The sequence below is a fragment of the Yimella radicis genome (assembly GCF_054778255.1).
On the sequence record NZ_BAAGZR010000004.1, the window covers coordinates 1 to 57,671 of the forward strand.

Annotated in this window: 48 protein-coding genes (1 of these 48 running past the window's edge); 16 read left to right on the forward strand and 32 right to left on the reverse strand. The window is 66.9% G+C overall.

Features of this window, described 5'->3' with window-relative positions; translation table 11 throughout:
• The 8 genes from ACYU8W_RS03375 to ACYU8W_RS03410 all read right to left on the reverse strand — a co-directional run.
• Positions 1-564 (reverse strand): transposase family protein (locus ACYU8W_RS03375; protein ID WP_499466649.1); only part of this gene is annotated, 564 nt, incomplete at its 3' end.
• Positions 565-630: 66 nt separating this feature from the next.
• The gene (locus ACYU8W_RS03380; RefSeq protein WP_499466651.1) at positions 631-1,074 is read right to left on the reverse strand and encodes an MmcQ/YjbR family DNA-binding protein; all 444 of its coding nucleotides are present in this window, start codon (positions 1,072-1,074) and stop codon (positions 631-633) included.
• 14 nt (positions 1,075-1,088) lie between these two features.
• Complete coding sequence (locus ACYU8W_RS03385) at positions 1,089-1,406, reverse strand: GNAT family N-acetyltransferase (protein WP_499466653.1); 318 nt, start codon at positions 1,404-1,406, stop codon at positions 1,089-1,091.
• 72 nt (positions 1,407-1,478) lie between these two features.
• The gene (locus ACYU8W_RS03390) at positions 1,479-2,417 is read right to left on the reverse strand and encodes a pirin family protein (RefSeq protein ID WP_499466655.1); all 939 of its coding nucleotides are present in this window, start codon (positions 2,415-2,417) and stop codon (positions 1,479-1,481) included.
• Between the two features lie 95 nt (positions 2,418-2,512).
• Positions 2,513-2,839 carry a tetratricopeptide repeat protein gene (locus ACYU8W_RS03395; RefSeq protein WP_499466656.1) on the reverse strand — a complete coding sequence of 109 codons (327 nt, stop codon included), beginning with the start codon at positions 2,837-2,839 and terminating at the stop codon, positions 2,513-2,515.
• A 66-nt stretch (positions 2,840-2,905) separates the two neighbouring features.
• Entirely contained in the window at positions 2,906-3,505 is a 600-nt protein-coding gene (locus ACYU8W_RS03400) for an FMN reductase (protein ID WP_499466658.1), read from the reverse strand.
• A gap of 90 nt (positions 3,506-3,595) precedes the next feature.
• A complete protein-coding gene (locus ACYU8W_RS03405) occupies positions 3,596-4,756 on the reverse strand; it encodes an LLM class flavin-dependent oxidoreductase (RefSeq protein ID WP_499466660.1) in 1,161 nt (386 codons plus the stop codon).
• A 79-nt stretch (positions 4,757-4,835) separates the two neighbouring features.
• Positions 4,836-6,191, reverse strand: a complete 1,356-nt coding sequence (locus tag ACYU8W_RS03410; protein ID WP_499466662.1) for a dihydrolipoyl dehydrogenase family protein — start codon at positions 6,189-6,191, stop codon at positions 4,836-4,838.
• A 63-nt stretch (positions 6,192-6,254) separates the two neighbouring features.
• Here ACYU8W_RS03410 and lplAB point away from each other — a divergent pair, with 63 nt between their 5' ends.
• The 5 genes from lplAB to surE all read left to right on the forward strand — a co-directional run bounded on the left by lplAB (position 6,255) and on the right by surE (position 10,566).
• Positions 6,255-7,304: a lipoate-protein ligase LplAB gene (gene lplAB / locus ACYU8W_RS03415; protein WP_129626527.1), complete on the forward strand. Its 1,050-nt coding sequence runs from the start codon at positions 6,255-6,257 to the stop codon at positions 7,302-7,304.
• A 187-nt stretch (positions 7,305-7,491) separates the two neighbouring features.
• Positions 7,492-8,301, forward strand: a complete 810-nt coding sequence (locus tag ACYU8W_RS03420; RefSeq protein WP_499466664.1) for a CoA transferase — start codon at positions 7,492-7,494, stop codon at positions 8,299-8,301.
• A gap of 118 nt (positions 8,302-8,419) precedes the next feature.
• Entirely contained in the window at positions 8,420-8,677 is a 258-nt protein-coding gene (locus ACYU8W_RS03425) for a hypothetical protein (RefSeq protein ID WP_499466666.1), read from the forward strand.
• A gap of 106 nt (positions 8,678-8,783) precedes the next feature.
• Positions 8,784-9,737 (forward strand): PfkB family carbohydrate kinase, encoded by a 954-nt coding sequence (locus ACYU8W_RS03430; RefSeq protein WP_499466668.1) that lies wholly within the window; start codon positions 8,784-8,786, stop codon positions 9,735-9,737.
• A gap of 1 nt (position 9,738) precedes the next feature.
• Positions 9,739-10,566, forward strand: coding sequence for a 5'/3'-nucleotidase SurE (surE, locus tag ACYU8W_RS03435; RefSeq protein WP_499466670.1), 828 nt, complete (start codon positions 9,739-9,741; stop codon positions 10,564-10,566).
• A gap of 90 nt (positions 10,567-10,656) precedes the next feature.
• On the opposite strand, the gene ACYU8W_RS03440 is transcribed toward surE, so the two are convergent.
• From ACYU8W_RS03440 to ACYU8W_RS03460, 5 genes are all read right to left on the reverse strand, one after another.
• Positions 10,657-11,664: an NADP-dependent oxidoreductase gene (locus ACYU8W_RS03440; protein ID WP_499466672.1), complete on the reverse strand. Its 1,008-nt coding sequence runs from the start codon at positions 11,662-11,664 to the stop codon at positions 10,657-10,659.
• A gap of 20 nt (positions 11,665-11,684) precedes the next feature.
• Complete coding sequence (locus tag ACYU8W_RS03445) at positions 11,685-12,977, reverse strand: NupC/NupG family nucleoside CNT transporter (RefSeq protein ID WP_499466674.1); 1,293 nt, start codon at positions 12,975-12,977, stop codon at positions 11,685-11,687.
• 159 nt (positions 12,978-13,136) lie between these two features.
• A complete protein-coding gene (betT, locus tag ACYU8W_RS03450; protein ID WP_499466676.1) occupies positions 13,137-15,146 on the reverse strand; it encodes a choline BCCT transporter BetT in 2,010 nt (669 codons plus the stop codon).
• Positions 15,143-16,885: a choline dehydrogenase gene (gene betA / locus ACYU8W_RS03455; RefSeq protein ID WP_499466678.1), complete on the reverse strand. Its 1,743-nt coding sequence runs from the start codon at positions 16,883-16,885 to the stop codon at positions 15,143-15,145. Before betA ends, betT begins: the two co-directional genes overlap by 4 nt.
• A 342-nt stretch (positions 16,886-17,227) precedes the next feature.
• Positions 17,228-18,715, reverse strand: a complete 1,488-nt coding sequence (locus ACYU8W_RS03460) for an aldehyde dehydrogenase family protein (protein WP_499466680.1) — start codon at positions 18,713-18,715, stop codon at positions 17,228-17,230.
• A 113-nt stretch (positions 18,716-18,828) separates the two neighbouring features.
• Between ACYU8W_RS03460 and ACYU8W_RS03465 the strand changes: the two genes are divergently transcribed.
• Positions 18,829-19,473, forward strand: coding sequence for a TetR/AcrR family transcriptional regulator (locus ACYU8W_RS03465; RefSeq protein WP_499466682.1), 645 nt, complete (start codon positions 18,829-18,831; stop codon positions 19,471-19,473).
• On the opposite strand, the gene ACYU8W_RS03470 is transcribed toward ACYU8W_RS03465, so the two are convergent.
• Complete coding sequence (locus ACYU8W_RS03470) at positions 19,458-21,470, reverse strand: hypothetical protein (protein ID WP_499466684.1); 2,013 nt, start codon at positions 21,468-21,470, stop codon at positions 19,458-19,460. The two genes, ACYU8W_RS03465 and ACYU8W_RS03470, sit on opposite strands and share 16 nt — an antisense overlap.
• A gap of 353 nt (positions 21,471-21,823) precedes the next feature.
• Between ACYU8W_RS03470 and ACYU8W_RS03475 the strand changes: the two genes are divergently transcribed.
• Positions 21,824-23,242: a DEAD/DEAH box helicase gene (locus ACYU8W_RS03475; RefSeq protein ID WP_499466686.1), complete on the forward strand. Its 1,419-nt coding sequence runs from the start codon at positions 21,824-21,826 to the stop codon at positions 23,240-23,242.
• A 90-nt stretch (positions 23,243-23,332) separates the two neighbouring features.
• Here ACYU8W_RS03475 and ACYU8W_RS03480 read toward each other — a convergent pair whose 3' ends face one another.
• Together ACYU8W_RS03480 and ACYU8W_RS03485 are read right to left on the reverse strand one after the other, a co-directional pair.
• Positions 23,333-24,229 carry an exodeoxyribonuclease III gene (locus ACYU8W_RS03480; protein WP_499466688.1) on the reverse strand — a complete coding sequence of 299 codons (897 nt, stop codon included), beginning with the start codon at positions 24,227-24,229 and terminating at the stop codon, positions 23,333-23,335.
• 235 nt (positions 24,230-24,464) lie between these two features.
• The gene (locus tag ACYU8W_RS03485; RefSeq protein WP_141927214.1) at positions 24,465-24,890 is read right to left on the reverse strand and encodes an organic hydroperoxide resistance protein; all 426 of its coding nucleotides are present in this window, start codon (positions 24,888-24,890) and stop codon (positions 24,465-24,467) included.
• 368 nt (positions 24,891-25,258) lie between these two features.
• Here ACYU8W_RS03485 and gdhA point away from each other — a divergent pair, with 368 nt between their 5' ends.
• Both gdhA and ACYU8W_RS03495 read left to right on the forward strand, forming a co-directional pair.
• On the forward strand, positions 25,259-26,602 hold the full coding sequence (gene gdhA, locus ACYU8W_RS03490; RefSeq protein ID WP_499466690.1) for an NADP-specific glutamate dehydrogenase: 1,344 nt from the start codon (positions 25,259-25,261) through the stop codon (positions 26,600-26,602).
• 136 nt (positions 26,603-26,738) lie between these two features.
• Complete coding sequence (locus tag ACYU8W_RS03495; protein ID WP_499466692.1) at positions 26,739-27,485, forward strand: GAP family protein; 747 nt, start codon at positions 26,739-26,741, stop codon at positions 27,483-27,485.
• Positions 27,486-27,746: 261 nt separating this feature from the next.
• Here the strand turns inward: ACYU8W_RS03495 and ACYU8W_RS03500 are convergent, their stop codons facing one another.
• On the reverse strand, positions 27,747-28,358 hold the full coding sequence (locus ACYU8W_RS03500) for a hypothetical protein (RefSeq protein ID WP_129626557.1): 612 nt from the start codon (positions 28,356-28,358) through the stop codon (positions 27,747-27,749).
• Positions 28,359-28,418: 60 nt separating this feature from the next.
• Between ACYU8W_RS03500 and ACYU8W_RS03505 the strand changes: the two genes are divergently transcribed.
• The gene (locus ACYU8W_RS03505; RefSeq protein ID WP_168990275.1) at positions 28,419-28,565 is read left to right on the forward strand and encodes a hypothetical protein; all 147 of its coding nucleotides are present in this window, start codon (positions 28,419-28,421) and stop codon (positions 28,563-28,565) included.
• 189 nt (positions 28,566-28,754) lie between these two features.
• Here ACYU8W_RS03505 and ACYU8W_RS03510 read toward each other — a convergent pair whose 3' ends face one another.
• The 5 genes from ACYU8W_RS03510 to ACYU8W_RS03530 form a co-directional block, all read right to left on the reverse strand.
• Positions 28,755-31,847, reverse strand: a complete 3,093-nt coding sequence (locus ACYU8W_RS03510) for a M6 family metalloprotease domain-containing protein (protein ID WP_499466695.1) — start codon at positions 31,845-31,847, stop codon at positions 28,755-28,757.
• A gap of 235 nt (positions 31,848-32,082) precedes the next feature.
• The gene (gene recD / locus ACYU8W_RS03515; protein ID WP_499466697.1) at positions 32,083-33,807 is read right to left on the reverse strand and encodes an exodeoxyribonuclease V subunit alpha; all 1,725 of its coding nucleotides are present in this window, start codon (positions 33,805-33,807) and stop codon (positions 32,083-32,085) included.
• Positions 33,804-37,502 carry a UvrD-helicase domain-containing protein gene (locus ACYU8W_RS03520; RefSeq protein ID WP_499466699.1) on the reverse strand — a complete coding sequence of 1,233 codons (3,699 nt, stop codon included), beginning with the start codon at positions 37,500-37,502 and terminating at the stop codon, positions 33,804-33,806. The genes recD and ACYU8W_RS03520 overlap by 4 nt, the downstream gene beginning before the upstream one ends.
• Positions 37,499-41,071 (reverse strand): exodeoxyribonuclease V subunit gamma, encoded by a 3,573-nt coding sequence (gene recC, locus ACYU8W_RS03525; protein ID WP_499466701.1) that lies wholly within the window; start codon positions 41,069-41,071, stop codon positions 37,499-37,501. The genes ACYU8W_RS03520 and recC overlap by 4 nt, the downstream gene beginning before the upstream one ends.
• Positions 41,068-42,792 (reverse strand): TM0106 family RecB-like putative nuclease, encoded by a 1,725-nt coding sequence (locus ACYU8W_RS03530; RefSeq protein WP_499466703.1) that lies wholly within the window; start codon positions 42,790-42,792, stop codon positions 41,068-41,070. The genes recC and ACYU8W_RS03530 overlap by 4 nt, the downstream gene beginning before the upstream one ends.
• A 391-nt stretch (positions 42,793-43,183) precedes the next feature.
• On the opposite strand from ACYU8W_RS03530, the gene ACYU8W_RS03535 reads away from it, so the two are divergent.
• From ACYU8W_RS03535 to ACYU8W_RS03550, 4 genes are all read left to right on the forward strand, one after another.
• Positions 43,184-44,191 carry a glycosyltransferase family protein gene (locus tag ACYU8W_RS03535; RefSeq protein WP_499466705.1) on the forward strand — a complete coding sequence of 336 codons (1,008 nt, stop codon included), beginning with the start codon at positions 43,184-43,186 and terminating at the stop codon, positions 44,189-44,191.
• Positions 44,179-45,399 carry a glycosyltransferase family 2 protein gene (locus ACYU8W_RS03540; RefSeq protein WP_499466706.1) on the forward strand — a complete coding sequence of 407 codons (1,221 nt, stop codon included), beginning with the start codon at positions 44,179-44,181 and terminating at the stop codon, positions 45,397-45,399. Before ACYU8W_RS03535 ends, ACYU8W_RS03540 begins: the two co-directional genes overlap by 13 nt.
• A gap of 136 nt (positions 45,400-45,535) precedes the next feature.
• Positions 45,536-46,897, forward strand: coding sequence for a cryptochrome/photolyase family protein (locus ACYU8W_RS03545; RefSeq protein WP_499466708.1), 1,362 nt, complete (start codon positions 45,536-45,538; stop codon positions 46,895-46,897).
• 54 nt (positions 46,898-46,951) lie between these two features.
• Positions 46,952-47,260 (forward strand): hypothetical protein, encoded by a 309-nt coding sequence (locus ACYU8W_RS03550; RefSeq protein ID WP_499466709.1) that lies wholly within the window; start codon positions 46,952-46,954, stop codon positions 47,258-47,260.
• Positions 47,261-47,291: 31 nt separating this feature from the next.
• On the opposite strand, the gene ACYU8W_RS03555 is transcribed toward ACYU8W_RS03550, so the two are convergent.
• Positions 47,292-48,482: a type II toxin-antitoxin system HipA family toxin gene (locus ACYU8W_RS03555; RefSeq protein WP_499466711.1), complete on the reverse strand. Its 1,191-nt coding sequence runs from the start codon at positions 48,480-48,482 to the stop codon at positions 47,292-47,294.
• The gene (locus ACYU8W_RS03560; RefSeq protein WP_141927306.1) at positions 48,482-48,676 is read right to left on the reverse strand and encodes a helix-turn-helix transcriptional regulator; all 195 of its coding nucleotides are present in this window, start codon (positions 48,674-48,676) and stop codon (positions 48,482-48,484) included. Before ACYU8W_RS03560 ends, ACYU8W_RS03555 begins: the two co-directional genes overlap by 1 nt.
• Before the next feature lie 294 nt (positions 48,677-48,970).
• On the opposite strand from ACYU8W_RS03560, the gene ACYU8W_RS03565 reads away from it, so the two are divergent.
• Positions 48,971-50,476: a plasmid pRiA4b ORF-3 family protein gene (locus tag ACYU8W_RS03565; protein ID WP_499466713.1), complete on the forward strand. Its 1,506-nt coding sequence runs from the start codon at positions 48,971-48,973 to the stop codon at positions 50,474-50,476.
• 111 nt (positions 50,477-50,587) lie between these two features.
• On the opposite strand, the gene ACYU8W_RS03570 is transcribed toward ACYU8W_RS03565, so the two are convergent.
• The 6 genes from ACYU8W_RS03570 to ACYU8W_RS03595 form a co-directional block, all read right to left on the reverse strand.
• The gene (locus ACYU8W_RS03570) at positions 50,588-51,832 is read right to left on the reverse strand and encodes an arginine deiminase (protein ID WP_499466715.1); all 1,245 of its coding nucleotides are present in this window, start codon (positions 51,830-51,832) and stop codon (positions 50,588-50,590) included.
• Positions 51,833-51,863: 31 nt separating this feature from the next.
• A complete protein-coding gene (locus tag ACYU8W_RS03575; RefSeq protein ID WP_168990279.1) occupies positions 51,864-52,238 on the reverse strand; it encodes a phospholipase A2 in 375 nt (124 codons plus the stop codon).
• A gap of 220 nt (positions 52,239-52,458) precedes the next feature.
• Positions 52,459-53,340: a polyphosphate kinase 2 gene (gene ppk2, locus ACYU8W_RS03580; RefSeq protein ID WP_141927304.1), complete on the reverse strand. Its 882-nt coding sequence runs from the start codon at positions 53,338-53,340 to the stop codon at positions 52,459-52,461.
• 227 nt (positions 53,341-53,567) lie between these two features.
• Positions 53,568-54,077 carry a pyridoxamine 5'-phosphate oxidase family protein gene (locus tag ACYU8W_RS03585; protein WP_499466716.1) on the reverse strand — a complete coding sequence of 170 codons (510 nt, stop codon included), beginning with the start codon at positions 54,075-54,077 and terminating at the stop codon, positions 53,568-53,570.
• 170 nt (positions 54,078-54,247) lie between these two features.
• Positions 54,248-54,844, reverse strand: a complete 597-nt coding sequence (locus ACYU8W_RS03590) for a DoxX family protein (RefSeq protein ID WP_499466717.1) — start codon at positions 54,842-54,844, stop codon at positions 54,248-54,250.
• 219 nt (positions 54,845-55,063) lie between these two features.
• The gene (locus tag ACYU8W_RS03595; RefSeq protein ID WP_499466719.1) at positions 55,064-55,363 is read right to left on the reverse strand and encodes a hypothetical protein; all 300 of its coding nucleotides are present in this window, start codon (positions 55,361-55,363) and stop codon (positions 55,064-55,066) included.
• A 34-nt stretch (positions 55,364-55,397) separates the two neighbouring features.
• On the opposite strand from ACYU8W_RS03595, the gene ACYU8W_RS03600 reads away from it, so the two are divergent.
• Positions 55,398-56,207 carry a hypothetical protein gene (locus ACYU8W_RS03600; protein ID WP_499466720.1) on the forward strand — a complete coding sequence of 270 codons (810 nt, stop codon included), beginning with the start codon at positions 55,398-55,400 and terminating at the stop codon, positions 56,205-56,207.
• Here the strand turns inward: ACYU8W_RS03600 and ACYU8W_RS03605 are convergent.
• Both ACYU8W_RS03605 and ACYU8W_RS03610 read right to left on the reverse strand, forming a co-directional pair.
• Positions 56,182-56,838 carry a hypothetical protein gene (locus ACYU8W_RS03605; protein ID WP_499466722.1) on the reverse strand — a complete coding sequence of 219 codons (657 nt, stop codon included), beginning with the start codon at positions 56,836-56,838 and terminating at the stop codon, positions 56,182-56,184. The genes ACYU8W_RS03600 and ACYU8W_RS03605 overlap by 26 nt on opposite strands.
• 22 nt (positions 56,839-56,860) lie before the next feature.
• Positions 56,861-57,671, reverse strand: partial view of an NADPH:quinone oxidoreductase family protein gene (locus ACYU8W_RS03610; RefSeq protein WP_499466724.1) — the 3' portion only. Its footprint extends 140 nt past the window's final position; only the last 811 of its 951 coding nucleotides appear in the window; the start codon falls outside the window, past its right edge — the gene reads right to left on this strand; it ends in the stop codon at positions 56,861-56,863.

Consider the following 57,671-nt stretch of genomic DNA (forward strand, 5'->3'; position numbering starts at 1 on the left):
CGTCGATGCCGAGCACGCGGGTGGGTTCCGGCTCGGGCAGCCACTGGTTGGCCAGTGCGATGAGCGCCCGGTGCGCGGTCGACCACGCCACCTGGTACTCGCTAGCGACCTCGCTGACGGCGCGGTTCCCGACGCGATCGCCGAACCGATCTTCTCTCGTAGCCGGGTCGCGAGCCGCGACCGTGCCGGCACAGCGCGGGACTGCTGCGTGAATGTCGCTGTCCCACAGGCCGGTTCGCGGCACACCAAGCGCCGTTTTAGCCACCACAGATCGGTTCTTTGGCCGGAGGCAGGCAAGTCCTTGACTCGAACCAGTGGCCGCTCCTTGATCCTTGAGGTGAGCACCCCGCACTCGGGGCAGGCGCCCTCCGGGTCGATGACCTCGATGACGACACGCACCGTGTCGGCATCGATTCGTTCGAGCTGCAGGACGGTGAACTCGTCCTCCAGCCCGAGCAGCACTGACGTACCCTCGTTCATGCTCGTGGCCTCNAATATGAGCCCAGCGCGCTTGCTTAGAGGGTCCTCAAACCTACTACCGTCCGCAGGAGGGAGATCTTCCATTGGTCGCCCGTCTGCGACCGCCCAAGTCGTTCCCGGCGCCCGCGAGGGGCACCGGGACGACAGCCGCTACTGCGAATCCAGCTGGGTGATGAGCTTCTTCGGCGCACCGGTATTTCGGTAGGACATGTCGATCAGCTCGCGCACCTCGTCCCAGTCGACGCCGTCCGGGTCGTCGGGCTGGATCTGCGTGCGGCCCGCTTCGCCGAGGTGATGCGCGAGGTCGAGGGCGAGCCATCCGGAGTGCCCGATGTAGGCGGGCATATGGAAACGCTCGTCGTCGAGCAACGCGATGCGCTCCTGCTCGTCGGGCAGGAAGCACAGCGCCCGGTTGAGCCGGGTCGAGTCGTGCTCGCCCTTGATGTGCGCCCGCCACGAGGCAAAAGTCTTGCGGTGGAACCAGTTCGGGCTGCCGTGCGACACCCGCTCCTGCGCCTCCGGGAAGATCAGCGCGATCTCACGCACCCGCTCGAGTAGCAGGTCGTCGTCGGTGAACATCTTCGGATGGGCCACGGCGACGATCCCGATCAGTCGGCCGCGGGAGCGGCCTCGCCGTAGACCAGCGGGATGTAGTCGGGGTGCTTGGCGATCCACCCCTTGACGTACGAGCACTGCGGCACGACCTCACGGGTGCCTTCGTCGCGCACCGCGTCCAGTGCGAACCGGACGAGTTGTCCGGCGACACCCTTCCCCTCGTACCCCGAATCGACGACCGTGTGGGTGAACACGACGACGTCCTCGGTCTTGTCGTACTCCGCGAACCCGATCACCTCACCGTCGTGGACGGCTTCGTAACGGCTGCGCTCGGGGTTGTCACGGACGTCGTTGTCGAGCTTGTCGGTCATGTCGGGCAACACTTCCTCTGAGTCGGATCCTTGGTCACAACGCTAGGCGTGACTCATGAGTAGTTCAGGGTTTCACGCAGTCCGTTTGCCGCGACGGTTGCGCGGACGCAGCCGGACACCGGGCAGCTTCGGGGCCGGGATCCGCAGCGTCTCGCCCTCGTACCCCTCGACCTCGCCGAAACGCTCGGCCTGCGCCTGCCACTGCTCACGGAACTGCTCGATCTCGTCATGGGTGCGCCCGACGAAGTTCCACCACATGATGATCTCCTCCTCGAACGGCTCACCGCCGAGCAGAATGATCCGCGCGCCGTCCGGACCTGCCTGCAGCACAAGAGAATCCGGGCCTTCGTCCTGGCAGAACAGGTCACCGAACTCCAGCGGCTCGCCGTCCACGCTCACCGCGCCGGTGTCGAGCAGAACCCCGTGTTCGAACGTCGGGTCGAGCCGCAGCGTGACCTTCGCGTCGGGCGCGAGGTCGAGTTGTGCCCCGAGCAGCGGGGTATAGGTGTGCACCGGCGACTCAGCGACGTCGGCGAGGGAGCCGAGGAAGACGCGAGCGGTGCCGGCGTCGTCCGCGAGCGCCACCGGCTCGGCCGCGAAGTGCTCGAAATTCCGGACGGTGTGCCGGTCGACGTCCGGCAGAACAACCCAGAGTTGGACGCCGTGCAGCACGTCCGTCGACTCGGTGGACACCTCGGAATGACAGATGCCAGCGCCCGAGGTCATCAGGTTGACCTCACCCGGGCGCACCTGGCCGATCGCGCCGCCGGAGTCGCGGTGCTCGATCTCGCCCTCGAACAGCCACGAGACGGTCTGCAGTCCGGTGTGCGGGTGCGGCGGGACGTCCATGCCACCCTCGTTGTTCGCGCGAACCCGCTGCGGACCGTAGTGATCGACGAAGCACCATGCCCCGACGAACGAGCGATCCTTCGCCGGCAGCGTCCGCCGCACGGTGATCGCGCGCAGCCCGCCGAGCGGCACCTCCCGCGGCTTCATCCGTTGCGTGGCCATGACGTCATCCCATCACCGAGTGGCCGGGCTATGAACGAGTGGCCGGGGTGTAGACCGGCCACCAGTTGATAGCCCGGCCACTCGGTGGAGGCTTTCTAGACGGTCGAGACGCCGAACGCCTCGGCTTGCTTCAGATAGGTCTCGGCCTCCTCGTACCGGGCCTGCCGGTACAGGGTGCGGCCCAGGACGACGAGCGCGTACGCGTCCGTCGGGTTGTCCTCGAGTGCCGCGCGGGCCGCGGCCTCGGCCTTGCTCAACTGCGCGGAGTGGAACAGCGCTCGCATGAGCAGTTCGCAGGCGTCGCCGGTGCCGTGGCCCTCGCCGGACGCCAGCACTTCCTCGAATTCACGCGCCGCCTGCGCATACTTGCGCTGCTCGAACAGCCGACGTCCGTACTCGTAACGGTCGAAATCCTGGACCATCGGTGCTCCTTCCGATTTCTGATGGAAGGTCGACCCCGTCCTGGCGGGCCCGATCTTCCACTCAAATTAGTTTGCCGCGGTGAGCAGTTGCTCGAACGGCGTGACGTCGGCGAACTCGTCCACCTTCGGCTTGCGAATGCTGCTGCCGCCCAGGACGGTTCGCAGTTCGCCGGCAGCGCGCTCGATACGGCGCTCGAGCGCGGCAGCGCCTTCTCCGCCGAAGTCGGAGGTCGCGGCGTACACGCCGGTCGGCAGCACGAACGCACCCATGTACGCGAACAGTGGACGCAGCGCGTGGTCGATCGCGAGCGAGTGGCGCTCGGTGCCGCCGGTCGCGGCGACCAGCACCGGCGTCCCACGCAGCGTGTCGGGCTCGATGAGGTCGACGAAGGACTTGAACAGTCCGCTGTAGGACGCCTGGAAGGTCGGGGTCACGGCGATGATCGCGTCGGACGCGGTGACCTGCTCGAGCGCGTCCTTGAGCGCACCGGTCGGGAAACCGGTGAGCAGGGCGTCGGTGATCTCGTGGGCGAGATCGCGCACCTCGATGTTGTGGATGTCGACGGCGTCCAGTTGACGACGGACGGCGTCGGCCAACTGGTCGGCGAGCAACTTCGTTGACGACGGCGAGCGCAGGCCTGCGCTGATGACGGTAACGGTGGTCACGTCAGGTCTCCTTGCTGGTGATCTACACCCGTAGTCCATGGAAACGGTCGCAACAGCAGCCACATTCCACGACTACGGGTGTAAAGAGAATCAGAGTTGGTTGGCGTCCTCGGCGCGGGTGCCCGTCCACTGGTCGGTGGCGGGTGTGGCCGCGTCCACCGTGGCGGTGCCGTCGGCCTGAGCCGCGGCGAGCAGCGAGGCGTGCGTCGGCGCGTCCGGCACGTGCGCCGGCTTCATCGCCGCGAACTCCTTGCGCAGCACCGGCACGACCTCCTCGCCGAGCAGGTCGAGCTGCTCGAGCACGGTCTTGAGCGGCAGGCCGGCGTGGTCCATCAGGAACAGCTGGCGCTGGTAATCGCCGACGTACTCACGGAAACCGAGCGTCCGCTCGATGACCTCCTGCGGCGAGCCGACGGTCAGCGGCGTCTCGCGGGTGAACATCTCCATCGACGGACCACCGCCGTAAACCGGGGCGTTGTCGAAGTAGGGACGGAACTCCCGCTTGGCGTCCTGGCTGTTCTTGCGAATGAACGCCTGACCACCCAGGCCGACGATCGCCTGGTCGGCAGTGCCGTGGCCGTAGTGCTCGAAGCGGCGGCGGTACAGCTGCACCATCTGCTGCGTGTGCTCCTTCGGCCAGAAGATGTGGTTGGCGAAGAACCCGTCGCCGTAGTACGCGGCCTGCTCGGCGATCTCGGGGCTGCGGATCGAGCCGTGCCAGACGAACGGTGCGATGCCGTCCATCGGACGCGGGGTGGAGGTGAAGCCCTGCAGTGGCGTGCGGTGCTTGCCCTGCCAGGTGACCGACTCCTCGCGCCACAGCTTGTGCAGCAGGGCGTAGTTCTCCACCGCGAGCTCGAGTCCGTGGCGGATGTCCTTGCCGAACCACGGGTAGACCGGACCGGTGTTGCCGCGTCCGAGCATCAGGTCGATTCGTCCGTCGGCGAGGTGTTGGGCGTAGGCGTAGTCCTCCGCCAGTCGCACCGGGTCGTTCGTGGTGATGAGCGTGGTCGCGGTGGTGAGGATGATCCGCTCGGTCTGAGCGGCGAGGTGCGCCATCAGGATCGTCGGGTTGGCCGGCGCGATGAACGGCGGGTTGTGGTGCTCACCGGTGGCGAACACGTCCAGACCGACTTGCTCGGCCTTCATCGCAATCGCGACCGTGGCCTTGATCCGCTCGTGCTCGGTGGGCGTGCGGCCCGTCACCGGGTCGGTGGTCACGTCACCCACGGTGAAGATTCCGAACTGCATGACTGACTCCTCTGATCGACCGATGACCACGTTAGTGGACATGTCAACTAACGTCCAATCGACCCTATTCCGGGCTCTTTCAGCCGCGGCGGTACTGCGTCGGGAGCTCCTCCAACAGCCGCAGCCACAGTTCGCTCGCGGTCGGATAACTCGGCACCGCGTGCCGCAGGACGTGGACGGGCACCCGTCCCACGATCGCGATCGTCGCCGCGTGCAGGAGTTCGCCGGCACCCGGTCCGACGAAGGTCGCGGCCCGCACCACGCGATCCTTCCGATCGACCAACAACTGGGCCTGGCCCTGGACGTGGTCACGCAGCAGCGCGGCGCCGGCGGCAGAGTTGAACGGCACCCTGACGACCTCGACGTCGTCGAGGTCCTTGCGGAGCGGTCCGACCTGGGCGATCTGCGGCTCGGTGAAGACCACCTGCGGGACCGGGACATCCGCGGGCTCCGGTTCAGCGGCGCCGGCCAGCCGGGCGCCGATCCCGCGAGCTCGGTACTTGCCCCAGTGCGTCAACGGGGCCTCGCCGCTCGCGTCGCCGACGGCGATCAGCCAGTCCGGCCAAGCGTCCGGGTCGTCGGTCAGGTCGAGCGCGTCCAGTCCGATCTCGCCGAGGCGGGGACGGCGCCCGACAGCCAGCAGGATCTCGTCGAACTCGAGCTTCTGGTCATCGACCGTCACCGTGACAGCTGCGCCGTGGACCCGCCCGAGGCCGGTGTCGCTCGCGTCCGGGCGCTCACAGGAGGTCACGTTCGCTTCGAGCCGGACGTCGACACCGCTGTCCCGCAAGCTCTTCAGCACGGTCTCGGCGACGAAGGGCTCCTGGTTGGTGAGCAGGCTGTCACCCCGCACCAGCATCGTGACCTCGCTGCCGAGCGCGCGCATCCAGGTGGCGGCTTCGCACGCCACGACACCACCGCCCACGATGGCCAGCCGTTCGGGCACGTCCACCACGCCGGTCGCGTCCCGCGAACCCCAGGCACACACGTCCGCGTACTCCGGCGGAATGACGGGTGTACTTCCGGTGGCAATCACCACGGCCTTGCGCGCGGCGATCGTTCGCCCGTCCACCTCCACCTTCCGCTCGCCGGACAGTCGCGCAGCACCGCGCACCACGGGGACGCCGATGCCTTCGGCCCACTCCACCTGGCTCGCATCGTCGTAGTGCGAGACCCACTCGTCCCGACGTTTCAGAAGTTCCTCGACCTGCACCGAGGCGTCCGAAATGCCTTGCAGGTCAACCGAATCGTTCGCGATCTCGACCGGACGCAGCAGCGCCTTGCTCGGCATGCACGCGTAGTAGGAGCACTCACCGCCGACGAGTTCTTTCTCGATCAGCACCGCGCTCAGGTCGGAAGCCTCGGTCACGTACTGCGCCACGTTCTCCCCGACGGGTCCGGCACCGATCACGATCACGTCGTATTCATCGCTCATACATCGACGCTACGGGCAGGCAGGCGCGGGAAGGACCGGGCGGCTGGTGTTGTTCTCGACTGCATGCGCGGTGAATACAAGGTTCCGGGCGGCAAACTCGTCGCCGTCGATCTCGAGGTTCGTGACGGACGCCTGGCCGAGGTCAGTGTCTCCGGCGACTTCTTCCTTGAACCCGAGGAGGCGCTGCTCGACATCAACGCGGCCCTCAACGGCGTCTCGACGGAGGCCGGTGTCGACCAGCTGAGTTCGGCGATCCAGGGTTCGGTCGACAGAGACGTCGCGTTCATCGGGTTCTCGCCGGAGGCCGTCGGCATCGCGGTGCGCCGGGCCCTCGGCAAGGCCACCGGTTGGCACGACCACACCTTCGACGTCATCCCCGCCAAGGTGATGGACCCCGCCATGCACGTCGCGCTGGACGAGGTCATCGGACGTGAGGTGGCGCGCGGCGAGCGTCCGCCCACGCTGCGCTTGTGGGACTGGGACTCCCCGCTGGTCGTCATCGGTTCGTTCCAGTCGGTGAAGAACGAGGTCGACCCGGACGGTGCGGCCAAGCACGGCATCGACGTCGTCCGACGCGTTTCCGGCGGCGGCGCGATGTTCATGGAGCCTGGCAACTGCATCACCTACTCGCTCGTGGTGCCTGCGTCGCTGGTCGAGGGGCTGTCCTTCGAGCGGTCCTACTCCTTCCTGGACGACTGGGTGATCGAGGCCCTGCGCGAGGTCGGCGTCAACGCGCACTTCGTCCCGCTCAACGACATCGCGAGCGACCAGGGCAAGATCGGCGGTGCCGCGCAGAAGCGGTTCGCCGACGGAGCCGTGCTGCACCACGTGACGATGAGCTACGACATCGACGCCGACAAGATGGTCGAGGTGCTGCGCATCGGCCGCGAGAAGATGAGCGACAAGGGCCACCGTTCGGCGAACAAGCGCGTCGACCCGATGCGCTCGCAGACCGGCATGACCCGCGACGCGATCCTCGACTCGTTCCTGGCGACCTTCGAGAAGCGTTACGCCACGACACGATCGGACTACACGCAGGCAGAGTTGGAGGCTGCCGAACAGCTGATGGACGAGAAGTTCTCCACTCCCGAGTGGACCCACCGCGTCCCCTGACCCCGGACGTCGTAGCTGTTCCCGCACGGATTCGTGGGCTTCGCTGCGGGCTTCTGGATCGCCGTCTTCGCCTTCGTCGGAGCAGAACTCGTCGGCACCGCGGCGGCCCCGCCCGGGCCATCAGGCACTGCGCGAGTCACACGCCGAGAAGGTCGCGCAGCGGGTCCGTCAGGGTTAGGTTCGGTTCATGCTCGAGGGAACCCGCGTGGTGTCGCTGGCGATCAATCTGCCCGGTCCGTTGGCCGCCGCACGGCTGGCCTCGATGGGTGCGGATGTAACGAAGGTGGAGCCCCCGTCCGGTGATCCCCTGGCCAGCATGGTGCCCGATTACTACGCCGAACTTGTTGCGGCACAACAGGTTCTGACGATCGACCTCAAAACGGACGACGGACGTGCGCACCTGGCCGAGTTGCTCACGGACGCCGATCTGCTGCTCACCGCGCAGCGTCCTTCCGCACTCGCCCGCCTCGGTCTGGACGACCTGGACCTGCCGCAGTTGTGCCAGGTGCGGATCGTCGGGCACTCCGACGACCCGGAGGTGGGTGGCCACGACCTGACCTACCAGGCGACGGCCGGCCTGCTGCGGCCGCCGGCGCTGCCGTCCGTGCTGGTGGCGGACGTCCTCGGCGCGGAACGCGCGGTGTCGACCGCGCTCGGTGCGCTGGTGCAGCGCTCGCTCACCGGACACGGCGGCACCCACATGGCCGGCCTGGACGAGGCCGGTGCGTTCGCGGCCGGACCCAACCGGCACGGCATGACCGACCCGGCAAGCCCGATCTCCGGCGGCTGGGCCCGGTACAACCTCTACCGCGCGAGCGACGACGGCTGGGTAGCACTCGCCGCACTGGAACAACACTTCTGGAAACGGTTCGCGGATGCTTTCGGCTGCGCCGAGCGGTACGCCGACGTCGCGTCCGTCATGGCAACGAAAACCGTTGCAGAATGGGTCGATTGGGGCAACGAACACGACGTCCCCATCGCCGCGGTGAAGCGCTAGCTCAGGCTGCACGAACCGAATCCCGCACCGGACCCGTCCCCCTTCCCGGACCAGATGCGACGTCGCCCCGGCAACAGCAAACCAGGAGGAAGACCATGAGGACGCTCACCGCCGCTGCGTGCCTGATGGCTCTCCCGCTGCTCGCCGGGTGCAACACCGGGGACGTGCCCACGACGACAAGGAGTCCCGTTCGGTCTACGACTCCGACAACCAGATCGGCTTCGGCGGCCGGGCGAAGATCCTGCCGGGCAAGTCGCTCACTTTCAAGATCGGCTACGGATACACCCCGGGCCAGGACTTCAACCTCATCGTCACCGGGTACAACGAGAAGTACGACAAGCGTCCCGAGGCGATCTACTCCGACAAGATCAACTGACCGCTCACGCCGACGGCTCCACCCACCCGGGTGGAGCCGTTCGTTTCGGTCGAAATCGTCGCCGCGCTCGCCCCGTTCGTCGCCGTTCATCGACAACGATTGAGGCGTGACCTTCGAACCCCGCATCGCCGTCCTTGCCCCCACTCCCCTCGCCGTCGTCGAGGCCACCGCTGCTCTCACCGACGTCAAGCGCAGCGAACACGGTGATGCCGAGGGCGGCGTCCACATCCACCCGGGTGGTCAGGGGCTCTGGATGGCCCGGATGGCACGGTCGCTGGGTGCGAAGGTGACGGTCGTCGGCCCGTTCGGTGGGGAGCTGGGTCCGTTGATCCAGACGATGTTGACCGATCTTGATCTCGAGGTGAAGCCGGTGCCCTACTCCGCGGGCAACGGCGGCTACATCTACGAACTGCGAAACGGCGAGCGGGAGGTGCTGACCCACATGCCACCGCCTGTGCTCACCCGTCACGAGTACGACGACCTCTACGGCATCGCCCTGGTCGAGGGCATGGACGCCGACCTCACGGTGATCACCGGGTGTGAGCCGGCGGACGTGCTGCCGGACGAGTTCTTCCACCGGCTCGTCTCCGACATCCGTTCCTCGGGCGGACGCGTTGTCGCCGACCTCTCGGGTGGACCGGCGCTGGCCGCGATCGACGCCGGGGTCGACGTGCTGAAGATCGCCCACGACGAACTTCTCGAAGCCAAGCTCGCCGACGGCGAGAGCGCCGAGAAGATCATCGCCGGGGCCAAGAAGGTTCTCGACAAGGGCGTCGGCGCGATCGTCGTCTCGCGCGCGGAGAAGCCGGCGTTCGCGATCGACAAGGACGGCGTCCGCGAGCTCATCACCCCGGCCGTCACCACGCACGAACACCGCGGCGCCGGTGACTCGATGACGGCCGGCATCGCCGTTGCGCTCGCCCGCGGCGAGAACCTCACCGAGGCAGCCCGATTGGGTGCAGCCGCCGGCGCTTTGAATGTCACTCGCGGCGGCCTGGGCACCGGCAACCGCGAGACCATCGAACGCATCGCCGACCACGTCCAGATCAAGGAGCGCTGACATGCACGTATTGGTCACCAATGACGACGGGATCGAGTCGGCAGGTCTGGCAGCACTCGTCAAGGCGGCTCTCGGACGCGGTCACACCGTCCAGGTGGCCGCACCGGCACACGAGTACTCGGGTGCTTCCGCGTCCCTGGCCGGTGAGGAGAAGGACGGGAAAATCGTTCTCGTCAAAGCGGATCCACCCGAAATGCCCGAAGGGGTCCACTGCATCGGCGTGAAGGCAGCGCCCGGTCTCATTGCCTTCCTCGCCTCGTACGGCGCCTTCGGCGACAAGCCCGACCTGATCATGTCCGGATGCAACCTCGGCGCCAACACCGGTCACGCGACGCTGCACTCCGGCACCGTCGGAGCGGCCCACACCGCGGTCACGCACAACATCCCCGGCCTGGCCGTGTCGGTGACCTCAGGCGAGCCGCAGAACTGGGACACCGTCCAGCGCATCACCGACATCGCGCTTGAGTGGCTGGAGAAGACCAAGTTCAACGGACACGTGCTCAACATCAACGTCCCCGACGTGCCGTGGTCGAAGCTGCGCGGCCTGCGCGGTGCGCATTTGGCACCGTTCGGCGCCGTGCAGGCGCGCATCGACGAGCGGTTCACCGAGGGCATCGACGTCACGTACATCGCGGAGGACGCCGACGACGAGCCCGGTTCGGATCACCACCTGCTCACCCAGGGCTGGGCCACGGCCACCTGGTTGCGTGCTCCGGTCGACAACCTGGACCTCGAGGTTCCGGAGTTCACGGGCGAGGGCACCGAGGACGACGTCGAGGAGTACCGCCCCGACTCCGCCCGGGTGATGACGACCCGCGAGAGCGACTGAGCCGGCAACGGCTGCAGTAACAACCGGAACCCTTGACTACAGGCGTAGTCAAGGGTTCCGGTTGTTACTGCGACCTGTTGCCGCGCAGGTTCAGAGGCGGACGATCATCTTGCCGGTGTTGGCCCCGGCGAGCAGGTCGATGAACGCCTGCGGGGCGTTCTCCAGTCCTTCGCGCACCGTCTCGTCCCACTGGATCGAACCGTCGGCCAGCCACGGACCGACCACCGACAGGAACTCGTCCCGCATGCCGGAGTACTTGCCCACGATGAATCCGCGCAGCGTCAGGCGCTTGCCGATCGCGAGCGCGAGATTCCTTGGTGCACAAGCGGGTTCGGTCGCGTTGTATTGCGAGATCGCACCACACATCGCCACGCGCCCGTCGACGTTGAGCGCGGAGATCGCGGCTTCGAGGTGGTCGCCACCGACGTTGTCGAAGTAGACGTCGATGCCGTCGGGCGCGGCCTTCTTCAACGAGTCGCGCACCGATCCGTCATGGTAGTCGAAGGCGGCGTCGAACCCGAGGTCGATGAGTCGCTCCACCTTGGCTGCGGACCCGGCCGATCCGACGACGCGCGAGGCCCCGGACAGTCGGGCGATCTGCCCGACCAGTGAACCCACCGCGCCGGCGGCACCCGAGACGAATACCGCGTCCCCGGGCTGGAACTCGGCCGCCGCCATGAGTCCCGCATACGCGGTCAGGCCAGGCATGCCGAGTACCCCGAGATAGCTGCTGTCACGCAGGTCGGAGGTGTCGACGGCCGTCGCGCGCGCTGCCGGGAGGATGGCGTGCTCGCGCCAGCCGAGTCCGTGCAGCACGCTCTGCCCTTCGGCGAATTCGTCCGAACGAGAAGCGATCACGGTGCCGACCGCACCGCCGTCGAGTGGCTGGTCGATCTGGAACGGCGGCACGTAAGACTTCACATCGTTCATCCGCCCACGCATGTACGGGTCGACCGACATGACGGTGTTGCGGACGAGGATCTCGCCGTCCTTCAGTTCGGGCAGATCCACCTCCACCAGACGGAAGTTGTCGGGCGTCGGCGCGCCGCTCGGGCGGGACGCCAGTTGGATCTCACGGGTTCTGGTCGGAAGGCTCATACCCCCACCGTACGTGCCGATCAACCCAGCAGGATACCCGCGATCGCTGCGCTCATCAGGTTCGCCAAAGTGGCCGCGAGGATGGCACGCAGACCGAGTTCGGCGATCTCACCGCGGCGCTTGGGAGCCATCCCACCGAGGCCGCCGAGCAGGATGCCGAGCGAGCCCAGGTTGGCGAAGCCGGTGAGCGCGAAGGTGACGATCGCCTGGGTGCGCTGGGAGAAGTCGGCGACGTTGGGAGCGAAGTTGGAGAACGCCACGAACTCGTTGACCACGACCTTCTGACCGACGTACGAACCCGCGTCCGTCGCCTCCGACCACGGCACACCGATGAGCGTCATGATCGGCGCCATCACATAGCCGAGGATCGTCTCGAACTTCAGGTCGTCAGCACCGAACCACCCACCGACCACGCCGAGCAGCAGGTTGATCAGCGCGATCAGCGAGATGAAGGCCAGCAGCATCGCGCCGATGTTCAACGCGAGCTTCATGCCGTCGGACGCACCCGCGGCGGCCGCGTCGATCACGTTGCGGTGCTTGACCTCGTCCTCATCGTCGTCGTCCTGGTCAGTATCGACCGTGCGCGATTCACCCTTGTCGAGGTCGACCGTGCCGACCCCATCGCCAGCTTTCGCGGTGGCCGGCACGGTGGCCGGCTCGGCACCCTCCGGCAGGATGATCTTCGCCATCAGCAGCGCGCCCGGAGCAGCCATGAAGCTGGCAGCGATCAGGTAGTCGAGTTTGGCGCCGAGCAGCGCGTAACCGACCAGCACCGAACCTGCGACGGTCGACAACCCGCCGACCATCACCGCGAACAGCCCGGAGCGGGAGATCCTCGAAAGGTACGGCTTGATCACCAACGGCGCCTCGGTCTGGCCCAGGAAGATGTTTGCGGCGGCGTTGACCGACTCCTCGTGACGGGTGCCGAGCACCTTGGCGAGCGCCCCACCGAGCCAGGTGACCACCTTCTGCAGGATGCCCAGGTGGAACAGGATCGCCGTCAGCGAGGCGAAGAAGACGATCACCGGTAGCACCTGCAACGCGAAGACCATCCCCTCCTTCGGGATCAACGGCCCGAACAGGAAGCTGATGCCTTCCTTCGAGGAGTCGATGACGGCCTGGACGCCCTCGGACGCCTTCGCCAGCGCGTCGCGTCCCCACGGCACGAACAGCACCAGCACGCCGAAGCCCACCTGCAGCGCAAGCGCGGCAGCGACCGTCCGCGCCTTGATCGCCTTGCGGTCCATCGAGAGCAGATACGCGATGGCCAGCAGGCCGACCATGCCCCCGATCCCCCAGAGAACGTTGACCACGTGCGACTCCTCTCGGCAGGTTTGGGCACGAGCCTTTCATCCGAATCGAGGAAGTTGGTGAGTCCGCACCGACCAGCCCCGAACGCCGAGTGGCCGGGCTGTGAGCCAGCGGCCGGGCTATAACCCGTCCACCAGTTCATAGCCCGGCCACTCGGTGGATCAGGTGGCGTCGGAGACCGCCTGCTGCGTCGAGACCCACCACTCGTAGTGGTCCAACACGTCGTGACAGATCTGCTCGAACGAGTAGGCGATCACGTCGTAGGCACCCCCGCTGGGGAGCACGACCTCCAGCAGCGTGGTCTGGTCGTCGGCCTCGATCATCCGCGAGCCGTAGCTCGGGGCCTTCATCCGACGCACCTGCACGGTGTAGGCGAACTGCTCCTCACCGTCCCGGACGGTCAGCACCGCCGTCCGCGGCGCCTGCGTGGTCGAGCCTGCGACGTCCTCGACGGACGCGTCCACACCGCGCTCGACCAACTCGCCCGCGACCTCGCGCAGGGCAGGGACGACGGTCGAGTCGAATCGTTGGGTCGCCTGCTTCAGCGAGACGGTGCCGAGCGAACGTGCGAGGCGACGCTTCCACGAACCCGGGCTCGCCGCTGCCTCCCGCCCGACGACGGACGCGGTCACCGAGGTGCGTAGTGCGTCCGCGTGCAGACGTTCGCCTTCGAGCGCGCGGTGCAGGCCGATCATCACCAGCACCATGACGATCGCGAACGGCAGACCCATGATGATCGTGGCGCTCTGCAGCGCACCGATGCCGCCGACCAGCAACACGGCCACCGTGAGCAGACCGGTCGCGGCGGCCCACAGGACCCGCAGCCACGGCTTGGCGTCGACGTCGGAGTCGGGTAGGTCGGACGAGAGGTTCGCCATCACCAGAGCGCCCGAGTCCGCGCTGGTCACGTAGAAGAGCAGACCCACGAACGTGGCCAGTGCGACGAGGACCATCGCGCCCGGGTACTGCTGCAGCATGTCGTAGAACCCGGTCTCCGGAGTGTTGACCGCGGTCTCACCGAAAGCCTTGTCCCCGTCCATGATTCGCTTCACGGCGCTGTTTCCGAAGATGGTCACCCACATCACGATGTAGATGAACGGGATGGTCAGCGTGCCGACCACGAACTGGCCGATCGTGCGGCCCTTGGAGATGCGGGCGAGGAACATGCCCACGAAGGACGCCCAGGCAATCCACCAGGCCCAGAAGAACAGCGTCCAGCCGTTCATCCATTCCGCGTCGTAGTCGAAGGCCATGGTGTCCATCGTCATGCCCGGGAAGAGGTTGACGAAGTCGCCGACGTTCATCATCGCGGCCCGCAGCAGGAACGCGGTCTGCCCGGTGACCAGCACCCACAGGGCGAGGACGATCGCGAGGACGACGTTGAGCTGGGACAGGATGCGGATGCCCTTGTCGACGCCGGACGTCGCAGAGATGGTCGCGACGACGACCGCGAGTATCGCCAGCCCCACCTGTGCCGGCGTCCCCTGGTCGATGCCGAACATCGCGTCGAGGCCGACATTGAGCATCACGACGCCGATGCCCAGCGAGGTGGCGACACCGAAGATCGTGCCGAGCACGGTCGCGATGTCGACGGCGTCCCCGATGCGTCCGTTGATGCGTTTGCCGAACAGCGGATGCAGCGCCGAACGAACGGCGAGCGGTAGACCCTTGCGGTGTGCGAAGTAGCCGAGCGCAATGCCCATGAGGGCGTACATTCCCCACCCGGTGATGCCGTAGTGGAACAGCGTCCAGACGGTGGATTCCCTTGCCGCGTCGAGGGTTTCACCCTTGCCCTGCGGCGGGTTGAGGTACTGCGTTGCCGGTTCGGCGACGGCGAAGAACATCACGTCCGTGCCGATGCCGGCCGCGAACAACATGCACGCCCAGGAGAATGTGGAGAACTCCGGACGATCGGAGTCCGCACCAAGTCGCACCTTCGAGTACCGCAGTCCGAGGTAGACGACGAAGACGAGGATCGCGGTCGCCAGCAGAATGTAGAACCAGCCGAACCAGTTCGAGATCCAGCTCACCGTGTCACCCAGGACCCGTCCGGCGTGGTCGGGAGCAAAAAGCGCCCAGGCAGCGACCGCGAACGTGAAGACGCCCGAGACGATCAGCACCGGCCATTTGGTGCGCGGCTGCGTGATCTCTTGCGTATCAACAGAACTCACTGGATCTCACCCATGGCCTCGGCGGCACTCGGCACCTTGTCCGCAGCGTTCCACGAGTGGTTGCGCGGGTCACCCTCCGGGAAGATCGGCATGCCCGACTTCGCCCGGTAGACCGGCGGGTGCTCCGGCGCGAGCGGGGTGTTGCCGGCGATCAGGTCGGCCGCCTTCTCCGCGACCATCATCACCGGTGCGTAGATGTTGCCGTTGGTGATTGTCGGGAAGACCGACGCGTCCACGACCCGCAAACCCTCGGTGCCGTGCACCTTCATCGACGACGGGTCGACGACCGCCATGTCGTCGACACCCATCTTGGCCGAGCAGGACGGGTGCAGCGCGGTCTCGGCGTCCTTGGCCACCCAGTCGATGATCTCCTGGTCGGTCTCGACCGACGGTCCGGGCGAGATCTCGCCGCCGTTGAACGGCGCGAACGCGGGCTGCTTCAAGATGTGGCGCGCGGCCCGGATGACCTCGACCCACTCGCGGCGGTCGTTCTCGGTGGACAGGTAGTTGAACAGGATGCCGGGCTTGGCCAGCGGGTCGTCGTTCTTGATGCGGACGTGGCCGCGCACGTCGGAGTTCATCGGGCCGACGTGCACCTGGTAGCCGTGCGTGCCCTCCGGCGCGGTGCCGTCGTAGCGGACCGCGATCGGCAGGAAGTGGAACATCAGGTTCGGGTAGGCGACCTCATCGTTGGTGCGGATGAATCCGCCGCCCTCGAAGTGGTTGGACGCACCGACGCCGCGGTTGAGGAACAGCCACTCGGCACCGATGTACGGGGCCTTCCACTTCTTCAGCCAGGGCGCGATCGACACCGGCTGCAGGCTGGAGTGCTGCAGGTAGACCTCGAGGTGGTCCTGCAGGTTCTCGCCGACGCCGGGCAGGTCGATGCGCGGCGTGACGCCGGCTGCACGAAGGGTCTCCGGGTTACCGACTCCGCTGAGCTGCAACAGTTGTGGAGAATTGAACGCGCCACCGCACAGGATGACCTCGCCCGCCTCGACGGAGTGCTTGAACTTGCCGCCGCGCGCAAAGTCGACGCCGGTCACCCGGTTGCCCGACCACTGCAGGCCGGTCACGGTGGCGAGCGTGGCGATGTCGAGGTTCTTGCGGTTGCGGATCGGACGCAGGTAGGCGCGGGACGCGCTCATCCGGCTGCCCTTGAAGACGTTGCGATCGAAGGGCGCGAAACCCTCCTGGCGGTAACCGTTGACGTCGTCCGTGCGCGGGTAACCGGCCTGCTGGGTCGCCTCGAAGAATGCTTGGAACAGCGGGCTGCTGGCCGGCCCACGCTCGAGCTTCAGCGGACCGGAGCCACCGCGCCAGTCGTCCGCGCCGGCGATGCAGGTCTCCATGCGCTTGAAATAGGGCAGGCAGTGGGCGTAGTCCCAGTGCTCCATGCCCTCGAACGTGGCCCACTTGTCGTAGTCACCGGCGTTGCCGCGCTGGAAGATCATGCCGTTGATCGAGCTCGACCCGCCGAGCACCTTGCCGCGGGCATGCGGGACGCGTCGTCCACCCATGTGCGGCTCGGGCTCGGTCTCGTAGGCCCAGTCGTAGAGCGGGTTGCCGGAGGGGAACATCAACGCTGCTGGCATGTGGATCAACGGATCGAACAGGAAGTCGGCACGGCCTGCTTCCAGCACCAGGACGCTGGTGTTCTTGTCGCTCGACAGCCGGTTGGCAAGAGCCGAGCCGGCGGACCCGCCGCCGACGATCACGTAGTCGTACTTCTTCTTCATCGTTTCGTATCTCCTTGAATCACAGTCGAAGTGGAGTCGCGGCGACCCGCTGGTCGAGCCGTTCGTTTCCGCTGGTCGAGCCACACCCTTTTCCGCTGGTTGAGCCGCGGGACTGAGGAACGAAGTCCCGCGCGCCGAAACCTCTCGCATTCACGTTCCCGCTGGTCGAGCCACACCCCTTTCCGCTGGTTGAGCCGCGGAACTGAGGAACGAAGTACCGCGCGCCGAAACCTCTCGCATTCACGAAGCGCCTCGGATGAAGTACTCCGTCCACGCACGAGGTTTCGGCACCTTCGGATTCGCAAGCTCATCCGTAGGGCTCAACCAACGAAAAGGCGAGAGTCAGTTGCCGAACCATCCCGCCGGGGCGGGCCGAGTGTTGTGCCAGATGTGCTTGGTCTCCTGGTACTCGTGCAACCCGGCGTGACCCAGTTCGCGGCCGATACCGGACTGTTTCATCCCGCCCCATTCGGCCTGCGGCACGTACGGGTGGTAGTCGTTGATCCAGATGGTGCCGTGGCGCAGCCGCTTGGCGACGCGCTCGGCGCGGCCGGCGTTCTGGCTCCACACTGCTCCGGCGAGTCCGTAGATGGTGTCGTTGGCGAGCTTCACCGCAGCGTCCTCGGCAGCGTCCTCGCCCGCACCGGAAAAGGTCTCGACGGTCAACACCGGCCCGAACGACTCCTCCTGCACGCACTTCATCGAGGTGTCACAGCCGTCGAGGATCGTCGGCGGATAGTACGAACCCTTCGCGAGTTCGCCGTCTCCGCAACGCTTTCCGCCGGTCCGCAGCACGGCACCCTCGGCGACGGCGTCATCCACGTACGTGGCGACCTTCGCCAAGTGGTCCTCGCTGATCAGCGGTCCTGCCTCGGCCCTGTCGTCGAACGGACCGCCGAGGCGGATCTTCTCGGCACGACGGACGAGTTCATCGACGACCTCGTCATGGATCGACTCCTCGACGATGAGCCGTGCACCGGCAGAACAGACCTGGCCGGAGTCGAGGAAGATCGCGGTGAGCGCGTTGTCGATCGTGACCGGCAGGTCGGCGTCCGCGAAGATCACGTTGGGGTTCTTGCCGCCCAGCTCGAGCGCGACGCGCTTCACGGTCGGTGCGGCGGACGCCATGATCGAGCGACCGGTCACGACACCACCGGTGAAGGAGACCAGGTCGACCTCGGGCGCCTCGGTCAGCGTCGGACCCACGTCCTTTCCGGCGCCGAGGATCAAATTGGCAACGCCCTTGGGCAGGCCGAGTTCGTCGAGGGTGCGCACCAGCCACATGGCGGTCTGCGGGGTGAGTTCGGCGGGCTTGAGCACGAAGGTGTTGCCGGCTGCGAGCGCCGGGGCGACCTTCCACGCGGTCTGCAGCAGTGGGTAGTTCCACGGCGTGATCAGCACGCAGACGCCGACGGGCTCGGTGACGACCCGGCTGGAGACGTCCGGCATGCCGGTGTCGACGATGCGTCCGGCCTCACCCTGAGCGAGCGAGGCGAAGTGCCGGAAGACGTTGGCGATGTCGTCGACGTCGATCTGCGACTCGACGAACCGCTTACCCGTGTCGAGCGATTCGAGGCGGGCGACCTCGTCTTTCTCCGCCTCCAGCCGGTCGGCCAGGCGGTGCAGCAGAGCAGCCCGCTCGGGCGAGGGAGTGTCACGCCAGGCACCCTCGTCGAACGCTCGCCGAGCTGCTTCGACGGCGCGACGGGCGTCGTCCTGACCGGCCTCGGCGACAGTGATCACCGCGGATCCGTCTGCAGGACAGGTGATCTCACGGGTTGCGCCAGATGCGGCGTCGACCCACTCACCATCGATGAACAAGCTGGGCACAGTTCTCCTCCAAGACGATCGCTTCACAGTCCGCGTGAGCACGTCCGGCGTCTCTGGGATGCCAGGCAGCTCGATAACGCTCGTTACAACATAACGCACGTTATAGTAAGAATGTGAAATCGGAACGACCCGTGCGCGAACGGCTGCTGGACGCCGCCGATGCCGTGCTGTTCGAGAACGGCTCGGTCTCGACGCCGGTGGACGTGATCCTCAAGCACGCGGGAGCGTCCCCGCCGAGCCTGTACTCGCACTTCGGCAACAAGGAGGGCTTGATCACCTCCGCCCTGCGTCGTCGCCTGACGATCTGGACGCAAGTCTGGGACGAAGCGATCGCGTCCGCCGAGTCCGACGTCGACCGACTGCTCGCACTCTGGCCGGCGCTGCGCACCTATCAGGCCCACCACCTGGCCGAGCGCTGGTGCGCCTTCAGCGGCACCGCGGCCGCACATCCCTCACCGAGCGAGCAACTCGCCGCAGTGCTGGCCGACGAGACTCACCTGCTGCGTACGCGACTGCACGATTACTCCGTGCCGGTTGCCGGTAAGGACGCGAATTCCCTTGCCTCGCAACTGTTCATCGCCTACACCGGAACGATGGCCACCATGCTGCGCGAGCCGTACGAGCAGGCCATCGACGAGGGTGAAGCAACCGCCCGAGCACTGGTCGCCGCTTTCGCAGGGAGACGTCGAACCCCAAGAACGTCTGTCGCGGATGATCGTCTGCGTCGGTCGAGCGCAGTTGATCAGCGGTACTCGTAGTACTCGGCCGGTGTACCCGTGACACACCAGTCGCGGATGGCGCACTGCGGCCCGTTCCCACCGGGGATCGGATCGGTCGTGCGCCAGACGCCGGAGTCCCAGACCTTGTCGCCCGTCATGCAGAAGGTCGACGACCCACAGCTGATCCAAGGCCTGCTCGATGTGAACGTCCACAATCGCTCGGCGGTCCAGGAACCATTTCGGTAGAGGTAGCCCATGCCGTAGGAGCCGCCGGCCATGCAGAAACCCGCGACCGGACAAGTCGGGATCCCGGCCGAGTGTGCATCGTTCGAATCGAAGGTGACGGGCGCCGACCACGTCCGACCATTCCACACACTCGCGGAACCCACGAGAGTGGCGACGCAGAACGTCGCAGTGGCGCAGTCGATGAACGAATTCGGACCGCTGATGGTGTCAGCGATTCGGGCCCACACCTTGCCGTCCCATCGGTACGTCCCGTCGAAGGTCAGCAACAAGCATGCGGTCCGTGACGTGCAGCTCAGACCGAACTGCCTCAGCATGAAGGAGGCGGGAGAAGGCCGCAGGACCTCGCGCCAGGACGAACCGTCGAAGACGTACGTCTCGCCGCCGTCGAAGACCCGCAGACACCAATCGATCGACACACAGTCGGTGAGAACGGGGCCCGGGTCGGCCGCCGTGGGCTCGTCGGCCGCACGACGTGGCGACTCCCCGGTCGGCAGCACCCAGGTGCTCGTTCGGTCGACACCCAACGCGAGACAGCCGTCCGTCGTCGGGCAATGCAGGGTGCCGCTCGTCGGCGCAGTACCGCTCTCGGGCGACAGGGATTGCTTCGAACTCCATGAGGGTGTCCGGCGCGGCGAGGGGAAGTAGCCGACGACGTCGACGATGACGTCCGTCGTGGTCGATGAATAGATGCTGATCTGCCCGTGGAAGCCGAGCTTGGCGGTCGTCGAGTTCGCCGTGCTGCTGCCCTTGGCGAAGTTCAGGGTCGAGCTTCCGGGCCGACGTCCGGTCGGGTGGACGATCAACCACCCCGCGGCGGCCGGCTTGACGGCAGTGACGTTGATCTCGACGGCACTCACGTGATCCACCGGCACTCCCGCGACGCCGATCAGAGGTACATCGATCTGCTTGCCTGCAGCTACCCGGTTCGTGGTCCGGGTGTCCTGGACGCGGGTCGGCACCAAAGGCGCATAGTCGCCTCCGGCGGCGATCCAGCCCACGACATCGACGAGCAGGTGACTGGTGGCCGAACTGTAGACCGCGACTGTTGCACCCTTGGTGATCGACAGCCCGGCCACCGTCGATCCCGCGTTGTAGTTGACAGCGGAGACCGTCGGACGCGCAGTACCGCCCGGGTAGACCGTGAGGTACCCCGCTGATCTGCTGCCCACGGTCGTCACGTTGACCACCACGGCCGCGACACCGGTCGTGGGCAAGCCGCCGATCGACACCGTCCGCGCGGTGCCTGCGCTCAGCGGAGTCGACGGGCGCGTGTCCATCACTCGTCGCGGTTCGAGCGGTCGATAACCGGAGGTCGATGCGAAGTAGCCGACGACATCGATCAACAGGTGGGAAGTGGCCGACGTGCGAAGAGCGATCCGACCATCTGCGCCTACCTGGACGACGGCTTGGTTCGCCACCGTCGCGTAGGCAGGGAAGTTGAGGTTGGACACCCGGGGCGCGGCGGTCCCGGAAGCGAACGCGGTGACATAACCGGCGGACTCCGGAGCGACGGCGGTGAGGTTCACCACAACCGCGCTCACCCCGTTGGCCGGGATGCCCGAACGTCCCAGCACCGGGGTTGTCACCGTCGTCCCGGCAGCGGGAGCCGTCCCACCGTTACGGGTGTCGAGCAGCCGCGCCGGGTTGATGGGCACGTAGCCCTGCCCGGCCGGTGAGACAGAGCCGGCGGAAGCCGTCTGTGGCAGCGCGCTCGGCTGAGCTGCCAGGGACGATGGCGCACTGACGCCCGCGGTCAGCATGACGACCAGAAGACAAAGGAGCCGAATCATCGGACGCATGGTGGTTCTACTTTCACTTCGATCGGCGTCGCCACACTGCATCGCCCGACGAAAGAGTAGGGCTCAATGGCCGCAACCGCCGCATGTTCCCGTGATCATGTGATCTGTCGGAGGCCGCGGAAGGATCGCCCGAACGTGCTGTCGAATAGGTGATTCGAGCGTCTGCCCGTAGGGTGGAGTCAGCGGTCCGCACAGTCTTGCCTCGGGCCGCAGGTGTTCGAGAAGCGCTAGATGCCTTCACTTATGCCGCTACCGCAGCCGAAACCGAGCGCGGGGCGAGCCCGGCGAGACACCGCCTTTCTTACGGAGTTTCTTTGTCCGACAATACTTTTGCGCCTTTTGGCGTGCCCGCTTCCTTGATCCGCGTCCTCGCGGAGCAGGGAATCACCACCCCGACCCCGATCCAGGCGGCGACCCTGCCGGATTCACTCGCGGGTCGTGACGTCCTTGGCCGTGGCCGCACCGGCTCCGGCAAGACGTACGCGTTCCTGCTGCCGCTGGTCGCCCGACTGCAGGCGTCCAGCAGCCGCCGTCAGCCCAAGCGTCCGCGTGCGCTGATCCTGGCGCCGACGCGTGAACTGGTGAACCAGATCAACGCCTCGTTGAAGCCGCTCGCCGACATGGTCGGGCTACGTAGCCAGACCGTCTTCGGTGGCGTGGGCCAGAACCCGCAGGCAGCTGCGCTCGCGAAGGGCGTCGACATCGTCGTCGCCTGCCCGGGCCGCCTGGAAGACCTTGTCTCCCAGGGACTTTGCGACCTGAGTGCGGTCGAGATCACCATCCTCGACGAGGCCGACCACATGGCCGACCTGGGCTTCCTGCCCGGCGTGAAGCGCATCCTGAACAAGACCCCGCGCGACGGACAGCGCCTGCTGTTCTCCGCGACCCTCGACCGCGGTGTCGACGTGCTCGTCAAGAGCTACCTCACCAACCCGGTCACCCACCACGCCGACAGCGCACAGTCGCCGGTCAGCGCGATGGACCACCACGTCCTGCACCTGCACAAGGACCACCGCCTGCCGGTGCTCGTCGACCTCGCTGCTGCCCCCGGCCGCACCGTCGTCTTCACCCGCACCAAGCACGGAGCCAAGAAGTTGGCCAAGCAGCTTGCGGCACAAGGAGTTCCGGCAGTCGACCTGCACGGCAACCTCAGCCAGAACGCCCGCGTCCGCAACATGGACGCGTTCCACAGCGGCACTGTCCGGACGCTGGTCGCCACCGACATCGCCGCGCGTGGCATTCACGTCGACGACGTCTCCTTGGTGATCCACGCCGACCCGCCGGCCGAGCACAAGGCGTACCTGCACCGTTCGGGACGCACCGCTCGTGCGGGCGCCGCCGGCACCGTTGTGACGCTGATGCTCGACGAGCAGCAGAAGGACGTCCGCGATCTGACCCGCGCGGCCGGCATCAAGCCGACGACAACCAAGGTCGACCCGGCCCACCCGCTGCTGACCGAACTGGCTCCGGGCGAGCGCTCGTTCGTCGCTCCGTCCGATCAGGTTCAGGTCGCACCGGCCCCGCAGAAGCAGGGTTCGCGCGGCGGACGCGGCCAGGGTTCCGGACGCGGCCAGGGTGCGGGTCGTTCGGGCCAGGGTGCGGGTCGTTCGGGCCAGGGTCGTGGCACCTCGCAGGGTTCGTCTGCTGGTTCGTCGCACGGTTCGTCTCAGCGTTCGCCGAAGCCCACCGGCGAGCGGGCAGGTGCGGCGCCGCGACGTAACCGCGGACCGCGTCGGGCAAGCAGCCCGGCCACCTCACGCTGACACCGTAAGCGGTCGTCATAGCGGCCGGTTTCCTTGACTACGGGCGTAGTGAAGGAAACCGGCCGTTATTGCAACCCGTTGTCGCGAGGCTCAGAAGTCGTAGTCCACGACGACCGGTGCGTGATCGCTGATCCGCACGTCGCGGGAGGGCTCGCGATCCACCCACGCAGCGGACGCCGTCCGGGCCAGTTTCGGTGTGGCCAGGTGGTAGTCGATGCGCCAGCCGACGTTCTTGTCGAAGGCCTGCCCCATCCACGACCACCAGGAGTACGGACCGTCGGTCTCGGGGTGGAGTGTGCGGACGACGTCCACGAGGGTGCGCGGCGACATCTGCGACCCGATCCACTCGCGTTCCTCGGGCAGGAAGCCCTCGGAGTTCTTGCTGGTGCGCCAGTTGGTCAGGTCGTACCGGGTGTGCCCGATATTGAGGTCACCCATGAGCAGGAACTCGCGTCCGTTCGCCGATGCCGTTCTGCGGGAACGGGACAGCTGCCGGGCGAAGGAGTCGAGGAAGCGCATCTTGCGTTCGTACTTCACGCCGCCGTCCGGTGCTTCGCGCATCCGGCCGGGCTTCTGCAGGTGGACGGGCAGTCCGCCTTTGGGCAGGTACAGCGAGGCGACGGTCAGCGGTGCGTCCGCAAGGTCGACTTCGACGTAGCGCCCCTCGTGCGCGAACTCGCGCATGCCACGGGCCAGCGTCATCGGCTCGGTCGGCACGAGTTCGCCGTTCAGTCGGACGTCGCCGCTCCAGGTGCGGACGGCGGACGGCGCGTGCCGGGTGAGGACGGCGACGCCATTGCGTCCCTTGATCCCGCCCTCTTCGTACGCGACGTGATAGTCGGCGTAGACACCGTCCGGGATGTCCGCGTGCTGGGCCCGAACCTCCTGCAGCGCAACGACATCCGGGTTTCTCGTGGCGAGCCATTGCTCGAAGCCGCGGCGTTGGGCAGCTCGGATTCCGTTGACGTTGTAACTGGCGATACGCACGGTCGATCAGCCTACGAGTCCGTTCGGAGACGCAAGAACTCGACCGGATGCCCGCTGGTTGAGCCCGGACGCAGCGACGAAGGAGCAGCGGCCCGTGCCGAAACCAAGGCGCGTGAACACGAGAACCCAGCCGCGTCGGGCTGGGTTCTCGTCGTCCACCATCGTGGTTTCGAGGCGCACGGAATCGTTCCTCATCCGTGCGGCTCAACCAGCGGTGACGGCGTGAGGGGTTCGATCAGTCGTCGGAGACGGTGACCTCGACGGGGATGTTGCCGCGGGTCGCGTTGGAGTACGGGCAGATCTGGTGCGCCTTGTCGGCGAGCGCCTGGGCGGCGTCCTTCTCCATATTCGGGATGACAACCTCGAGCACGACGGCGAGCCCGAAGCCACCGTCCACCTTGCCGATGCTGACCTTCGCGCCGACGGTCGAGCCGGTGAGGTCGGGCTTGTCGTCGCTGAGCGTCGCGGCCTTCTTCAGGGCGCCATGGAAGCACGCGGCGTAACCGGCGGCGAAGAGGTCCTCGGGGTTGGCGCCGCCACCGGGGCCGCCCATGCCCTCGGGCACCTTGAGGTCGAGGTCGACGTACCCGTCGACGGTCTTGGTGTGGCCGTTGCGGCCGTCACCGGTTGCGAGTGCCTCGGCGGTGTAGAGCGTTTCCATGATGAACGTCCTCTCAGCTGCTGTACAGGTCATCACCGACGCTAGCCTCCGACGCGCGCGGGTGGCGAGTCAGCCCGGGGAGTTCTACCGTGGAACGCCGACCAGGCCCGGAGCGCGTTGGCTCAGCGCAACGGGTCGTGCGCGATCAGCATGGTGCCGATCAAGAACGGGTACGCCGGCGCCACGCTCGGTGCGAACGACGAGGTGAGCTCACTACTTCTCGCCGAGCCCACTGGGTGTGCTCGGTAGGTTCGGCGCTGATCAATAGGTACGCGAGCGCCCGTACGATCCGCCGGTCATCGAGCAGTCCAGGGGCGTCTGCTGGGACGCCGCGGCACGATTGCCGGCGACTTGGCACACTTGTACGCATGAGCGCCGGACTTCACCCGAACATGCAGGAGCACTTCGACACCGTCGTCGCCCGCAATCCCGGCGAGACGGAGTTCCATCAGGCGGTGTACGAGGTGATGCACAGCCTCGGCCCGATCGCCGGCAAGCGGCCGGAGTACGCGCAGTGGTCGATCCTCAAGCGCGTCTGCGAACCGGAACGACAAATCATCTTCCGCGTCCCGTGGGTCACCGACTCCGGTGAAGTGGAGATCAGCCGCGGATTCCGCGTCGAGTTCAACTCCGCGCTCGGCCCGTACAAGGGCGGCCTGCGTTTCCACCCGAGCGTGAACCTGTCGATCATCAAGTTCCTGGGGTTCGAGCAGATTTTCAAGAACTCCCTGACCGGCATGCCGATCGGCGGCGGCAAAGGCGGCTCCGACTTCGACCCCAAGGGTCGTTCGGACGGCGAGATCATGCGCTTCTGTCAGTCGTTCATGACCGAGCTCTACCGGCACATCGGCGAATACACCGACGTCCCGGCCGGTGACATCGGCGTCGGCGGACGCGAGCTCGGCTATTTGTTCGGGCAGTACAAGCGGATCACCAACCGTTACGAGTCCGGCGTCCTCACCGGCAAGGGCCTGTCGTGGGGCGGGTCGCGGGTGCGTACCGAGGCGACCGGTTACGGCACGGTCTTCTTCACCCAGGAAATGCTGGGGACGCGTGGCGAGAGATTCGACGGCAAGCGCGTCGTGGTCTCCGGCTCGGGCAACGTGGCGCTGTACGCGATCGAGAAGGTGCAGCAGCTGGGCGCCACGGTCATCGCCTGCTCCGACTCCAACGGCTACCTGGTCGACGAGAACGGTCTCGACCTGGGCCAGCTGAAGGACCTCAAGGAGGTGCGCCGTGAGCGCCTGTCGGCGTACTCGTCCGACTCGGCCGCGCACTCGACCGAGGGCTCGATCTGGGATGTGAAGTGTGACGTGGCGCTCCCCTGCGCCACCCAGAACGAGCTGAACGAAGAGCACGCGAAGTCGTTGGTGAGCAACGGGGTTCAGGCAGTGGCCGAAGGCGCGAACATGCCCTGCACCCCGGGCGCGGTCAAGGTTTTCCAGGAGTCGTCCGTGCTGTTCGGCCCGGGCAAGGCGTCCAACGCCGGCGGTGTCGCGACCAGCGCGTTGGAGATGCAGCAGAACGCCAGCCGTGACTCGTGGAGCTTCGAGGACACCGAGGCGCGCCTGGAGCAGATCATGCGCAACATCCACACCCGCTGCGTCACGACCGCGGACGAGTTCGGGCTCGAGGGCAACTACGTCGCCGGTGCGAACCTGGCCGGTTACATGAAGGTCGCCGACGCGATGGTGGCGCTCGGCGTCATCTGAACCGCCAAAAAGTTGGCGGAGAGCGGTCGTCATAGCGGCCGGTTTCCTTGACTACGGGCGTAGAGGGACGGGTACGACTTAGGTAGGGGTTCGGTCGGCCGATGACTGCACGAACTGTCTCGGCGAAGCTGGCACCATGGAACTCGGACTGCTCGCCCCACTGGTGGTGCTCGCGCTGATCGACAGCACCAGCTTCGGCACACTCGCGATCCCGGTGTGGGTGATGACCCATCCTTCGAAGCCGCGACTGGGCCGAATCTTGTTGTACCTGAGCACCATTGCGGTGTTCTACTTCGTACTTGGTCTCGGCCTGTACTTCGGGGCACAGTCATTGCGCGACGCGTTCGCCTCGCTGTCGACATCCGAACCCGCTCGCTGGGTCGCTCTCGTGGCGGGCGCGGTGTTGCTGCTGCTCGGACTCACCATCGAGCCGTGGACCGAGGCAGGCAAGAAGCGCAAGCGGGCCAGGGAAGCCGCCCGTCGGCAGGCCCGTGGACCCGGACGCATCGAACAGTGGAGGACGTCGACCGCGGACGGTTCGGCGTCCCCCGCGTCCGTCATGGCCTTCGCGACCGTCGCCGCGCTGATCGAGGCCGCAAGCATGCTGCCCTATCTGGCCGCGATCGGACTGATGGTCGCCGCCGATCTGCCGACGCTCGGCGCGGTGGGGGTACTGGCGTCCTACTGCGTGGTGATGGTCGCGCCGGCGTTGGTGCTGCTCGCGCTCCGACTCTCGATGCACGAGCGCATCCAACCGACGTTGGAGCGCGTGGATCGCTGGCTGCGCAACAACTCCAAAGAATCGTTGGCGTGGGTGTTCGCGCTGCTCGGACTCTGGCTGATCAGCAACAACTGGCGGTTCGCATGGGATCTGATCGGCTGAGGACTACTCGACGACGCGGATGGGCTCTTCGTCGATCGGCAGGCCGGCCTCGACGTAGCCACGGAAGCCGCCGACCAGGTCTGCAGCCCAACGGAATCCGAGTCGTTTCAGGTCACTGGCGGCAAGCGAGGACGAGTAGCCCTCATTGCACCACCACCACCACGACGTCGTCCTTGGTCGGTCCGTCCGACATCGAGTAACCGCTGGTCGGGTCGAGGCGCCACTCCAACACCGACCGGTCGATGACGACCGCTCCCGGGATCAGCGTTCGCGGACGATCGTGGTCACGACCCGCGTCACGGCAGGGAGTTGGGGCGTGGAGCTGAAACCGAAGGCCGGGTTGGGCGTGACCCGAGTGAGCGCTCCGAGCGCCTCCTCGTGCCAGGTGCCCGTGAGGCGAATCACTGCGTGCTGGTCGAGCGCCCCGTAATACTCCCGGCGTCCGTTGCCGGCGGTACCCACGGTGCGCACGCCGGGGTGGACGATGCGGGCGACCGGGTCGGCGAGAACAGCTAGCGGCCTGCTGCTGGCAATCCGTTGCGGCACGGCGTGCAGAAGCCAGCCTGTCGGGGTGCGCTTTCCCAGGCCGAAGGACGCCCGGAGCGGGCCGGCGTCGACCGTCCAGCCCTGCGTCAAGTGGACATCACACAGCACGGTCTCGTCGAAGTTGTAGGTCTGCGAAACATACTGAGCGACGGCTTCATTCGGTGCGAGCAGGAAGCGGCGACCGGACGCGTCCGCCACCATGACATCGGTGAACGCACCGAGCGGTGAGTGCGACCAATCGCCGACCACCACCCGGACGCCGCTGGTCGATCCGGCGCCGAGGATGCGCCCCTCGAAGCGGTCGACGATCTTCGTGGAACGGGGCATGCCGACATCTTCCTCCTCGCAGGTCGCCACCGGGCGGGCGGTGGCGCGTAGCGTCGAAGCATGAGCGAACAGAACGGGAAGCCGGAAGAGCACAAGGCCGAGGTCGACCAGCAGGACGGTGGGCCGGGAGCGCAGCAGGACGACGGCGGCGACACCAATGACGTCGCGAGCGGTGGGGTCTCGAAGGAGAAGAAGTCCGACGACTGATCCACGCCCGAATCCGCGTGACGTGTGGTCGTCTTCGAGGGTTGAAGACGACCACACGTCACGCGAGTTTCAAGGCTTGGGTCGCCGGGCGCGCAGCTTCTCCAGCAACGGCTTCGCGGCCTGCTAGAAGAGGCATCCTGGAGTCGCCGCCGACCTGCACCAAGGCGTGATACCGGACTGTCGGGCAGGTCACTTGAAGTACGCCGACGTGTCGATCGTGACCGGAGTCTTGCCGGACGCGAACACGGTGATCGTCCCGCCGGTACCGACCTTCACGATCACCGAGTTCGAGATCGACCCACCCGGGACGTAGTTCAGGTTCGACACCGTCGGACGAGCAACCCCAGTAGGCCACACCGTCAAGTAACCGGCCTGCGACGGGTTCACCGATGTCACCGTCACCTGAACCGCCTTCGCGTTCGACGGGACACCGGCAACGCCGGCGACCTTCACCTGGAACGCGGTGCCGGCGGCGGTGGCCCGGGAACCGAGCAACCTCGTCGGCGTGAACGCAACCGTGTCCGCACCCACCGGCACCCAACCGTTCAGATCGACCACCAGATCGGTACTCGCGGTCGACCGCAGCGTCACCTTTCCACCCGTCCCCAGCTTCACGATGCCCAGACCGGCGGTGGTCTGCCCCTTGCGGAAACTGATCGACGTCGCCGCCGGGGTCGCCACACCCGCCGGGAACGCAGTCACCGTCCCGGCAGCAGACGGGTTCACCGACGTGATATTCAACATCGCCGCCGACGCCGTCGCCGACACACCATAAGTGCCGCCGACCGCGATGGTCACCGACCCACCGGCTGGAATCCGAACCTTCGGCGCGCCCGTGCCATACCTGGTGTCCATCACGCGCGTCGGATTCACACCTGTGTACGCACTGCCCGTCGGGTAATACCCGGCCACGTCCGCCAGCAGGTGGGTGCCCGCCGAGGTCGAGAGCGACACCTTGCCACCGTTGCCGACCTTGGCGATGACGAGGTTCGGAACGGTCTGTCCGGTAACAAAATTGAGGTTCGACGCGGTCGGCTTGGTCGCACCGGCAGGCCACACCGTCACCCACCCGTTCGCCTTCGGACTCACAGCAGTCACGTTCAACACCACCGACGACGCATTCGCCGGCACACCACCCCGACCGGTCACCTGCAGATCGACCTTCCCGTTTGCCGGCACAACCGCCTTCGGCGCGCCCGTGCCGTACCGCGTGTCCAGGGTCCGCGACGGAGCCAACGACACGAACGACGACGTCGCCGCCGGCGTGAAGCTCCATTGCAGATCCAAAGCACCCGGCGCGCCGTACCAGGAGTCCACGGCGATCCGGTAGGTCGTGCCGGCGGTCACCGGGACGTTGCTGAGCTTGCTGGTGAGCACATGGTTGGCCGCGTCCACGTCGTCGTTCGCAGCAATCCGGGTCAGCGCGTTCACCGCAGCTCCCGTGTAGACGGCCAGCGTCGAGTCGAACGTCGTGTTGGCCGTGGCAACGGTCAGCTTGCCGGCCGACGGGGCAGTCCAGTTGAACCACACCGAGTTTCCGCCGACGGCGTCCGCGTGGCGAGGCTCACCGGCCTGGATGGACGCGTCCACCGTGCCCTGTTTCCAGGTGCCCGCGGTTGCCGGCGAGAGTGCTTTCGCCGCCGCGAAAGTGTCGTTCGCGGGCGGGGTGATCGAGACCGTGCCGGTCGCGGCCATCGTGGCCGGCATGGACGTCGAGCAGCCGCTGGTCGTCGTGACCCGCACTCCTGCGTCCTGGCCGTTGTAGGCCTTGGAGTTCGGCACCGAGGTTGCGTTGAAGCTCGTTCGGCCCGCGAGACCGTGGAAGGGATCACCGGGTGAGGAGAAGTAGTCCTCGTCGCCGTCCGCCTCCTCGATGTCGATGAGTTGGCCGTACGGGGTTCGGACGTTGTCCTGGTAGGCCTCCTTCACGTGGTAGACCAGCAAGCCACAGCCGGGCAGGCCGCCGTCGAGACCGGACTGCTGCCGGTTCTCGACGAGGAAGTACTCACCCTTCGAGCCGACGCCGGGACCGTCCGGATCCGCGAGCAACCGGAACGCGCTCGGGTTCGTACTCGCCTGTGGCACAGAAACATTGGCCAGTGAGTTGACTGCAGTCGGTGCGATCCATCCCTGCAGGTACTTGCTGTACGCGTCCGGGAGGGTCGGGGTGTCACCCGGCATTCCCCCGGGCTTCGTGCCCCACGAGCCGCCCGCCATCAGGCTCCAGATGCCGAGGCCTTCGCTCTTCTGGCTGATGTCGTAGAGATCGACCCAGCCGAGGTCGTGACCGAACTCGTGCGCCATGATCCCTATGGTCGCCATGCGCGACTGCGCCGGGTACTCCTTCTCGCAGTGCATCTCACCGAACTCGGTGTAGCCGTTCGTACCGACGTAGGTGCCGTCGACGGGCTGCGTCATGCTCACCGGAACGGACCACTGATGACCCCAGACGCTCACTCCACAGGGGTTGCCGACCGAGCCTTCGTAGCCGGCGGCAATCACAGTGACGTGCAGTTCGTTGGGTTGGATCGCGCCGTCGCCGTTGGTGTCGTAGGACGCGTAGTCGATGTAGGGGTCAGCTGCCGTGATCGCCGCTGCAGCGACCTCCCGGTCGCCGGCGTTGGTGCGGGTGCTGTCCGGGTGGCTCATCGGCAGGGTCACCCACCCGACCACTCCGTCGTTCGCCGCACCGCTCGACTCCTGAGCCGGCGCCACGTCGAGCTTGTTGAAGCTGGCGCCCTTGTAGAACGAGCGAACGCTGCCGGCGCTTCCGAAGAACTTCGAACTCCACTGTGCTGCAGTCGTACCGAGCGAAGACCGGTCGGAGAACTGGGCCAGGATCACCAACGTGCGCTGTGTGCCGGTGAAGCCCAGCGACTGCTGAACCGTTGCCGCCTCCTGCAGGTCCTGGGTCGGGGTCAACCCGACCGACTCCTGCGGCGCCGCTGCGGACGCGGCCGCCTTCTTCGAGCCGGCCTTGGGCTGGCCCTTGCTGTCGAGTCCGGACGCGTACCGCCAGTAGCCCTGCCGGTCCTTGACGACCGTGGCGTTGCCCTTGATGGTCGAGGTCCAGTTGCGCAGCCGGTCGCCGTTGCGCTGGATCGTGACCTTGCTGCCGTCCGGCTGGGTGACCGTCTTCGGCGTGGTGTCGACGGGCGCACCGCGCACCTCGCGCGTTGTCTTTTTCTGCGGCGCCTTCGACGCGGGCTTCTGCGCAGCAACCGTCTGGGACGTGCGCTCGCTCGGATCTGCGTGGCTCGCAGGCGCCGCCGTTGCACTCATCCCGAAGGCCGTGACCGCTGTGACTACCAGCGTCGCAAAACGACGCTTCGATGATGTGTGCATCAAATTTGTTCCTCCCCGCACCGACTACCCGCAGTAAGAGTCCCGCGCGGTGCCCGTGTGTGCAAACAAATCATCGAACTCGAGGGGCGACGTTGCCGATAGGATCCGAAATGCACGAGGGCACTCCGTATACGGCGTGCCCTCGTGCACTTGGAGTCGCCTCGGATCGGGGTCAGCTCGACAGGCGTTGACGTAGACCGGAGGTACGGCGGACGGGGGTGTCGACGGCGAGGGCGATCGCTTCGCGGGTGCCGACCATCGTCAGGTGTTCCTGCGGCCGGGTGACGGCGGTGTAGAGCATCTCCCTGGTCAGCAGTCGCGACTCGACCGGCGGGACGAGAACAATGATCTCGGCGGCCTGGCTGCCCTGTGCCTTGTGCACGGTCATCGCGTGCATGGTCTCGACCTCCGACAGCAACCACGGCGGGAACGACTCGCGTCCGTGGCCGGTCTCGATGACCGCGCGGGTGCCGTCGGGTGTCTGGACGATGACACCGGCGTCGCCGTTGTTGAGGCCGAGCCCGTGGTCGTTGCGGGTGATCAGGATCGGGCGGCCGACGTACATCTGGTGCGAGCGGATGTCGGGCGCGTGCTTGGCGAGTTCCATCTCCACCAGGCGGTTCCAGTGGCTCGCGCCGAAGGGTCCGTGGCGGTGGGCGCAGAGCAGACGCAGACGTCCGAGTTGTTCGACGGCTGCGTCGGCGTCCCCGGCGGCAGCGAGTTCGCGCAGCTTCAGGGCGTGTTGGGCCACGCGCGGGATGAGTTCGAGCGAGGGGGTGTCGGTCTCGATCAATTGCACGCCGGACTTCGCCTGGTCGATCGCCTCGGCCACCTGATCCGGGACGCCGGTGCGGAAGGCTGCGGCGAGGCGCGCGCGGTCGTCGCCCATGCGGTAGTCCTGGACGAGCCGGACGACTGCACCGGACGCGTCCAGCCCGGCGACGACGTCCGCCAGCACGGACCCTGCTTCGACGGACGCGAGCTGGTCGGGGTCGCCCACCAGCAGCAATCGCGTTGTGGGTGAGAGCGATTCGACGAGGCGGGCCATCAGGTTGAGCGAGACCATCGAGGCTTCGTCGACCACGACGACGTCGTGTGGGAGCGGGTCGTGCGCTCCGTGACGGAAGCGCAGGTTCGTGCCGGGCAGCGGACCCAGCAGCCGGTGCAGCGTCACCGCCGGCTTGATCGCGCTGTCACCCTCGAGCGTGGCGCCGAGCGACTGGTTCATGCGGGCGGCGGCCTTGCCGGTGGGCGCAGCGAGTCCGATGCGCAGTTGGCCGTCGGACGCGGCGAGCAGGGCGGTGAGGATCTGGCCGATCGCGTGGGTCTTGCCCATGCCGGGCCCACCGGTCAGCACGGTGACCGGGCGGGTCGCGACTGAGCGAACCGCGGTTTGCTGCTCCTTGTTGAGATCGCCCTTGCCGATGCTCTCCTCGACGACGGACAGGTCGACCGGCGGCAGGTGTTCGGGCACGCGGTCGGTCAGCGCGGAGGCAATGAGCAACTCGTCGGCGAGGTACCGATCCAGGTAGACCAGACCGAGGTCGATGCGCAGGATCCGTTGCTGCACAAGTGGACCGGCTTGAAGGGTGTGCAGCCAGTCCTCAGGTGACGGCAGATCGACGAGACCCTGTGCGGTCTCCGCGTCCTGCTCGATCTCGTCTACATCGACGGCGGCGGTCCATCCGGCGACGTCTGCCAGGTCGAGCGCGGTCGAACCGTCACGTACCGCCCGCACCGCGAACGCGAAGGCGAGGGCGGCGTCCGAGGTCGGCTCCTCCCCCAACGCAGCACAGACCCGCGCGGCCACGAGGCAGTCGCTGCCGTCGAGGATGCCCGCTTCGTTCAGTGTGGCGAGGCGTCCCTGGGCGTTGAGACTGAGTGCGGCGTCGGTCATCGCTCACCTCCGTCAAGCACCTTCGACAGGTCGTCGAGGATGGCCGTCGGTGGGTGCCAGGTGAAGACGCCGCAGCGTCCACCGTCGACCACCGGGGTGTCGGGTCCGGCCATGCCGCGCACGTACAGGTACATCACGCCGCCGAAGTGCTCGCCCGGGTCGTATGCGGGCAGCCGCCATCGCAAATACCGATGCAGCACAATCGAATACAGGATCGCCTGCAGCGGGTAGGAGGAGTGGCCCATCGCCGCGTTCAGGCGGGCGGGTTCGTAGTCGGCGAGGGTCAGCGGTTCGCCGGGTTCGCCGAGCCAGTTGGTCTTGTAGTCGACGATGTAGAACCGTCCGTCGTGCCGGAAGGTGAGGTCGACCGATCCGGTGAGGTAACCGAGCAGGGTCTGGTCGCCGTACGCGTCGCCGGCCAGTGCGTCCGCGAAGTCGATCAATGGATCGTCGTCGGAGAGGTGTGTGCGCAGAACCTCGGCCATCTCGCGCAGCACCGGACGCGCGTGCGGGCGGTCACCGCCGGCGAGGGGCATCTCGAAGTCCATCTCGGAGAACCGGTCGGTCTTCGCAATGTCGACCAGTCGAGGGGCATCAGGTTCGGGACCCATCGGCGTGGTGCAGACCGCTTCCATCGCGTCGACGAGCGCCTCGGGGACGAGGTCGGCCGGCCAGAAGACGAGTTGTTCGCGGACGTTGTCGAGCAGGTTCGCGCGCAGGTCGCGGGCCTGGAGGTCGGCATGTTCGAGGACAGCGTGGACGAGGGAGCCGAAGGTCGCCCCGACGGGGAGGTCGGCCATCGGCGAGGGTTCGGTGTTCGCGTCACCGGGTTTCGGCTCGTCGATGAGTGGTGTGGTGTGGTCGCCCGCGTTCCCGTCACCGGGTTTCGCCTCGTCGTCGAGTGGTGTGGTGTGGTCGCCCGCGTTCCCGCTGGTTGAGCCGGGCGACTGACGAAGGAAGTCCCCCGCGTTCCCGCTGGTTGAGCCGGGCGACTGACGAAGGAAGTCGCCCGCGCCGAAACCACCGGGAACGACGATGACCTCCTCGTCGATGCGTCCGACGGCATCGTCCTCGGGTTCGGATAGTTCGCCCGCGGCTTCAGCGGCCGCCTCACCCGCTGCAGCAAGCGAGGAGTAGGACGCGCGGCGCCAATCCCGGTCGATGATCGAGTCATCGAACCAGCGGGCCGTCAGGCGTTCGGTCGACGGCTCGACCGGGGGTGCCGGCTGCGTCGTGCCGCTACCGATGACCTCGAGGCTGAACGCGCCGTGGTCGGCCCAAGTCTGCAGGAAGCGCTGGTTCGTGGCGATCGAGTGCTTGTCGATCGGGTCGAGCAGCGTGATCACCGCACGCTGGTCGAGTAGTGCGGGAGGGTTACCGATCGAGCGCGATCGAGACCCGGTGAGGTCGTCGGGAGAGTCTTCGTGATCGTCGCCATGGTCTCGATCGCGGCGCTCGCCCTGGGGGCTCGCACCTACTCGACCAGCGTGTGGTTGGGCAGCGTTGTCCGGGCTCCCACCTACTCGACCAGCGTGTGGTTCGGCGGCGTTGCCGTGTGTCCGCGACCGCAGCAACTGGTCAAGGGCTTCGGGGGTGGGGGCTTGGCCGAAGAGGAGGCGGTGGAGGCCGGCGTCCTTGCTGTTGTAGGTCGGCGCCCACCACAGCACCAGCTGAGACTGGGCACGGGTCATCGCGACGTACGCCAGACGCATGTGTTCGCCGAGGTCGTCGGCGCGACGCTCGGAACCGTTGAGGTCGGCGCGGTCGTAGGACAGGATGCGGTGGCCGTCGCGGTGCACAACAACTGCGTGCTCCTTGTCGGACAGCCAGTTGTTGAACAGGAAGGGCGCGTACACGATCGGGTACTGCAGTCCCTTGCTGCTGTGAATCGTCGAGAGCGTGACGGCGAGCGCGTCGGAGTCGAGGCGCATGGTCCTCGAATCCGCAGGCGTGACAGCGTCGTCCGCGCTCTGTTTCATCATCCACGCGATCAACGACGGCAACCCGGTCATGCCCTGCAGCACCTGCTCGTGCAGCACCTGGGCACAGTGCTCGATGTCGGTGAGGTCTCGTTCGCCGCCGACCTGACCCAGGACGCGCTCGGCCAGCCCCTGACTGCGCGCGACGTCCAACACAGCCGCGACTCCCCCACGATGGAATGCGGTGATCAACGAACGGATCTGTGCCGCAACGGTTTCGATTTCGGCTTCGTCGGCGCTGTCGAGTTGCTCGGCGGTCCAGCCGATGAACGGGGTGAGTGCTGCGAGACCGACCCGGTCGCGGCGGTGGGGTTGTTCGAGCGCCATCAGCAGTTCGAGCCAGGCCTCGGCAGCCGGCGTCCGCAGCACCGACGTGCCGGAAACCAGCACCGACGCAATTCCCCTGCGGCGCAACTCTTCCCGAATCCCGGCGAGGTCGCTGCCGACGTGGCAGAGCACCGCGATGTCCTGTGGCTGCACGGGCCGTCCGTCGAGTTCGGCACCGGACGCGAGCAGCCGCTCGATGTCGTCCGCGACGTCGGGGTAGACCTGCCGGCGCACGTCACCGATGGACGGCTGGCGTTCGCCGTCGATGAGAGGCCAGGTGCGCAGCCGCACCGGGGTGTCGTCCGGCGAACCGCTGAGTCGATGCGTCTTGTGGTGCGCGGTGACCGGGTGGACGACGATGCCCTCGGACAACGCGACCCCGTTCATCAGGGTCTGCAACGAACGGACGAGGGGTTCGTCGCTGCGGTAATTGGTGGGCAGCGAGGTGCGCCGGTCGGCGGTGTCGGCGGCCTGCAGATAGGTGTGGATGTCGCCGCCGCGGAAGGCGTAGATCGCCTGCTTCGGGTCGCCGATGAGCAGCAGCGAGATGCCCTCACACGCGAAGGCACGGGAGAACACCTGCCACTGAACGGGATCGGTGTCCTGGAACTCGTCCACCAGCACCACCGACCAGCGGTCGCGCATCCTCCGCCGCGCCGGACCGCCCTCGTCCTCAAGGGCGTCGGCGAGTTGTTCGAGCAGGTCGTCGTAGGAGAGCACGGCCGCGCGCCGCTTGCGCCTCTCGAACTCCTCCCGCACCCGTCGCACCAGGTCCATGCGCACGCCGAGCGGGCCGGACGCGTCCGTCGGGTGCAGTTCGGCGCCGGGGTTGTTGAGTGCATGGCGGGCGTCCTTGCGGGCGATCGCGTACTCGGGCGTGCCGGACACCGCGCGCAGGTGGTCGGCGAGGAAGAGGTCGTCGATGACGTCGCTCTGCAGTTGTTCGAGGTCTTCGGCGAGGGTCGCGCCCGGGTCGGAGTCGCCGGCGACGCCGAGTCCGCGCAGCACGTAGTGGCAGAACTGGTGGATGGTCGCGATCGTGGCGGTATCGAAGTCGGCGACCGCCGTCCGCAACCGTCGCACGCGCAGCGCCAATTCCGTAGGCGCGCAGTCACGCAGTTGCTCGACCAATGGGTCTTCGGTGGGGGCGGACGACTCGAGTTCGGAGAGAGTCTCCTCGAGCCGGGCACGCACGCGTTCGCGCAACTCCTGACTGGCGGCGCGACTGAAGGTGACGATGAGCAGCTTGTCGATCGGCATGCCCTGCTCGATCACGTACCGGGTGGCGAGGGCGGCCACCGTCCAGGTCTTGCCGGTGCCGGCGGACGCCTCGATGAGCGTGGTGCCTTCGGGCAGGGGGCCGGTGATGTCGAAGGTCTCGGTGCTCACGCCTCCTCCTGGTGGGTGAGGACCGGCAGCCAGATGCGGGCGGAGAACTGCCGCAGACCGAGCATCTCGATCTGTTGGATCGGGGCTCCGCGGCCGAGGATCTTCACCCAGTACGGGTCGGTGTTCTCGCCGGGGATCTTGTCGCCTTCCCATTCGGTGCTCGCGAAGTGCAGCAGCAGGTTGTCGTCACCGTTCAGCAGCTTGACGCGGTTGCCGCGGACGAACGCGTGCGCGGTCCTGGGTGGGACGGTCATCGGGTACTGCAGTCCCTTGCCACGCAGTTCGACGAGATCGGCCAGCAGTGTCGAAGCTTCTTGTGCCCCAGGCGATCTCAGACGGACGCTGCCCCGCTTGCCGTGCAGGGTGGCGTGGTGGATGCGGTCAGGTTCGACGGCGGCCAGCGCGAGCAGTCGCACCCAGCCGCTGATCAGCTGCTTGGGACCGATGCGGGAGAAGGTGTGCACGCGCAGTTCGTCGCCGTGCACGCCGCCGACGACACCTGTGAACCGCACCGAGCCTGGACCGCCCGTCCCAGGCAGGTCAAGGCGAACGTCGACAGAGCGCGGTGGCACGTCGTCCGGCCGGTGCAAATGCTTTGTGATCGTGGCGAGTTCACCCTGGACGTCCTTGCGCGCCCTGTCGCCGAGGGCACCGGGCGGGAAGCTCGAGCGGCGGTTCTCGCGCTGCATGGCCTCGTCCAGGGTCGCGCCCTGCACCATCTGTTGCAGCATGCGTTCGCCGATGGCCCAGGTCTGCAGGCCGTCGAGGGCGATCGGGACGGCGTCGTCGACGGGGTCGGCTTCGCGCGGCACGAAGATGCCCAGGCGGCTGCGCAGGAAGTCGCGGGCGGGGTTGTGCAGGAACCCGGTGAGTTCGTCGATGGTGACGGCGTCGACAGGGCGAGCCGGGAGCAGTCCGGACAGGAACGGTGCCTGTGGCGGTTGGTCGTGACGGAATCGGCGCAGTGCCTTCGCGCCGGCGAGCGCGGATCGGTCGAAGGTGCCGCCGGGCAGCGGGGACGCTGCTGTGAAGTTGCGTTCGTCGAAGGCCTGCAACGGGTGCAGGTGCACGAAGGAGTCGTCGCCGCCCCCGGTGCGAGTGGCGACCGCGATGAGCTCCTGCAGCGGGACGGCCGGTGGGCGCCGAGCACCGTTGTGTTCGTTGGCACCGGAGTAGATCGCGACGAAGTAGTCGTCGGCGGCCATGACGGCGTCGAGCAGGAGTTGGCGGTCCTCGCTGCGCGGGTCGCGCTCCCCCACGAACGGTCGGCGGGCGAGCACGTCGTCACCGTCGACCACGGGTGAGCGCGGGTAGACGCCGTCGTCGAGGCCGAGCACGACGACGGCCTTGTGCGGCACCGAACGCATCGGCACCATCGAGCAGACGGTGATCGCGCCGGTGCGGAAGTTGGCGCGGGTCGGACGGCCCGCCCAGCGCTGGTCGAGGACCGTGCGAATGTCGCTGAGCCGCAACGGAACCTCGCCGGCCGAGGCGGCGATGGTGTCGAGTTCGCGGTCGATCTGCGACAGCTGCCAGCGGTCGTCGAGCGGCACATCCGCGAGACCGTGGACGATGTCCTTCAACCAGTTCATCCACTGCGCGGTCTGCACGTTGCCGTCGGTGGAGGTGAGGTGTTCGCCGCGTCCGCGAACGTCGTCGGCGGCACGTTTGATGCGCTCCATGAGCTCGAGGAAGCGTCCGGCGACCTCAATGTCGCGGCTGCCGATGTCGTCGACCGGGGCACCGATCGCGTCCGGACCGGCGGCGTCCGCGCTGATCGCGACCCCGAGGGCGATGCGGTCGAGGGCAGGGGTCCAGGTGTGTCCGTCGAAGCCGCGCAGTCCGTACTCGCGGCGGTGCAGTTCGTCGAATCCCCAGCGGACGTCGGCGTCCTCGACCCAGGCGGCGATGCGGCTGAGTGAGTCGTCGTCGAACCCGAAACGGCGGCGGACGGACTCGTGGCCGGCGAGGTCGAGCACCTCGGACGCGGTCATCCGGCCGGCGACGATCGCGACCACGCGTCGGGCAAGGTCGAACAGCGGGTTGGTGGCACCGGGCGACCGGTCCGCCAGTTGCAGGCGAAGTCGTTGGCCGGGGTGGACGTCGTGGTCGGGCGCGGTGATCGAGGAGACGTTGCTGAGTCCGAAGGTGGCCCGCAGCAGCGGTGCGAAGGCCTCGATGTCGGGGCACATGACCAGGATGTCGCGCGGCTGCAGGTCACCCATGCCCTCGGCGAGCAACCAGGTGAGCACTTCGCGGAGTACTTCGACCTGGCGGGGGCGGCCGTGGCACGAGTGCACCTGGAACGAGTTGTCCGTCAAGCGTGCCTTGGTTTCGGCACTGGACGCTGCTCCTTCGTCGCCGCGCCCAGGCTCAAACAGCGGCGTCGGCGCGAACCAACCCTGTTCCGCTGGTTGAGCCGCGGGACTGACGAAGGAAGTCCCGCGCGCCGAAACCACCGGAACATCGCGCAGCACTGAGGTCGGAGCCGTGTTCCCCCGAACATCCGCCTGCATCGAAGCCAACCGCGAAGCGGCGGACGAACCCGACGACAGCGGCTCATGAACGACCGGCTCCATGCTCACGAGCGTCTGCTGCAACTCACGAACATCGCGCCCGAGCGTCGCCAACAACGGGTTCTCCGCAACGAGAGCGGTCTCGTCCTCAGCCCTCGGTTTCGGCGCGTAGGGATTCGCAAGCTCATCCGTACGGGTCAACCAGCGGGAGGAATCGGACGCGCCGAAACCCAAGGACCCGATCGCGTCCCACAAAGCCGGCGACGGGTGCGGCAACCACAGGTGCAACTCCCGCTGCGAACCCAGCGCGTGGATCAACTCCCGCTCAGCCCGCGCCAACCGGGTGTACCCGAAGAACGACAACCGCTCCGGCAACTCCAACGGCAGCGAACCGTCCCGCAAACCCGCAACGACCCGCTGGTGCCGTCCGGTGACCGACTCATCGAGCCCGTGCGCGTCCAGCGTCAGCTCGACGACGCGCCGCCACAACGGCGGCTGCCACATCAGATCGTCCGCCAAAGACGACCCGTATCCGTCTGTGCTCGAACCGGATTCCCATTCGCCGAGCATCTGCGGACGATCCCGGTGGTACGCAGCAAAGAGCCCGGCGATGCGCCGAGCAACGACGTACCGGCGTGCCCGACGTGCCTTGCGGTCCCACTCGGCGGCGGGGTCTGCGACGATCTCCGGGCCGGCACCGAGGTGACGAGTGATGGCCTCGAACCCGGGCGTGCCACACAACTCGTCGATGGCGTCCAGCGTGGGCCAGACGAGCCGGTCGGCCGACCACGGATCGTCGCGGTCGCGGTCGAGCAGCAACCCGACGAGCGACGAAGGGGTGAGGATCTCCAGCCCCGCGCAGATACCGTCGTCGCCGGCGACCGATCCCAGCGTGTGCGACAGCTGCTGGGTGAGCCAGCGCTCCACACCGCGCGCGGGCACGACGACGACCTCGGAACTGAAGACGTCCGCGGGGTTGTCGGCGAGCATCGTGGCGAGACCGGCTGCGAGTTCCTGCGGCCGGTCGCTGCGGTGCACGTGGATGCCGGTCATTCGGTCTCCAGCGAGGCGAGGGTCGGCAGGCCGGGCGCGTGGTCGCGGATCCAGGCGGTGGCGGCGGTGTCGTCCTCGTTGTAGGCCAGGACGCGGTCGCGCAGGATCTGGCGCAGCTGCGGGTCGGTGGTGGCACGGGACTCATCCAGCCACAGCTGACAGTTGCGTCCGCCGGGGTCGTCGTCTCGCCAGGCGAACCCGAGGGCGACGGCGAGCGGTTTGAGTCCGTGGCCGGCGGCGGAAATGAGGTGCTTCTCGGCCCACGCGCAGGTGTCGACAAACTCGATACCCGTGTCCTGGACGGCGGACTTCCCCTGGATGTTGGTGAGGCGTTGTCGTTCGACGGGTCCGTGGTGGAAGACCCGGATTGTCTCGCCGTTCGCGAGCGCCGAATCACGTTGTTGCGCAAGCCATTCGGTGAGCTGGTTCGCGAGCGCCAACTCGGACTCATCGCTCAGGTGGTCCCACTCGACAAAGATGTGGAAACTCGACTCGCCCCCACGCCGCAGCCGGGCACCCCAGAGGAACACCCGGTTGTCGGTGTCGTTCTCCATGTCGAGATCGATCTCGACGTCGGCACTCGGCGGGAGCACGACGTCGGTGCGAAAAGCGAGCGCGTGACCGGCGACGGCGATCTTCGCCTTCTCGATGGTGAGCGCGATGCGCTTGCCGGCGTTCTTCGTGCGGTCACCGGTTTCGGCCTGGTAGCTCTCAAGCCATTCGGGGGTGAGTTCGAGCGCGGCGAGCTGGTCGACGGTGTGGACGCCGAGGGTGCGCAGGGCGAGCCACTCGCGCAGGCTCGGGCGCCAGGAGGTGAACGAGGTGGTGGGGTCGGCGTCGAACACCGGCCCGCAGACCGCGTAACAGGGGCAGTTGTCGCACTCGGAGGTGTAGATCGGGACGACGAGCGAGTCGTTGCCGGTGGCAGCGTTCTGCGCGACGGCCAGCCGGAACCCGAACTCGTGGTCATAGCGTTCGAGCGCGCTGCGGGTCTTGGTGCCCTCGCTGCGCGAGTAGGTGGTGAAGGCAGGTTGGTCGAGCGCGATCCAGGTGCCGTGCACCTCCTCGAGCCCCCACATCGCCCAGTCGTCACCGGAGACGAGGAAGGCTTCGTAGTGGTCGGGACCGGGGTGCCGGCCGATGGCCTCCAACATGCGGGTGTAGTGGACGAGCTGGAGCGCGTCGGGCTCCAACCGGCCGCCGCGCGGACGTGCGTCGGGGAGAGTCGAGCGCTGCTGCGGGTTGCTCGCCGGCGCGACCGTGACGGCGTAGGTGTTCCTGCTGTTGGACTTCATCGCCGACAGGAACTTGTGCAGCTTCACATCCCCGGGCAGGTAGGTGGCCGGCCACGAATTGCCGTGTCGGATCAGCAGATCTGGGCGCCCGGACCGGTGACCCTCGCTGTCTTCAGGGAGTGCACCGCGCACGATGATCTCGACGCCGCGCTCCATCGCATCGAGCGTCTGGTCGACCGCGTCCCGGTAGTACGTGTCGGGTTCGACGACGTGGAAGCGCTCCGGTGCATCCGCGGTGATGCGATCGAACAGTTCGGCCTCGAACGCGTTGCCGGCGTCGAGGATGTCCTGCAGTTCGGGAGAGATCGGGATCGGCGCACCGACCATCGAAGGATCGAAGTCGTAATGCGTGCGGACGGGACACTGGATGGCGGGGTACGCGCCGAGCACGAGCGAGCGCTTCGTCGCCGCTTTGTTGTCGGTCACCCGTACCCCTTTCACGTCTTCGCGTGAGGTTACGCGACCGTGCCGACAGGCGGCCGGGGTTCGGGTGGCGAGTGAGGTCGGTTCGGCTGCAGCACGTGCCGCGCGGAATCATAGGTTTTGATGGAAATGGCATGACTCAGCCGTCAGCGACCGAGCAAGTCGAGCCGTCCGACCAGCTAGTGGCGCACTGCGTTCGATCGGCAAGAACGCGGAGCCGGTATCGGCGTGCGGGCGGTGCTTCGGCGCGGAGTGTCAGCACCCCGTCGTATGGTCACCCCGTGATGTGGATGAGCGGCTTGGCCCGATGAGGCCCGGGAGTATCGACCGGCCCGCGACTCTGCATCCGGTCCTCACCGTGCAAGAGTGTTATTCGAGAGCCGGCGCGACTTCGGTGACGCACCTGATCGTCGGTCACGAAGAGCACGGGGTCACTCGGCTCGCCCGCGAGTTGAGCACGACTCCGTCGCTGCGAAGCGCCCCGGTCATCCGGGTGCCGGACGGGATCGGCACCGACCTCGTCCGTCTGGTCGCCCGCGCCTCCGTCCACGTGCACGTCACCGATCGCCTGTTCGGTCACACTGCCGCGCAGACAGCGTCCACACTCATTGCGCTGGGCCGGTCCACGTCGATGAGTGTCACCTTGCACGACTTGCCGCAGCCTTCGGACGGCCCGGATCGTCACCGACAACGGGCGTCGGCATACGCCGACATCCTGGCCGTCAGCCGCGGGGTCGCCCTCAGCTCACATCATGAGTCCACGCTGCTGGACGCGGTGCTGAAGCTGACCGACCGCCGGAGTCTGAGGGCAGTTCCGCGAGCTGTCATACCCCTGCCGATCGAGAGTCCCCGCCGGTATGTCAGCCCCGCCGAGGTCGGCGGCACACACCGCGATCTTGCAGTGTTCGGGTTCCTGTATCCGGGCAAGGGCCATGCCCAGGCGCTTCATGCCCTCAGCGGACTCCCCGCGGATGTGGGACTCACCGCCCTCGGACGACCATCGCCGGGCCATGGTCATCTGGTCGAGGAACTACAGCGCCAAGCGCACCGACGCAACCGACGATTCACGGTCACCGGTTACATCCCGGACGACCGGCTCCAGGAGGTGCTGGCTCGGGTTGCGGTGCCGGTCGCGCCGCATCAGCACCTGTCTGCGTCCGGCTCCATCAACTCCTGGCTTACAGCCGGTCGACGACCGCTGGTTCCTCGTTCGCGGTACGTCGAGGAACTCGACGCCCGCTGTCCCGACGTGCTGACGATCTACGACGATCTCGCCGCCGCCGCCCGACACGCACTCGACCACCCCGAGTCGACGACGCTGAGACCCGGCGTGCCGCTCGGCCCGTCGCTCGACGACGTCGGCGCTCTCTACGCGAAGGCCTTGGCCTCATGGCACCACTGACGGCTGTCGTCGTCCCGTTCTTCGACCAGCAAAGCCAACTCGACCTGCTGCTGACAGCCTTGGAACTCCAGTCCGTCGGCCCCGATGCGTTCGAGGTGGTCGTGGCCGACGACGGTTCGCCCGCTCGTGCGGTACTGGGCGACCGACCGTACGCGACACGTGCGGTGCGCCAGGAGAATCTGGGATTTCGCGCATCGGCCGCGCGGGACTTGGGTGCTCGGGCGACGGATGCCGAGGTGATCTGCTTCCTGGATTGCGACACCGTTCCCGAACCCGACTACTTACGTACGATGACTGACGTCATCCGTCAGGGCGATGAACGTTGCGGAGTCGTCGCCGTGGGACGCAGACGCCACGCCGACCTCACGGGGTGGGAGCCGGCCCGGTTGCATGCCTGGTTGCGCGGTGATGGTGCCCCACCGACGCCACTGACCGAACCAGCCTGGCTGCGCGAGGGTTATCGTGCGACCGATAACCTGCGATATGCCGACGACCGCTCCTACCGCTTCATCATTTCCGCCGTCCTGGGAATGACCCGTCGAACCTACCGACGTGCCGGCGGATTCGACCCCGGTTTCGTCGGTTACGGCGGTGAAGACTGGGATCTCGCGAACAGATGTTGGCTGAGCGGTTGCGACCTGCGGCACGTGCCGGACGCCGTGGCCTGGCACGACGGACCCGACTTCGCCGACCGGAGCACCGAACACACCGCCGTCAAGGACCGCGAAACGCTTCAACTCGCCCGTGTCCTCACCGACCCGATGGCTCGCGGATCAGGATTCATGTGGCCCTACCCGGCGACCGTCGTCCGGGTGCATGGACACCACGACATCGGCCCGCTGGCCGCGTCGTGTTCGAGTTGGCTGGCCGGTGGCGACGTCGCGCTCTGGTTCGTCGATCGTCCACGGGTGCCGACCCAACTTCCGCCCGACCCCCGGCTGCACCACGGAGCACCGTCGAACCAGGTGTTGCAGCGCTGCCGATACCAGGTCGATGTGTATGCACCGCTCGCACTGTCCGCCCCGCTCCCTCGCCTCATCCCGGACGGCGGGCTCGACGTCCGAATCGGCAATGAGATCGTGGCGAGGGTGCGGCACACCCGCATGATCAATCGCGGTGCGGGCAACGCACCGGCGGCGGTTGTCGACGGCCGGCTGCTGGACGACAGCGTCACCCTCGAGTCGCGGTGGGGTGGCTGGGACAAGTAGCAGATCGCACCCTCGTCCGGGCGCACCTCAGGTATGCGTCTGGCTGACGTCGTGCCCGGTGACCACACTCGCGGTGTCGGCGAATTGAACGCGGCCGGCGGCCAATCGCAGGACTGGACCCGGCGAGGATGGGTCGGTGACCACGCTCCTATGGCTGCGCCGAGACCTGCGCCGCAACGACCTGCCGGCCCTGCTCAGTGCCCACGAAGCAACGGCCGACGACGTGGCTGCCGTGTTCGTCGTCGACCCCACGCTGTGGGGAGGCGCGGGCGGCGTCCGACGGGCTTGGCTTGCCGCCTCGGTCAAGGCCGCCGTCGCGAGCTTCGACGGACACCTCGCGTTGCTGCACGGCGACCCACGCGAGGTGATCCCCCAGGTTGCCGAGCGCATCGGCGCAACCTCGGTGCACGTCACCCGCGAGACCACACCGTACGGCGCCCGCCGCGATCGCGATGTCGCAGAAGCGCTGCAGCGCAACGGTATCGAGTGGGTCGAGGCCGGCACGCCGTACGCGATCGGCCCGGGGATCATCCGGAACAAGAGCGGTGACGGGTTCAAGGTGTTCACCCCGTTCGCCCGAACCTGGCGCGAACGGGGCACCTCCGACCCGGCGCCGGAGGTCGAGCCGAACTGGCGCGACATCCGCAATGACGCTGCTGCGACGAAGGCCGTCGACGACGCCCTGAAGGACGTTCCCACCCTCCCTGACGCGGGTGAAGACGCTGCGCTGGATCGTTGGAAAGAGTTCTTACACAGCGGAATCGACGACTACGCCGCCACTCGCGATCGCCCGAGCATCGCCGGCACGTCCTTCCTCAGCCCCTACCTCAAGGTCGGTGCCATCCACCCGCGCACCCTGCTGGCCGACCTGCGCGGCCGCAGCGGCGAGGGCGTCGACACCTTCATCACCGAACTCGCCTGGCGCGAGTTCTACGCCGACGTGCTGCTGCGCGAACCGTCCAGTGCGTGGCACGACCTGACCACTTCGCTGCGCGGCATGGAGTACGACCCGCCCGGCGACGGCGTCCGGGCCTGGCAGGAAGGCCGCACCGGCTTCCCGTTCGTCGACGCCGGGATGCGGCAACTGGCCGAGACCGGGTGGATGCACAACCGCGTCCGCATGGTCACCGCTAGCTTCCTGACCAAACACCTGCACGTGTGGTGGCCGGTCGGCGCGCGCCACTTCCTCGACCACCTGATCGACGGTGACCTCGCCTCCAACAACCATGGCTGGCAGTGGGTCGCGGGCACCGGCACGGACGCGTCCCCCTACTTCCGGGTGTTCAACCCGGTCACCCAGGGCATCAAGTTCGACCCGGACGGTGACTACGTGCGCCGCTGGATCCCCGAGTTGCGACACCTCGACGGCAAGGCCGCGCACGAACCCTGGAAGCACGACGACGGCTACGCGCACGGCTACCCCGAGCGGATCGTCGATCACGCGGAGGAACGCGAAGAGGCGCTACGTCGGTACGACCGGGCCCGCGGGCGTGGGTAATCGCGAGAACGGATTCCTTCGGCGAACTGCCACCTCGACCCTTCCCATCCGAAGGTGACCTGTGTCCCACACATCGATGAAAGCGCTTACAGACCGGAGGAAGCGGGCGTCGCGATCGTCCGGGTCGGCGCTCCCTTCGACGAGCGGTCCGATCTGTTCCTCGAGGCGTGGTTCCACCAGGGCTCGCTCGACTTCCCGCCCGGGTTCGTGGTGCGCATGCAGCGGATCGCCGATCAGTGCCCGCTGATTCTCGATGTCACCCTCGACCGGCCGGCGATCCTGACACCACTCGTCGACGTGGCGTCGACGTTGATCGCGTCGTACGGCACCACCGGTAGGGTCTCGATCGCGCTCGGTCGGTAACCCTTCCTCACTACGCGACCAGCGTCTTGCACTAGTCCTCAGCGATGACGCGCCGACGTCGTCGCAGAGCCCTGACGAGGTCCCGTTGACGTCGTGTGTCGAACCCGATCGCACCGTCCGCGATCTCCTCCTCGATTCGTTCGGTGACAGCCAGGACCTCATCGACCGTACGGTCGATCGCGCGGCGTGGAAGACCCAGGCGTGCACCGAAGGTATCGAATTGCTTGCGGGACAGTCCATCTCGTCGCCCGCCGATCGACAGTGCCATCGTGTGATCGCCGTACGGCAGCGTCGAGGGAATGTCGTAGATGGGCGCCACGCGCCACTCACTTCCGTGCTGCAGGACGGACATGTTCTTGGCGTGCAAGTCGCCGTTGCCGGTCAGCCACGCGAACAGCACCTGTTGGAACACCGCCCGAAGGGCCACCGGGCGCGCGGCACAGACGGAAGCCACCGCATCGGCGAGAGCCTCGGTTCTGACCGAATACTTCTGTGCCGGATGGATGTTCAGCAGTTGCGCACCGTCCTCGACCGCCAGAGAGGTGAGCGAGCCGTCTTTCACCGGACGGTCGAAGCGGTCGATCAACAGCCCGGAACGATTGCGTGAATCGTGCAGCACCTGCGATCTCACCACCGGGTGACGTAGCCGTTTGGCTCGCTCCAGGAAGAAGTGTTCGTTCTCGACCACGCGGGGAAACTCCGGCACCTCGAACTTCAGCAACCGATCCCTACCGCCGAACTGCAACGGCAGTGTCAGCATTCGACCGGACACCTTGTCCTGGATCCCGGCGAGCACACTCGGATCCGAGACTCCCTGGTCCGCAAGGAGTTCAGCGAAATCGAGTTCACCCGGTTCGTTGGTCTTCGGCTCGACCGAAGATGGTTCGACGCCCGTAGGTAAGACCTGCACGTCGCCCACCGGGTCGCCGCCCACGGCAAGCAAGAGGCTGAGTTCATCATCGCCACTTGTCTTGACCGACTGACGCAGCGCGGTGAGGCGACGTCCCTCGGGGAGCAGGTTGGCGAAGAACGCCGGCACCGCTCCCGACCCGGCCGACACCGGCGCGCTGTCGAGGGGAAGTGTCGTGGCGACCGCCGGACCGTCGTAGTCCGGCAGGTAGGCGAAGGTGTTGACGGCGCCGTCCCGGGTCAGGGTGGCGGCCCGACGACCGGCCTTGTAGACGTCCGCGACCTTCACGTCGCGTGGGTCGAGGCGGTTCACTACCGGCGCTCGCTCAGCGTGAGTTCCAGGCCGAGGGCGTTCGCGAGGGCGGTGAGTTTGTCGAGGCGCACCGTCGGTTTGTCGGCCTCGACCTCACGCACGAAGCGTTCGGAGACCCCTGACAGATCAGCGATCTCAGCCTGGACGAGGCCGAGTTCGCGTCGACGTTCTCGGATGGTGCTGCCGATCGACATTCGGGTCCCCACTTCCGTACCGGCATGATCGTGCCGCTTCAAGCACGATGTCAGCCATGCGAGGCTCTGGTCAAGACCGATCGGCACGATCATGCCGATCACGTCTCGGAAAGGGCTCGGTGGTGACCCTTCCATCTCCGAACCGGCACGATCCTGCCTCTCATCGGACGCAGTCGTACCACGTGGCGTGGGCCGCCGACCTTTCCATATTGGGATTCGACTTCCAACAGTCACCGCGATCGTACGCACACGAACCGACGTGACTCGAGCGATCGATCTGGTTGACTCGGGAACATGGGCGGATCCAACCAACCTGACATCGATGCGCTCGTGAAGCAGATCATCGCCGGACGCGACCCGTCCGAACTCCTGGAGGACCTGCGTCGAGGGCGCATCCTCGACTCGCTGCGCACCGGCAGCTTCCAGCAACACTTCAACAAACCGGTCGCGGTCGCCGCGCCGCTGGATGAGCCGTTGCTGCTGACGATCAAGGTCGAACTCGAGGACTCCGAACCGCTCATCTGGCGGCGGTTGCAGGTGCGCACGGACATGGCGCTCGACGCGTTCCACGACGTGCTGCAGGACGCGATGGGGTGGTCGAACAGCCACCTGCATCGGTTCCATATTCCCGGCGATCGGAACTACTTCCTCAACGAGTTCGACGTCGGTGAGGGCGAGAGTGGGACGCCGGAGACCGACGTCCGGCTCGACCAGATTCTGCGCGCCAAGGGCGACGGACTGAACTACGAGTACGACCTCGGTGACGGGTGGGAACACCGGATCGTCGTGGAGCAGGTACGGACGGCGACTCCCGACGACAAGATCGCGAAATGCGTTGCGGGAGGACGACGTTGCCCGCCCGAGGACGTCGGTGGGATCGGGTTCTTCAACGACCTGGCAGCAGAGTTGCGGCGGGTGAAGGACCCGCAGTTGCTGAGCGGCGAGTTCGAGGACCTCGCGCACTGGTTGCCGGCGGACTACGACCCGGATGACTTCAGCGTCGAGGATGCGAACTTCGCCCTGTCGATGTCGGGAACGGGTGGCGCCTCAGCGATCTTCGATGTTGCGGTTGACGGGGTGCAGCGTGCGCCCGAGTTCGAAGCGCTGGTCGGCCGGTGTCCGCGGCATCTCATCGGTGAACTCATCCTGCTCAGCAGCGAAGCCTTGCGGGCAGCGCCGGCCACGGACGTGGAGTTGCGGGAGCAGTTGCGTCCGTTCCAGACGATGCTCGACCTGGCCGATCCGGACGGCATTCCGTTGACCAAGGCGGGCTGGCTCGCGCCAGATGCGTGCGAACACGTTTGGAACGAGAGCGGATTGAACTGGGGCTATGGCAAGGGCAACCGCGAGCAGCACACGCCTGAAGTGAGCCAGCTGCGTCGTGAGTGTGTCGCCCTGAAGCTGCTGCGCAAGCACCGCGAGCGGCTCCTGCTCACACCGCTCGGACGGAAGGCCGGTGCGGATGCAGGGGTTCTGTCGTCGGTCGTTGCCGGGTCGTTGCTCCGCGGTGAGACCGAGATGGGTCGGGATGTGAACGTTCTTGCGTTGCTGCTACTTGCGGCTGGTCGGCCGTTCGAGACACGTGACGACTTCGAGGACCAGGTGGCGAACTTGCTCACGGAGCTCGGTTGGCGGGCAGGGGATTACGCCGAGGCGCCCGTGCATCGGCACGAACTGCGGGTGTATCGCATCGAGCGGATCGTTGCCGGCGATCCGAACGCTGCTTTTCGTTGGACGGGGCCGGTCGTATCCGCGGGTGCGCGTCAGCTCGCGAAGAAGGCGCTCTGGCCGGACGCGTGATGGAGTTTCGTTGAGTGTCAACGGGTTTCGGCGCATGCAACCTCGTACCTCGGCTGCACGGCTCAACCAGCGGAAATTCTGGGACTCAACCAGCGAGAGGTGTGCTGGGGGTCAGTAGAGGGGGTCGCGGAGGACGGGGCAGGTCATGCAGCGTCCGCCGCCGCGTCCGCGTCCGAGTTCGCCGGCGCTGATCGTGATGACCTCGATGCCCGCGTTCGCGAGCGCCTTGTTGGTGGCGGTATTGCGGTCGTAACCCATGACGACGCCGGGTTCGAGGGCCAACAGGTTGGCGCCGTCGTCCCACTGTTCGCGTTGCACGCCGAACGGGTCGCCGTCGGTCGCGACCGTGCGCAACTTCGTGCCGAGGGCCTTGCCCACCGTCTCGACGAAGGACGTGTCGGCGCGGTGCACGTCGAGGCCGGACGGCGCGTTCGGGTCGGGACGCAGCGTGATCGGCACGATGCGGTCGGTGATGGGCGCGAACGCGGTCACGACGTCCTCTGAGCAGAACGTGAACACGGTGTCGAGGTGCATCGCAGCACGCAGCTTCGGCAACGCGGCAACGATCACCTGCGCAGCAGCGCCCGCGTCGAAGAGCGTGTGCGCGACCTGGGTGATCGCCTGCTGCGAGGTGCGCTCCCCCATACCGATGAGCACGACGCCGTTACCGACGGGCATCACGTCACCGCCCTCGAGCGTCGCGAGTCCGCGGAACAGATTGCGCCCGTCCGGATCACCGAACCAGTACGTCAGATCCTGATCGGCGAACGCCGGATGGAACCGGTACACCGCCGTCGTCAGCAACGTTTCCTGTTGTCGGACAGGCCAATACATCGGGTTCAGCGTGACACCGCCGTAGATCCACGACGTGTTGTCGCGCATGAACAACGTGTTCGGCAACGGCGGGATGAAGAACCCCATCTGGTCGAGGTCGCGGGCCACCTGCAGCAGCGGACTCGACAGATCGTCCGGCACGTCTCGGTACGACACCCCTCCAACGAGGTACTCCGTCAATTCTGCAGCGGGCAACGAGTCGAGCCAACTGCGCAGGTCGTCGGTGAATGCCGCCCCGACCCGGTCATCGGTCACCTTGCGGTCGAGCACCCATGCGCGAGCTACAGGTTGGTCGAGGATGTCGGTCAGCAGATCGAGCAGGTCGAGCACCTCGACGCCACGCGATTCCATCTTCGCCACGAAGTCGGCGTGGTCTCGCTGGGCCTTCTCGACCCAGATGACCTCGTCGAACAACAGGTCCGCGCACGTGTCAGGGGTGAGGCGCAGGTGCGCCAGGCTCGGACGACAGACCAGGACGCGGCGCAGGCGTCCGGCCTCGGAATGGACTCCGACTTCAGGCATTCGTCGATCGTCTCATTCCGGAGTGCGCCGATCAGTTGTTCAGCCCGCTGCCCTTGTAATAGAACCGGCCCGCTCCGCGGACGGCCCAGTAATAGGTGGACGCGATCGCGCGGCACGTCGCGCCCTTGCCGGCGGCGGCGCACGCGTTGTTCATCCGGGTGCGGAACGCGGTGTCGCAGGTCAGGCGGTTGGTGCGGCTGCCCGCGCTGTAGCACGCGTCGTGGCGGGTGCACGCGTAGTGGAAGTTCGCCCCACCCGGCGGGTTCTCGGGGACGAGGCGTCCGATCCAGTTGTTGGGTCCGCACTGGAACTCGCCCGCTGCGTAGACGTAGGTAGCGGTGGGTGCGGCCTGCGCTTCCGGGACCGTCGTCAGGGAGACACCGGCCGCCATCGCGACCCCGCTCATCACTGTCAAGAATTTGCGACCCGCCATGTCCGCCCCGTTTCGTCGAAGTGTGAAGCTCCAACGTTGCAGGCGGGCGGGCCGGTGGGAATGGGTGAGTGCGTTTCTTTGCGAAGTTCTTACTCGGACGCGCGCGGTCGGGCGGGCGTCGAACGTCAGCCTGGTTTCGGCGCGTGGGCGTTCGCAAGCTCACTCCCACGGCTCAACCAGCGAAACGCGAGGACTACTTCTTCTTGGCCGCCTTCTTGCTGGTCGCCTTCGTGATCGGCTTCTCAGTGACCTTGCCCAACTTGTTCACCTCACCTGCGTGGTCGGGGACGTAGGTCTGGGAGGTACGGGGCGGGCGGGTGTAGCCGACAGGTGCGGGGCGCTCCGGGATCGACGGCACCTTCACCTTCACGTACTCCCACGGAATCATCGACAGCAGGTGCGCGATCACGTTGATGCGGGACGCGCGCTTGTCCTCGGATTCGACCACGTACCAAGGCGATTGCGAGCGGTCGGTGGCAGCGAACATCTGGTCCTTGGCCTGTGAGTAGGCCTCCCAGCGGGTGATCGACTCGAGGTCCATCGGGGACAGCTTCCACTGCCGCATCGGGTCGCTGTGACGCGACTTGAAGCGCGCCTCCTGCTCAACGTCCGACACCGAGAACCAGTACTTCAACAGGATGATGCCGTCGTCGATCAGCATCTGCTCGAAGATCGGCGCCTGCACCAGGAAGCGCTCGTACTGCTCCTCCGTACAGAACCCCATCACATGCTCTACGCCGGCGCGGTTGTACCAGGAGCGGTCGAAGATGACGATCTCGCCGGCGGCCGGCAGGTGCTGGATGTAGCGCTGGAAGTACCACTGCGTCTTCTCGCGGTCGGACGGCGCGGGCAGCGCGGAGACGCGAGCAACGCGCGGGCTGAGGTACTCGGTGATGCGCTTGATCGCCGAACCCTTGCCGGCTGCGTCCCGGCCCTCAAAGATGACGACGACACGGGCACCGGTCTCCTTGACCCACTCCTGCATCGCCACCAGCTGAGCCTGGAGTCGCTCCAACTCCTCTTCGTAGAGGTCCTTGTCCATGCGGACCATGCCGCTCGCAGTCTTCTTGGCCATGTTCCGATCGTGCCATTGCGGCCCGCTGTCTGTTGCCAATTGGGCCGACCGGTGAGTGGCATCCGTCTCACCATGTGCGCGTCCGGCACCGATTCGACTGCGGAGACGGCCGATCGCAGAGGACGAGTCAGCACACGGGCGGTGCCGTTCAGCGCGAAAGATACTCAGCCGCGCACTCCCCAACCCCGGAGTGGGAAGCGCGACGGCTGAGGTCTTTGTGGCCCGCCTCAGGCGAGGTCGAGCTTGGCGTTCTCGCCGTCGTCCGGACGCTGCTTGGTGACCGCGCCCTTGACCATGCCGAACAGCTGCGCGGGCTTGCTGGGCGAATCCCAGAACTCACCACCGGTGAGGTTCACCCGGATCAACGCGACCTCAGGGCTCTCCGGCTCCCGCTGGAACCAGGCCTGCGCGAACGGGTTCCACAGCTCCTTCTTCTTCGCGACGTCGTCGACCAGTTCGCCTGTGCCACTGGCCGATACCCACGACGTGCCACTGACGAACGCGATGTTCACCTGCGGGTGCGTGGCGAGCTGGTCGATCTTCGGGGAGTCGGCGAACGCCATGAACCACAGCGTCCCGACGACGTCCACCTTCTGCACCGCCATCGGACGGCTGATGATCGTGCCGTCGGCGTCGAGCGAGGTGAACATGCAGGTGCGCTCGTCCTTGACCATCTCGACGAACGTCGGGACGTCGTGCGCCGGTCCCTGCGCGGGGTCGGGCCTCCGACACGCCAATTAAGGGGAACGCAATGAACAAGAAGGACGAACCGGACGCAAGTGCCTGCCCGCAGACGTACGTGGAGCCCTGGCGCTAGAGAAATGGACGTAATGACGACCAGCTCCCTTCACTACGGCTGTAGTCAAGGGAACCGGTCGTTACTGGGTGCGGCTCTTCGCAGGCGCGGTCAGCGCAGGATGCCGTTGCCGACCTTGCGTCCCCACCAGCGTCCGAGTCCGAGCTTGTCGCCGGAGAACGTGTAGGCGACCACCAGGAGTCCGAGTGCCTCGAGCCAGTGGCTGTCGAAGACCGGGTTCGTGAAGCCCTTGCCGGACTGGCCGATCGGGAACTCTGCGAGGTACATGAGGAAGAGCAGCAGCGTGCCCGACCAGGCGGCGAGCTTCAGGCCCGCGCCGAAGAGCATCGCGATGCCGATACCGGCGAGGCCGGCCATGAACAGCCAGTCGGACCACGTGCCGGCGATGTTCTTGAAGAAGTCGCCGAACGGGCCCTCCGCGTTCTTCATGAATCCCTGCGCCGGCTTGCCGCCGTTGACCCAAGCGCGTGCCTCGGGGGTCGCGTAACCGAGGCCGAACAGCTTGTCCAGGAACGGCCACAGGAAGAAGAAGCCGAGGATGATCCGCAGGATGCTCAGCAGCCAGCGAGCGATCGGGGATCGGACGACGTCCTCCTGGAACGTCACCGCGTGGTCGGTTGCGTCGTGGTCGCGACGCCCTGCGCGGTCGTGTCCTTCGTCAACTCGGCGGTCTGTCGTGTTGCTCATGGCCAACATCCCTCCCACGGGGTGGTGGGCGATCCGGGGCGGATCGGCCTACCTACTATCAATGGTAGTACTACGCCGCGTAAGTGGCCACTCCATTGCCTCGGTGTGTCGTGTCGGTGTCGGACGGGCGAAGTTCGAGGCGGCGTGTCGGCCGTTGCCTGGAGAGTGTCAGTGCCGAGCAATACGATCCAGATGCAGAGCCCTTCAAGGGGGCCACGATCAAGGGGGACACGTGAAGCGACGCATGCTGGGAGCAACGGCCGCGGCGGTGCTGGTGCTGAGTGGTTGCAACGGTGGTTCGAACGACGCCGCGACGAAGTCATCGCCGGCAAGTTCGGCGAGCGCGACCGGGTCGAGCACCTCAAGCGACTCGACGACGACCGGGTCGCCGAGGCCTACGTCATCCTCCGCCTTGACCTCCACGGCCTCGCCGAGCTCGTCCGCATCGTCGACACCCAGCAGCACATCCGGTGGGCGTACCGAGATCGTCGGCATCAACCCACGTACGACCTCGGGCACCCTCGCACCCGGATGGACGACGCGCCGCGACTCGATGGGCTGCGGCGGTTACACAGACCCGTCAGGTTTCGCGATCGCCGACGGCATCTTCCACTGCGGCTCGAACGCACAGGGCCTGAACGCCTGCTGGCCACTGAGCGATGGAACGTCCGCATGTCTGCACTCCGCGTTCAACCGTGAGCTGGCGCTGATCGACACTCCGGACGGCAGTGCGGTGAAAGCATCGGCATCGGCCTCTCCGTTCGCCGTCGAGTTGAGTGACGGCGTGCGCTGTGAGGTGGTCAGTCATGCGCACCACCCGCCGCGCCCGGACCAGCGGTTGTCCTGGTACTCCTGCGCCGACGGCCGCGGCTTGTTCGCGCGTTCCAGCGCAGACCCGCTCCCGAGCAGCTTCGACCGAAGCGCAGCGGCGTGGACTGCAGATGCAGCAACCGGCAACGGCGCGATGAAGAAGGTCTCGATCCGCAAGGCGTGGTTCGCCACCGCGACGAAGATGTCCGCCGCCTCGTCCCCGGCAGCCTCTGGCCTCGACCAGGTCGGCACTGCGAACGCGTTCCTGCGTGCGATCGGAGCGAAGAACGAGACCAAGGCCGCTCAGTACGGAACGCCCGCAGCGATTCGTGGCACCGACAGCGGCGGGATCGAGAACGTCGTCTACAACACGTGCACGCCGAAGGGCGGCACCCCGTGGACGTGCGTGGCCGAAGTGGGCGAGAACCACACCGACAACGTCTGGTACGCGACCTTGACCGTCACCAAGCAGAGCGGTCGTTGGATGGTCACCGGCTACCGGCCGTGGGACACCTGCGAGACCACGCCTATCGAGAGCTGCGTTCCGAGCTGATCTCGGTGACAGCGGTCGCGGCGAGGTTGTGCCAGCGCCACGGTTTGTCGATCAACGCATGACCGCCGCCGGGCACCTCGGTGTAGGTCGCGTCTGCCCCTAGTGCCTGGAGCCGTTCGACGAACCGGCGCGCTTTCGCGGGCGAGCAAACGGTGTCGTTCTCACCGTGGATGACTCGAACGATCTTCTCGCGCAACGGTTCTGCGTGTTCGTCGTCGGCCACCCAGGGCGCAAGGGCGACGCTGCCGATCACCGACTTCTCGCGTCCGGCGCGGATCGCCGCCCACCCCCCGCTGGAGTGACCCAGCAGCACGATCGGCAGGTCGTACTCGGCGTGCAACCGGCGGACGAGTTCACGGGCCTGGACGACTCCGCTCCCGGACTGCGCCACCCAGCCGCCGTGCGTGTTGTGCACCAGCACCGGGGCGACCCGGCCCCTCGACACTCGCCGGACGGCCGACGCGAAGGGGAGCATCCGTAGGTATGAGATATCCCGGAAACGCTTGGGCTGCAGCTCGGTTGCGCGCCCGCCGTGGAGCAGGAGTGCGATGGCCTGGGTGCGTCCGGTGACGCGGACGCGTCCCTGGCGGACCGCGTCCATCGCGTCGTCGAGGTCGATGTCGTCCGGCATTGTCCGACTCTGTTCACCTGACTCAGGGCAGCAACACGACTTTGCCGGTGACCGTGCGGGTCTCCAGCGACTTCAGCGCCTCGGCGGCCTGCTCGAGCGGGTAGGTGTCGCCCACGATGGGCTTCAGGACGCCGCTCTCCAGGTGCGGGCGCAGCGCCTCCCACTCCTTGCCGATGTGCCCCGGACGCGTCAACGCGTACGCGCCCCAGCCGACGCCGACGACCGAGATGTTGTTCAGCAGAAGGCGATTCACCTTCACCTCGGGAATCGAACCGGCGGTGAATCCGATGACCAGGATGCGTCCGTCGTCCTTCAGGCAACGAAGCGAGTCGGTGAAGCGGTCACCGCCCACCGGGTCGACGACGATGTCGACCGACTTGCCGACCGCGTCCTTGAATCCCTCGGCCAGCACGAACTCGTCCGCGCCGGCCTGCTTGGCGACCTCACCCTTGGCCTCGGTCGAGACGACCGCGATCACCCGTCCGGCGCCGAAGGCCTTGGCGACCTGGATGGACGCGGTGCCGATGCCGCCGGCGGCGCCGTGCACCAGGACGGTCTCGCCCTCGGCGAGCTGCCCGCGTTCGACGAGTCCGAAGTAGGCGGTGCAGTAGTTGAACAGGAAGGACGCGCCTTCTTCGAAGCCGACCGAGTCGGGCAGCTGGAACGTGAGCGACGGGTCAGCGGCCACCTTCTGTGCGAACCCGCCGAGCAGCGGGAGCGCTGCCACCCGGTCGCCCTGGGACAAGCCGCTCCCTTCGGGGGCGGACTCGACGATGCCGGCGACCTCGGCGCCCGGGACGAAGGGCGTTTCGGGCTTCATCTGGTAGAGGCCA

Bases quoted from the DNA above. Each gene is read 5' to 3' on its own strand.
- gdhA (WP_499466690.1), top strand. From the start codon at position 25,259: ATGAGCGCCGGACTTCACCCGAACATGCAGGAGCACTTCGACACCGTC.
- lplAB (WP_129626527.1), top strand. From the start codon at position 6,255: ATGCGCGGTGAATACAAGGTTCCGGGCGGCAAACTCGTCGCCGTCGAT.
- ACYU8W_RS03575 (WP_168990279.1), bottom strand. From the start codon at position 52,238: ATGAGCGGGGTCGCGATGGCGGCCGGTGTCTCCCTGACGACGGTCCCG.
- surE (WP_499466670.1), top strand. From the start codon at position 9,739: ATGCACGTATTGGTCACCAATGACGACGGGATCGAGTCGGCAGGTCTG.
- ACYU8W_RS03605 (WP_499466722.1), bottom strand. From the start codon at position 56,838: ATGCCGGACGACATCGACCTCGACGACGCGATGGACGCGGTCCGCCAG.
- ACYU8W_RS03590 (WP_499466717.1), bottom strand. From the start codon at position 54,844: ATGAGCAACACGACAGACCGCCGAGTTGACGAAGGACACGACCGCGCA.
- ACYU8W_RS03420 (WP_499466664.1), top strand. From the start codon at position 7,492: ATGCTCGAGGGAACCCGCGTGGTGTCGCTGGCGATCAATCTGCCCGGT.
- ACYU8W_RS03440 (WP_499466672.1), bottom strand. From the start codon at position 11,664: ATGAGCCTTCCGACCAGAACCCGTGAGATCCAACTGGCGTCCCGCCCG.
- ACYU8W_RS03505 (WP_168990275.1), top strand. From the start codon at position 28,419: ATGAGCGAACAGAACGGGAAGCCGGAAGAGCACAAGGCCGAGGTCGAC.
- ACYU8W_RS03495 (WP_499466692.1), top strand. From the start codon at position 26,739: ATGGAACTCGGACTGCTCGCCCCACTGGTGGTGCTCGCGCTGATCGAC.
- ACYU8W_RS03510 (WP_499466695.1), bottom strand. From the start codon at position 31,847: ATGAGTGCAACGGCGGCGCCTGCGAGCCACGCAGATCCGAGCGAGCGC.
- betA (WP_499466678.1), bottom strand. From the start codon at position 16,885: ATGAAGAAGAAGTACGACTACGTGATCGTCGGCGGCGGGTCCGCCGGC.
- ACYU8W_RS03410 (WP_499466662.1), bottom strand. From the start codon at position 6,191: ATGAGCGATGAATACGACGTGATCGTGATCGGTGCCGGACCCGTCGGG.
- recC (WP_499466701.1), bottom strand. From the start codon at position 41,071: ATGACCGGCATCCACGTGCACCGCAGCGACCGGCCGCAGGAACTCGCA.
- ACYU8W_RS03565 (WP_499466713.1), top strand. From the start codon at position 48,971: ATGGGCGGATCCAACCAACCTGACATCGATGCGCTCGTGAAGCAGATC.
- ACYU8W_RS03560 (WP_141927306.1), bottom strand. From the start codon at position 48,676: ATGTCGATCGGCAGCACCATCCGAGAACGTCGACGCGAACTCGGCCTC.
- ACYU8W_RS03500 (WP_129626557.1), bottom strand. From the start codon at position 28,358: ATGCCCCGTTCCACGAAGATCGTCGACCGCTTCGAGGGGCGCATCCTC.
- ACYU8W_RS03540 (WP_499466706.1), top strand. From the start codon at position 44,179: ATGGCACCACTGACGGCTGTCGTCGTCCCGTTCTTCGACCAGCAAAGC.
- ACYU8W_RS03600 (WP_499466720.1), top strand. From the start codon at position 55,398: ATGGGCTGCGGCGGTTACACAGACCCGTCAGGTTTCGCGATCGCCGAC.
- ACYU8W_RS03470 (WP_499466684.1), bottom strand. From the start codon at position 21,470: ATGATTCGGCTCCTTTGTCTTCTGGTCGTCATGCTGACCGCGGGCGTC.
- ACYU8W_RS03385 (WP_499466653.1), bottom strand. From the start codon at position 1,406: ATGACCGACAAGCTCGACAACGACGTCCGTGACAACCCCGAGCGCAGC.
- recD (WP_499466697.1), bottom strand. From the start codon at position 33,807: ATGACCGACGCCGCACTCAGTCTCAACGCCCAGGGACGCCTCGCCACA.
- ppk2 (WP_141927304.1), bottom strand. From the start codon at position 53,340: ATGGCCAAGAAGACTGCGAGCGGCATGGTCCGCATGGACAAGGACCTC.
- ACYU8W_RS03390 (WP_499466655.1), bottom strand. From the start codon at position 2,417: ATGGCCACGCAACGGATGAAGCCGCGGGAGGTGCCGCTCGGCGGGCTG.
- ACYU8W_RS03570 (WP_499466715.1), bottom strand. From the start codon at position 51,832: ATGCCTGAAGTCGGAGTCCATTCCGAGGCCGGACGCCTGCGCCGCGTC.
- ACYU8W_RS03395 (WP_499466656.1), bottom strand. From the start codon at position 2,839: ATGGTCCAGGATTTCGACCGTTACGAGTACGGACGTCGGCTGTTCGAG.
- ACYU8W_RS03405 (WP_499466660.1), bottom strand. From the start codon at position 4,756: ATGCAGTTCGGAATCTTCACCGTGGGTGACGTGACCACCGACCCGGTG.
- ACYU8W_RS03485 (WP_141927214.1), bottom strand. From the start codon at position 24,890: ATGGAAACGCTCTACACCGCCGAGGCACTCGCAACCGGTGACGGCCGC.